General features: G+C 58.2%; 48 protein-coding genes and 1 pseudogene (2 of these 49 cut by a window edge). 29 read left to right on the top strand and 20 right to left on the bottom strand.

Annotation, left to right across the window (positions count from 1 at the left end):
- From OMR58_RS02460 to OMR58_RS02445, 4 genes are all read right to left on the bottom strand, one after another.
- Positions 1–1146, bottom strand: partial view of a glycoside hydrolase family 32 protein gene (locus OMR58_RS02460; protein WP_264545201.1) — the 5' portion only. Its footprint begins 348 nt before the window's first position; 1146 of the gene's 1494 nt are visible here — the first part of the coding sequence; its start codon is at positions 1144–1146; its stop codon lies beyond the left edge, outside the window.
- 14 nt (positions 1147–1160) lie between these two features.
- Entirely contained in the window at positions 1161–2408 is a 1248-nt protein-coding gene (locus OMR58_RS02455) for an OmpG porin family protein (protein WP_264545200.1), read from the bottom strand.
- A gap of 187 nt (positions 2409–2595) precedes the next feature.
- Positions 2596–4032 carry a glycoside hydrolase family 32 protein gene (locus OMR58_RS02450; RefSeq protein ID WP_264545199.1) on the bottom strand — a complete coding sequence of 479 codons (1437 nt, stop codon included), beginning with the start codon at positions 4030–4032 and terminating at the stop codon, positions 2596–2598.
- A 19-nt stretch (positions 4033–4051) separates the two neighbouring features.
- The gene (locus OMR58_RS02445) at positions 4052–5290 is read right to left on the bottom strand and encodes an MFS transporter (protein ID WP_200561760.1); all 1239 of its coding nucleotides are present in this window, start codon (positions 5288–5290) and stop codon (positions 4052–4054) included.
- Between the two features lie 235 nt (positions 5291–5525).
- Here OMR58_RS02445 and OMR58_RS02440 point away from each other — a divergent pair, with 235 nt between their 5' ends.
- A complete protein-coding gene (locus OMR58_RS02440) occupies positions 5526–6521 on the top strand; it encodes a LacI family DNA-binding transcriptional regulator (RefSeq protein ID WP_264545198.1) in 996 nt (331 codons plus the stop codon).
- Between the two features lie 64 nt (positions 6522–6585).
- Here OMR58_RS02440 and OMR58_RS02435 read toward each other — a convergent pair whose 3' ends face one another.
- Positions 6586–7887: a uracil/xanthine transporter gene (locus OMR58_RS02435; protein WP_264545197.1), complete on the bottom strand. Its 1302-nt coding sequence runs from the start codon at positions 7885–7887 to the stop codon at positions 6586–6588.
- A 391-nt stretch (positions 7888–8278) separates the two neighbouring features.
- Between OMR58_RS02435 and OMR58_RS02430 the strand changes: the two genes are divergently transcribed.
- The 12 genes from OMR58_RS02430 to OMR58_RS02375 all read left to right on the top strand — a co-directional run bounded on the left by OMR58_RS02430 (position 8279) and on the right by OMR58_RS02375 (position 23319).
- Complete coding sequence (locus tag OMR58_RS02430) at positions 8279–9025, top strand: helix-turn-helix transcriptional regulator (RefSeq protein WP_234471958.1); 747 nt, start codon at positions 8279–8281, stop codon at positions 9023–9025.
- 4 nt (positions 9026–9029) lie between these two features.
- On the top strand, positions 9030–9413 hold the full coding sequence (locus tag OMR58_RS02425) for a RidA family protein (RefSeq protein WP_200561756.1): 384 nt from the start codon (positions 9030–9032) through the stop codon (positions 9411–9413).
- A gap of 30 nt (positions 9414–9443) precedes the next feature.
- Entirely contained in the window at positions 9444–10631 is a 1188-nt protein-coding gene (gene dpaL, locus OMR58_RS02420; RefSeq protein ID WP_264545196.1) for a diaminopropionate ammonia-lyase, read from the top strand.
- 102 nt (positions 10632–10733) lie between these two features.
- Entirely contained in the window at positions 10734–11999 is a 1266-nt protein-coding gene (locus OMR58_RS02415; RefSeq protein WP_264545195.1) for a Zn-dependent hydrolase, read from the top strand.
- 63 nt (positions 12000–12062) lie between these two features.
- Positions 12063–13238 carry a M20 aminoacylase family protein gene (locus tag OMR58_RS02410; protein WP_264545194.1) on the top strand — a complete coding sequence of 392 codons (1176 nt, stop codon included), beginning with the start codon at positions 12063–12065 and terminating at the stop codon, positions 13236–13238.
- 168 nt (positions 13239–13406) lie between these two features.
- Positions 13407–14828, top strand: coding sequence for an alanine/glycine:cation symporter family protein (locus OMR58_RS02405; protein ID WP_264545193.1), 1422 nt, complete (start codon positions 13407–13409; stop codon positions 14826–14828).
- Positions 14829–15213: 385 nt separating this feature from the next.
- Positions 15214–17037, top strand: coding sequence for an ABC transporter permease (locus OMR58_RS02400; RefSeq protein ID WP_200561746.1), 1824 nt, complete (start codon positions 15214–15216; stop codon positions 17035–17037).
- Position 17038: 1 nt separating this feature from the next.
- Positions 17039–18118: an ABC transporter ATP-binding protein gene (locus OMR58_RS02395; protein ID WP_200561744.1), complete on the top strand. Its 1080-nt coding sequence runs from the start codon at positions 17039–17041 to the stop codon at positions 18116–18118.
- A 30-nt stretch (positions 18119–18148) separates the two neighbouring features.
- On the top strand, positions 18149–19252 hold the full coding sequence (locus tag OMR58_RS02390; RefSeq protein ID WP_105592256.1) for an ABC transporter substrate-binding protein: 1104 nt from the start codon (positions 18149–18151) through the stop codon (positions 19250–19252).
- Positions 19253–19306: 54 nt separating this feature from the next.
- Positions 19307–20848 (top strand): inositol monophosphatase family protein, encoded by a 1542-nt coding sequence (locus OMR58_RS02385; RefSeq protein ID WP_264545192.1) that lies wholly within the window; start codon positions 19307–19309, stop codon positions 20846–20848.
- Entirely contained in the window at positions 20838–21845 is a 1008-nt protein-coding gene (locus OMR58_RS02380; protein WP_264545191.1) for a LacI family DNA-binding transcriptional regulator, read from the top strand. The genes OMR58_RS02385 and OMR58_RS02380 overlap by 11 nt, the downstream gene beginning before the upstream one ends.
- A 268-nt stretch (positions 21846–22113) precedes the next feature.
- The gene (locus OMR58_RS02375) at positions 22114–23319 is read left to right on the top strand and encodes an MFS transporter (protein ID WP_264545190.1); all 1206 of its coding nucleotides are present in this window, start codon (positions 22114–22116) and stop codon (positions 23317–23319) included.
- 103 nt (positions 23320–23422) lie between these two features.
- Here the strand turns inward: OMR58_RS02375 and OMR58_RS02370 are convergent, their stop codons facing one another.
- The 3 genes from OMR58_RS02370 to ssb1 all read right to left on the bottom strand — a co-directional run bounded on the left by OMR58_RS02370 (position 23423) and on the right by ssb1 (position 26163).
- The gene (locus tag OMR58_RS02370) at positions 23423–24331 is read right to left on the bottom strand and encodes a hypothetical protein (RefSeq protein ID WP_264545189.1); all 909 of its coding nucleotides are present in this window, start codon (positions 24329–24331) and stop codon (positions 23423–23425) included.
- The gene (locus OMR58_RS02365; protein WP_264545188.1) at positions 24316–25395 is read right to left on the bottom strand and encodes a type IV toxin-antitoxin system AbiEi family antitoxin; all 1080 of its coding nucleotides are present in this window, start codon (positions 25393–25395) and stop codon (positions 24316–24318) included. The genes OMR58_RS02370 and OMR58_RS02365 overlap by 16 nt, the downstream gene beginning before the upstream one ends.
- Before the next feature lie 231 nt (positions 25396–25626).
- Entirely contained in the window at positions 25627–26163 is a 537-nt protein-coding gene (gene ssb1, locus OMR58_RS02360; protein WP_200561730.1) for a single-stranded DNA-binding protein SSB1, read from the bottom strand.
- Between the two features lie 294 nt (positions 26164–26457).
- Between ssb1 and uvrA the strand changes: the two genes are divergently transcribed.
- The 9 genes from uvrA (at position 26458) to OMR58_RS02315 (ending at position 38183) form a co-directional block, all read left to right on the top strand.
- Positions 26458–29286: an excinuclease ABC subunit UvrA gene (gene uvrA, locus OMR58_RS02355; protein WP_200561728.1), complete on the top strand. Its 2829-nt coding sequence runs from the start codon at positions 26458–26460 to the stop codon at positions 29284–29286.
- A 248-nt stretch (positions 29287–29534) separates the two neighbouring features.
- Positions 29535–30587 carry an NAD(P)-dependent alcohol dehydrogenase gene (locus tag OMR58_RS02350; RefSeq protein ID WP_105592262.1) on the top strand — a complete coding sequence of 351 codons (1053 nt, stop codon included), beginning with the start codon at positions 29535–29537 and terminating at the stop codon, positions 30585–30587.
- Positions 30588–31181: 594 nt separating this feature from the next.
- The gene (locus OMR58_RS02345; RefSeq protein WP_264545187.1) at positions 31182–32168 is read left to right on the top strand and encodes an ABC transporter substrate-binding protein; all 987 of its coding nucleotides are present in this window, start codon (positions 31182–31184) and stop codon (positions 32166–32168) included.
- 41 nt (positions 32169–32209) lie between these two features.
- The gene (locus OMR58_RS02340; protein WP_264545186.1) at positions 32210–33070 is read left to right on the top strand and encodes an ABC transporter permease; all 861 of its coding nucleotides are present in this window, start codon (positions 32210–32212) and stop codon (positions 33068–33070) included.
- Positions 33070–33828 carry an ABC transporter ATP-binding protein gene (locus OMR58_RS02335; RefSeq protein ID WP_264545185.1) on the top strand — a complete coding sequence of 253 codons (759 nt, stop codon included), beginning with the start codon at positions 33070–33072 and terminating at the stop codon, positions 33826–33828. Before OMR58_RS02340 ends, OMR58_RS02335 begins: the two co-directional genes overlap by 1 nt.
- 17 nt (positions 33829–33845) lie before the next feature.
- Positions 33846–35174 carry a histidinol dehydrogenase gene (hisD, locus tag OMR58_RS02330; protein ID WP_105592266.1) on the top strand — a complete coding sequence of 443 codons (1329 nt, stop codon included), beginning with the start codon at positions 33846–33848 and terminating at the stop codon, positions 35172–35174.
- A complete protein-coding gene (locus OMR58_RS02325) occupies positions 35167–36459 on the top strand; it encodes a hypothetical protein (protein WP_264545184.1) in 1293 nt (430 codons plus the stop codon). Before hisD ends, OMR58_RS02325 begins: the two co-directional genes overlap by 8 nt.
- Positions 36460–36462: 3 nt before the next feature.
- Positions 36463–37428, top strand: a complete 966-nt coding sequence (locus OMR58_RS02320; protein ID WP_105592268.1) for a zinc-dependent alcohol dehydrogenase — start codon at positions 36463–36465, stop codon at positions 37426–37428.
- On the top strand, positions 37425–38183 hold the full coding sequence (locus OMR58_RS02315) for an SDR family NAD(P)-dependent oxidoreductase (protein ID WP_200561722.1): 759 nt from the start codon (positions 37425–37427) through the stop codon (positions 38181–38183). Before OMR58_RS02320 ends, OMR58_RS02315 begins: the two co-directional genes overlap by 4 nt.
- Before the next feature lie 2 nt (positions 38184–38185).
- Here the strand turns inward: OMR58_RS02315 and OMR58_RS02310 are convergent, their stop codons facing one another.
- The 4 genes from OMR58_RS02310 to OMR58_RS02295 form a co-directional block, all read right to left on the bottom strand.
- The gene (locus OMR58_RS02310) at positions 38186–39322 is read right to left on the bottom strand and encodes an alpha-hydroxy acid oxidase (protein ID WP_264545183.1); all 1137 of its coding nucleotides are present in this window, start codon (positions 39320–39322) and stop codon (positions 38186–38188) included.
- Positions 39303–40430 carry a histidinol-phosphate transaminase gene (hisC, locus tag OMR58_RS02305; RefSeq protein WP_200561718.1) on the bottom strand — a complete coding sequence of 376 codons (1128 nt, stop codon included), beginning with the start codon at positions 40428–40430 and terminating at the stop codon, positions 39303–39305. The genes OMR58_RS02310 and hisC overlap by 20 nt, the downstream gene beginning before the upstream one ends.
- A 529-nt stretch (positions 40431–40959) precedes the next feature.
- Positions 40960–41604 carry a TenA family protein gene (locus OMR58_RS02300; protein WP_200561716.1) on the bottom strand — a complete coding sequence of 215 codons (645 nt, stop codon included), beginning with the start codon at positions 41602–41604 and terminating at the stop codon, positions 40960–40962.
- Positions 41604–42449 carry a BtpA/SgcQ family protein gene (locus tag OMR58_RS02295; protein ID WP_200561714.1) on the bottom strand — a complete coding sequence of 282 codons (846 nt, stop codon included), beginning with the start codon at positions 42447–42449 and terminating at the stop codon, positions 41604–41606. Before OMR58_RS02295 ends, OMR58_RS02300 begins: the two co-directional genes overlap by 1 nt.
- A 27-nt stretch (positions 42450–42476) precedes the next feature.
- On the opposite strand from OMR58_RS02295, the gene OMR58_RS02290 reads away from it, so the two are divergent.
- Positions 42477–43346, top strand: a complete 870-nt coding sequence (locus OMR58_RS02290) for a ribokinase (protein ID WP_200561712.1) — start codon at positions 42477–42479, stop codon at positions 43344–43346.
- Positions 43347–43349: 3 nt separating this feature from the next.
- On the opposite strand, the gene OMR58_RS02285 is transcribed toward OMR58_RS02290, so the two are convergent.
- Positions 43350–44303, bottom strand: coding sequence for an ABC transporter substrate-binding protein (locus OMR58_RS02285; protein WP_200561709.1), 954 nt, complete (start codon positions 44301–44303; stop codon positions 43350–43352).
- Between the two features lie 347 nt (positions 44304–44650).
- On the opposite strand from OMR58_RS02285, the gene OMR58_RS02280 reads away from it, so the two are divergent.
- The 6 genes from OMR58_RS02280 to OMR58_RS02255 all read left to right on the top strand — a co-directional run bounded on the left by OMR58_RS02280 (position 44651) and on the right by OMR58_RS02255 (position 50792).
- A complete protein-coding gene (locus OMR58_RS02280) occupies positions 44651–45673 on the top strand; it encodes a LacI family DNA-binding transcriptional regulator (protein WP_105592276.1) in 1023 nt (340 codons plus the stop codon).
- 380 nt (positions 45674–46053) lie between these two features.
- Positions 46054–46800 (top strand): ATP-binding cassette domain-containing protein, encoded by a 747-nt coding sequence (locus OMR58_RS02275; RefSeq protein WP_172606574.1) that lies wholly within the window; start codon positions 46054–46056, stop codon positions 46798–46800.
- Between the two features lie 18 nt (positions 46801–46818).
- Complete coding sequence (locus OMR58_RS02270; RefSeq protein WP_172606571.1) at positions 46819–47820, top strand: ABC transporter permease; 1002 nt, start codon at positions 46819–46821, stop codon at positions 47818–47820.
- Positions 47821–47823: 3 nt separating this feature from the next.
- A complete protein-coding gene (locus tag OMR58_RS02265) occupies positions 47824–48903 on the top strand; it encodes a phosphotriesterase family protein (RefSeq protein ID WP_264545182.1) in 1080 nt (359 codons plus the stop codon).
- A 15-nt stretch (positions 48904–48918) separates the two neighbouring features.
- Positions 48919–49674, top strand: a complete 756-nt coding sequence (locus OMR58_RS02260; RefSeq protein WP_200561705.1) for a glutamine amidotransferase — start codon at positions 48919–48921, stop codon at positions 49672–49674.
- Positions 49674–50792 (top strand): M20 family metallopeptidase, encoded by a 1119-nt coding sequence (locus tag OMR58_RS02255; protein ID WP_200561703.1) that lies wholly within the window; start codon positions 49674–49676, stop codon positions 50790–50792. The genes OMR58_RS02260 and OMR58_RS02255 overlap by 1 nt, the downstream gene beginning before the upstream one ends.
- Positions 50793–50804: 12 nt before the next feature.
- Here the strand turns inward: OMR58_RS02255 and OMR58_RS02250 are convergent.
- The 7 genes and pseudogenes from OMR58_RS02250 to OMR58_RS02220 form a co-directional block, all read right to left on the bottom strand.
- A pseudogene (locus OMR58_RS02250) lies at positions 50805–51914 on the bottom strand (iron-containing alcohol dehydrogenase family protein).
- Between the two features lie 106 nt (positions 51915–52020).
- Entirely contained in the window at positions 52021–54384 is a 2364-nt protein-coding gene (locus OMR58_RS02245; protein WP_264545181.1) for a molybdopterin-dependent oxidoreductase, read from the bottom strand.
- Between the two features lie 15 nt (positions 54385–54399).
- Positions 54400–55161 (bottom strand): SDR family NAD(P)-dependent oxidoreductase, encoded by a 762-nt coding sequence (locus OMR58_RS02240; protein WP_264545180.1) that lies wholly within the window; start codon positions 55159–55161, stop codon positions 54400–54402.
- Positions 55161–55625 carry an S-ribosylhomocysteine lyase gene (locus OMR58_RS02235; protein ID WP_264545179.1) on the bottom strand — a complete coding sequence of 155 codons (465 nt, stop codon included), beginning with the start codon at positions 55623–55625 and terminating at the stop codon, positions 55161–55163. The genes OMR58_RS02240 and OMR58_RS02235 overlap by 1 nt, the downstream gene beginning before the upstream one ends.
- 17 nt (positions 55626–55642) lie before the next feature.
- Positions 55643–56311: a methionine ABC transporter permease gene (locus OMR58_RS02230; RefSeq protein ID WP_200543042.1), complete on the bottom strand. Its 669-nt coding sequence runs from the start codon at positions 56309–56311 to the stop codon at positions 55643–55645.
- Positions 56304–57329 (bottom strand): methionine ABC transporter ATP-binding protein, encoded by a 1026-nt coding sequence (locus tag OMR58_RS02225; protein ID WP_264545178.1) that lies wholly within the window; start codon positions 57327–57329, stop codon positions 56304–56306. The genes OMR58_RS02230 and OMR58_RS02225 overlap by 8 nt, the downstream gene beginning before the upstream one ends.
- Positions 57326–57671, bottom strand: the end of a protein-coding gene (locus OMR58_RS02220; protein ID WP_105592288.1) for a MetQ/NlpA family ABC transporter substrate-binding protein. Its footprint extends 467 nt past the window's final position; 346 of the gene's 813 nt are visible here — the last part of the coding sequence; the start codon falls outside the window, past its right edge — the gene reads right to left on this strand; its stop codon occupies positions 57326–57328. Before OMR58_RS02220 ends, OMR58_RS02225 begins: the two co-directional genes overlap by 4 nt.

Below are 57671 nucleotides of genomic sequence, written 5' to 3'. Positions count from 1 at the left end.
GCTGGCAGTCAGCACACCGCGTTTCGGTAAGGCCGGATAGATAGCCGAGCGCAGCGGGCCGAACTGCGTCGCGGTCGCCACCTGCTCGGTGCTTTCCAGCGTCCGGGTTCTGCCGCCGTTAGCGTCGATTGCCGCCTGTAGCTCCTGCGGAATAACGCTGTTCAGCTGGCCGCTGGCCCCGGCGGTCAGCTCGTGCCCGACCAGATTCCCCGCCCAGTCAATGTTGCCGCCGTCGCTGTTGCCGCCTTTGGTCGGTATCCAGCCGAAGACAAACAGCCGGTCGTTTTTCATCACCAGCTTCCCGGCGTAAAGCCCGGCACCATCAAATACGTAATTATCCGGCTTATGCCACGGCCCTTCGGGTTTATCCGCCATGCGGTACTGCGTCAGGCGCAGCGGCCACTGATCGCTAAAGCTCAGATACCAGCGTCCGTTGAAATACACCAGCGTCGGGCACTCCAGATTGGAATCCGGGGCAATCGTATCGTTGTCGAAGAAGACCCCGCGATCCTGCCAGATTTTTAAATCCTTTGAACTGTAGCGCGCAATAATCCCGCGCCCGTTGCTGCGGGTGGTGATCAGCATCCAGTATTCTTGTTTTTCCTCCACCCACACCACGTGCGGATCGCGGAAGTCGTTACCGCGATAGTTCGCACCCGGTAGAATCGTATCCTGCGGATGCTTAACCCAGTGAATGCGATCCTGGCTGGTGGCGTGCATGATCGACTCCACCGGGAAAACATTGGCGTTGTGTGCCGTATACCAGGCGTGCCAGGTGTCACCGACCTTAATCATTGAGCCGGTGCCTAATAACAATTCCGGGCTGTCGACGTCATTTACATAAGGAATGACTTCTGAGTGATTCTGATAGTGATATAAATCCGCACTGGAAAGTAAATGAATCGCATGAACGCCTAAATCGCCGCCGCCACGAATATCATTCAAATAAAAGATATTAAATTCACCGTTATCGTAAGCCGGCATCGGATCGCCAACGAACGATCCTTTAATTTTCGGAAAGAAGTCTTCAACGTGGGTGATTTTTTTATTTTCCAGCGTTTCTTTACCCATTTGTGAATAAGCAGGGATATTACCGCCAGCCAGCAGCAGCAGTGCGACCAGCGCCGCAGAGGTTAATTTTTTCATGATTACGTTGCCCGTCAGAAATTATAAACCGCGCCCACAACGGTGAACGGCGTCCAGGAGTAGCCTGCCGTGGTCCAGGCACCGGCCTCTTTGGTGAATTTCGCTTTAAATTCGCCGTACAGGCGCAGCTCATCCACAATCGGGTAGCTGAGAGTGCCGCCAACGTACTGATAGCGGCCATCGTAGAACAGCTCATAGCTGTCGCTGGCGTTGGTGGTTTTCTTCTGGCCGACGCCGACGTACAACGAGGTTAACAGCGGATACCAGTTTTTCCACAACCCGGCGGACACCTTCCATTCACGTTCGATGATATCGCCCCACTGCTCGCGTTCCTGGCGGTTGTAGGAGTAGAACGGGCGCAGATACAGGCCGAGATCCGGGTTTACGCGGTACTGAAGCGCCGGTTCGGTTTCGAAAATCAGTTTCTCCAGATCGCCGTTGCCCGGCTCGGTGCCCTGCGGCTGGAACTCGCCGAAGGCATAGCCCGCAATGCTCCAGCGGTCGGAGAGGCGCAGGTCCTGCCACAGCTTGAAGCGGCTTTTCCAGCGCTTGCCGGCCGATTCCGATCCGCCCATCACTTCCGCGCCGATATTGCCGCGCCAGGTCTCAAAGATATGGCCGACAAACACTTCGTTAATGGTATTGGTGCCGCTGTAGTGCTGATTGCTGAACTGGCCTTTATAGCTGTCTTCGCGAGCGTTGTAGAAACCGAAATACCAGTTCGGCATTTCGTCATGCCGTAAAAAGGCCTGTAGCGTGGCGTATTTAAATTTCCCGCCGTTGTGTTCATTGTTGCTGCGGCGCGCATCATCAATTTCAATCTGCGTGCCGATATTGCCGTGCAGGCCTCCGGCTTCCATATTGCGGCCAACGCTGTTCCAGTGTACCGGCGGTTCGTCCTGGCGCAGGCGCAGTAAACTGACTTCGTTGGATTTGCTAAGTAAGACGCCGCCTTTATCGGGAACGGAGCCTGGCGCTGTGGCTGGTGTTGTTGAGGCTTCTGCTGCTGCCGTGGCCCCGTCAGATGTGGCTGTGGCTGACGCTGCCGCCGCCGTTGCACCGCCAAATGCGGATGTGACAGAGGTTGCTGACGACGTGTTACCTGGTGTCGCCGTTTTTCCATTCGCAGCAACAGCAGATTTAACCGTCGATTTTGGCGTCTCTAAATCTTCATGGAAATAGCTTTGGTAGCCGCCAATATAATTATCGCTATTATCTTTTATTTCATCAGCCATAGCCGGAAGGCTTAACAGCGTCGCCATAAATAACATGCTGTTTCTGCCGTTAACCATCCTGCCCGGCTTTATTACCCTATAACGGTGGAGAGAAGAGGTTATTGCTTTCATTTTATTATCCTCGTCATTCAGAGCACAACGATGCCTACCTGAGAAAGGCATTAATTCAGTAAAGGGTGGCCGCAATACGGAATGTACTGCGGCTAAGGTAAGATTATTTATCCAGCGACCAGTATCCCCCCTCTTTTAATACCGCGCTGCCGTTATTGGCGAACAGCAGCAGATCGCGCTGGTCAGCACGCGGATAAATGCGGCTGCTCAGACAGGCTTCGCCGTCGTTGACGAATACTTCGACGGAGGAGCTATCGATAAACAGGCGCAGGGAGAGAATGCCGCCGGTCGGAAGCGCGATACTGCGGCTGCCCTCAACGCCGAATTCCGGGTAGCGGCGATCCAGTACCAGCCGCTGCGCCTGGTTATCCACGTAAATGCGCAGCCCGTCACCCAGCGCAATACCGTATTCTTCCGCCGCTGCCGGATGCTGTTCCCATTTGAGTTCAACTTCCACCGCCTCGGCATTCGCCAGTACCGGCACTTTCTGGTTTTTCAGGTGCTGCACCGGAATCGGATAGTGGCTGCCGCGCAGGGCGGTCACTTCCGCTGCGGGCTTCATCAGCAGGCGATTATCGTCGCTGAGGCTGACCTCACGCGGCAGGGAGAGCATCCCGGACCAGCCGTCCTGCTGCTCCGGCATCGGTGATTCCCACATCGCCAGCCAGGCGATCACAATCCGGCGACCGTCCGGGGTGAGGAAGCTCTGCGGGGCATAAAAATCGTGGCCGTGGTCCATTTCTACAAAACCACCGTCGCGCACAAACGGCTGCCCCGGCTGCCAGTCGCCCAGCAGGTAGCCGCTCTGGAACAGGTTACGATTGTGATAGCCGTCGGCGGCGATGCCCTGCGGTGAAAACATCAGCACGCGCCTGCCGTTGAGGGTGAAGACGTCCGGGCACTCCCACATATAGCCCATGCCCGCTTCCGCTTCATCGAAGATGCCTTCATCGTGCCACTGGTGCAGATCGGCGGAGCGATACAGTCGCACCTGGCCGGTGTCACCCACCCGGGAGCCGACGATCATGAGCCAGTCATCTCCCTCGCGCCACACCTTCGGATCGCGGAAGTGATGCAGCCCCGGCGGGGTATCGATCACCATGCCGTGGCGTTCAAAGTGAATGCCGTCACGGCTGGTGGCCAGGCACTGCACCTGGTAGAGGTTGTCGTCGCTGCCCGCATCGCCGATAAAACGGTGCCCGGTATAAATCAGTGCCAGCGTATCGCCGTTGACCACTGCAGAGCCGGAGAAGCAGCCGTCTTTATCGTCCGGGCCTTCGGGAGCCAGCGCCACCGGCAGGTGTTCCCAGTGAACCAGGTCTTTACTGCGTGCGTGCCCCCAGTGCATCGGTCCCCACTGCGTGGAGTACGGATGGTGCTGATAAAACGCGTGATACCAGCCGTCAAACCACACCAGACCATTTGGATCGTTGATCCACCCGGCGCGCGGAGCCAGGTGATAGCGCGGATACCAGCGCGTATTCACCTCAGCCTGTGCTGTTTCGAGTGTCTGTTCCGCTTGTTCTAACATTGACGTCATAATGTTTACTCTTGCTGAATTAAACCGCATTGGGCTGCGGAAAAGAGTGCTCTGTCGGCGTGCCGTTGGAGCGTAAAAGGAAGATGGAGATAAAGGTGGTGCAGAACACCATGATGCCCATGATCAGATACGACTGCGCGAAGCCGAACTTCTCGTAGCTGAATCCGGCCAGCGGCGACAGCACGGTGCCGATTACCGAACTGGTGCAGGCAAAGCCCACCAGGTAGAGGGTGGAGGACAAACGCTTATCAAAATTCAGGCTGTTGTATTTGAAGATCGACACCAGCAGCACCGGCAGCTCCACCGCGTGCAGCAGCTTGGTGATGGAGATCAGCAACGGCCCTTCCACCAGCCCGGAAGCGACCATACGCAACGCCATCACCATCCCGGCAAAGATCAGGCCGTTCTTGGCGCCGATACGGTTAACCAGCCACGGGGCGCAGAACATGCCCGCCGCTTCAAGAAACACCTGGAACGAATTCAGATAGCCAAACATGGCGTTACCTTCGCGCAGCGTTGGGAACTGCGAGGCGAAGTAGACCGGGAACTGCTGGTCGTAAACGCCGTAAATACAGGTGCCGATCACAAAGAACACCAGTGCCCAGAAGCGCGGCAGCGTCAGCAGGCGCAGCGCATCGTCGAGGGAGATCCTGCTGGCCGGTGCGCCCTGTTCTGACGCCCCCGCCGGGAGGGAAACCTTCAGCCGGGTCAGCAACCAGAAGAACACCAGCCCGGAAACGGAAGCGGCCATAAAGTTCAGATGCGGATTGAGGTTAAACAGCAGACCGGCGAAGAAGGTCGCCACCGCCCAGCCCAGCGAGCCCCACATTCTGGCGCGGCCAAACTCGAAGCCGTCACGCCGCGCGGCGCGTTCGGTGTAGCTTTCCAGTACGCCAATCCCGCCATTGAAGGTCAGGCCGATAAAGAAGCCGCCGAAAATACTGCCGAGCAGAATGTTAATTTTCAGCAGGTAGCCAAACAGCACGTAGGCCGGACCGGAGAGGATCAGCAGCAGGGTAATCAGCCATAGCAGGTTTTTTCTCAGCCCCAGTTTGTCCTGAATAAAGCCGTAACAGACCTGGGCAAACAGCGCAGAAACCGACAGCACCGAGAAGATAATTCCGGTATCTGCGGCCTTCAGGCCGACTTCCTGATGCAGCCAGATCGACAGCAGCGAGCTGGATGAAGACCAGGTCACAAAGAAAAAAAACAAAAGTGCGCTAAGAATCAAATAATTATGAGAGTGTTGTTGTTTCATAACGGCAAAACTCCAGGGAAGGTATGCCGCAAATGGTAACGTTAACCAAATGAACTATTCATGCGGATTACTTTCACTATATGATGTTAATCACACGAGTTAACGTTAACATTGCAGTTATGAGAGCTGGATCAAATTTATGTGCCGATCTGCCCTAAGCCGGTACGCGCGCGCCTGGAATAGCGTAGTATTTTATACATCAACGAGTTAATTCGATTATCGCAGGGATAAAACAATGTCTTCACTAAAGGACGTGGCAAAACTGGCGAACGTCTCCCTGATGACCGTGTCGCGCGCCATCAACACGCCCGAGCGGCTTCGGCCGGAAACGCTGGAACACGTTCAGGCGGCTATTAAGCAGCTGAACTACGTACCCGATCTGTCGGCAAAGAAGGTACGCGGCGCACGCGCCACGCCCAATGCGATCGGCGTGCTGGCGCTGGATACGGTGACCACGCCCTTCTCCGTTGATATTGCGCTGGCGATTGAAGAAACCGCCCGCGCGCACGGCTGGCACAGCTTCGTGATCAATATGTTCGAACACGACAACGTCGATGACATTATGAATCTGCTGCTGTCGCACCGCCCGGCGGGGGTGATCTACACCACCATGGGCCTGCGCCACGTGCAGGTGCCGAAGAAGCTGCTCACCCTGCCCTGCGTGCTGGCCAACTGCGAAAGCAGCAATGCCCCGCTGGCCAGCTTTATTCCCGACGATGAAGAGGGCCAGTACGCGGGTACGCGGGCGCTGCTGGAGGCCGGTTATCGCCAGCCGCTGTGCCTGCATCTGCCCGAGCAGCGCGTGGCCAGCCACCGCCGCCGCAGCGGCCTGGAACGCGCCTGCCGCGAACAGAACATCAACCCGGACGCCTTTACCCATCTGTATATGACCAGCGGCGACGAGCACTACCGCGACATTCCCGGCATGGTGCTGGCGAATATTCAACAGGGGAAACCGCAGTTTGATTCTGTTATCTGCGGCAACGATCGTATCGCTTTTATGGTGTATCAAACCCTGCTCGGCCAGGGCATCCACATCCCGCAGGATGTGGCGGTGCTGGGCTACGACAATATGGTGGGCATCGGCGATCTGTTTTTACCGCCGCTCTCCACCGTGCAGCTGCCGCACTACGATATTGGCCGCCTCAGCGCGCTGCATATCATTAACGGCAACAGCCACTGCGACACGATTAAGGTCAACAGTCCGCTGCTGCTGCGCGACTCGCTGTAATCCTTCTCAAAGGGCGATGAAGCACCGTGCTGTGGCCACATTTGGTGTGCCACGGCACGGTGGCCTACTTCACACGTTCCCAGGGCACCAGCCTTTCCAGAACCAGCACCATGATGATGCCCATCAGCAAACCATTTCCCAGCAGCGGGCGAATCAGCAACGGCACATTCTGTAGATAAGCCGGCGGCAGTGCGATAAGAAACAGTCCGGAGAAAATCGGCAAGGCAATACGGTAGATGTTCCGCGGATTCAGCGAGGTCTGAGAAAGGAAATAGAATGATGACCACAGCAAAGGCAGATAGGAGACCATCATGGCTGCGCTGCTGACCGGCAGAGGAATGGCGTTAAAAAAGCGGATGAGATCGGGCGTCAGCGCCACGATTAAAAACAGTATGCTGCCAATCAGGAAAGACCGTCGGCTTGAATCTCCGGTTTGGGTCAGTAAGCCAATCGAGGAAACAAACGGGCTAAAAGGCACGGTGCCAAGCGGAGCAAACAGCAGGGTAAAGAAACCCGTAGTGATAAAACTGCGGCGATAAATATCCCCCCGCTCCGGCCGGTCAGTATACAGATTATCCGTACCGCGCAGCGCCCCAAAGGTATTGGATGCATTCACAATCCCCAGCAGCACGCAGATAAAAATAATCCCGGAACGAAGATGAAAATCGCCGTGCGGAATAAACAGCCGCCAGCTTACGTCAGTGGGTAATGCCTCCTCGGCACCGTAGAGCAGAGAAAAGATCAACCAGCCAGCAACCACCCCAACCAGCACGGCATAACGCGCGAAACGCTGGGGTAAAAAAACGATACCTGAGACGATCAGCATCACCGTCAGGAAGGCCACCGGCACCGTATGCCAGTGAATGGTGGTGGCCTCGTTAGCCAGCCCAAACGGGATGCCGAGCATGCCCTTGAAAAAGATGCTGACCAGCTGCGCACCCAGTAAAAACATAAACACCACCATCACCGGCGGCGTAAAAAAGCCGGACAGCACGCGGCCAAACCCGGTCAGGCCAATCAGTATGGTCATTGCACCGGCAATGGCGATCCCGATGCAAAAGCTCATTGCAATATCGCCCAGCGGCGTTCCCTGAGACGATTCGGCATAGGTTACGCTCAGAATGGTTGCCCACCACAGCCCTCCCGGCCCTTCCATAATCGCCCGCCGATGGCCAAAGCAGACCTGAGCAATACAGGCCGCCGCCGCCCCGAGGAATGAATATTGCGCGATGAGATAGGTCTCTTCAGGGGAGAGATGAAAAACGGATTTGAGCGTGGGCGGTATCACCACCGTATTACAGAAAATAAAAAAGAACCACTGCAGGCCGGATAACCCGTCATTTCGGGAAAAACATATATTAATCATTGTATTCAACCTGATAGATAAAAAACGACGTCGCTACCTATTTACTATTAGCCACTATTGTTTATGAAAAGGGTCAGTGACTTTAACCAATAAAAGCAGTGCCCGTCTCTGTTGTACGGGCAGATGCGCCCGACACACCAGCAGCGTCGGCAGGCAAAATCTCAGCTCACCGTCCTGCATACCACACCAAAAAGTTACATTATGTTGACTTAAAAGTTGAGTGGGATAGTCAGAATTCACCGGGTCATAGTTAATATTTGTGATCTACAGCGTGATTTCGACAATCAAAAAAAACACAACAACACATTGTTATATTTGATTTTTATTAAAATCAAGCGTATTTACCCCCACCAACTTTCAGTTAATTTTAGTTGATTTTGAAGGGGGTTCGTTGTCAAATCATTCCCATATCGATTACAAAAGTGAACTGACTATGAATGTTGATGAAAACCTGCAGTCCCTTTCAGATTTCAAGGTGAACCTAACGGTGAAAGATCGCGAATTCATGCGCTCCTACTACCGCCTGGCCGACATGGTGGCCGATCTGATTGGGCCACACTGCGAAGTCGTTCTGCACTCTTTTGAAGATCTGGATACGTCCGTGGTGAAGATCGTCAACGGGCACCACACCGGACGCGGCGTCGGCTCGCCCATTACCGACATGGGGCTGAAAATGCTTCGGCAATTTTTGCAGACCGGCGAAGTGAACTCGAAAAGCTATTTTACCCGCAATAAAAATGGGGAGATTCTTAAATCCACCACCTCCGTAGTAGCCGGTGATGGGGACAAACCCATCGGACTGTTCTGCGTGAATATTAATTTATCGGTGCCTTTCCCCGAGCTGATTAAAACGCTGATGCCTGACAGTTCGCCATTATCCGTAGTGATGGAAAACTTCAGTACCAATTCTCAGGATGTGATTTTCCAGTCCACGCAAAAAGCGATAAATGACGTGGATAGCGATGCATCGATTAATAAAAAATTAAGAAATAAGTCGATTGTCTTCCAGCTTTTTGAAAACGGAATTTTTGAATTAAAAGAATCCGCCGGCATTGTTGCAGAGCAGCTCGGTATTTCCCGCCATGCGGTTTACAAATACCTGAGAGAATTTAAGTCCACGCATATCGAAAAGGAGTAATCGAATGAAACAGTCTATTTTCACCAATAAGGCACCGGCAGCGATTGGTCCCTATTCCCAGGGTGTTTCCTATGGCGATCTGGTGTTTACCTCCGGCCAGCTGCCGATCGATCCGGCCACCGCCGCCTTCCCTGAAGGGGGGATTAAAGAGCAAACGCGCCAGTCGCTGTTGAATGTCCAGGCGGTGCTGGAACAGAGCGGCGCATCGTTAAATTCGGTGATTAAAACCACCTGTTTCCTGGCAAACATGGATGATTTCGCAGAATTTAACGCCATTTATACCGACTTTTTCGGTACGGAGAATGCGCCAGCCCGCTCGTGCATTCAGGCCGCAAAATTACCGAAAGATGCCCTGGTCGAAGTCGAAGCGATTGCCCATAAGATCTGAGTTCAGGCTACGTTCCTGAGAGGAATCCGCATGTTGCGCATTACAGAAAACCCGTTCTATAACGGTGAAGCCGATCCGCTTTTTACCGTGGCGATTGCTGAAGAAGCGCATCGCTTCCACGCGAAGATCCCCGGATATGCCGAAACGCCGCTTGTTTCTCTGGATAAGCTGGCAGCAAAGCTGGGGGTGAAGGCGATTTATGTCAAGGACGAGTCCAAACGCTTCGGCCTCAACGCCTTTAAAGTGCTCGGCGGCTCCTATGCACTGGGCAAACTGCTTGCTGAGAAGCTGAATCTCAGCATCGCCGACATTGATTTCAGTAAAGTGTCTCAGCAGCTCCCACAGCCCTTAACCTTTACGACAGCCACCGCCGGAAACCACGGGACAGGCGTGGCGTGGGCGGCCAGAGAGATGGGCCAGAAGGCCGTGGTATTTATGCCAAAAGGCGCTGCTGCTGCCAGCGTAAATCGCATTAAAGGGCTGGGCGCGGAGTGTATTGTCACCGACTGCAACTACGATGATACCGTCCGCCTGGCGTCGAAAACCGCTGAAGAGCAGGGCTGGACGCTGGTGCAGGACACGGCCTGGGAAGGCTATGAGCAGATCCCCACCTGGATCTCGCAGGGCTACACCACAATGGCTGCCGAAGCCGCCGCGCAGCTTCGCGCCCTCGGCGTCGAAGCGCCAACACATATCATGCTACAGGCCGGCGTCGGAGCCATGGCCGGCGGCGTGCTGGGCTTTTTCGCCAGTCTGTATGGTGCGGATCGTTTCTGTTCAATTATTTCCGAACCCGATACCGCGGATTGCCTGTATCAATCTATTTCCTCGGCGAGCGGCGAACGGGTCGCGGTTGGGGGATCGCTGAACTCCATCATGGCCGGTCTGGCCTGCGGTGAAGTCAACCCGGTGACCTGGGGAGTGCTGCGCAACTGCGGTAACGCCTTTGTCAGGGTGAAAGATTCAGTATCGGCAACCGGTATGCGCCTGTTGGGCAATCCGCTGAAGGGCGACCCGCAGATTATCAGCGGTGAATCCGGGGCGATTAATGCCGGTTTGCTATACGCACTGGCCACGTCATCGGATCAAGACGTGCGGCAGGCAAAAGAGCGCCTGGGCATTAATGAACATGCCAGCATTCTTATTTTCAGTACCGAAGGTGATACGAATGAAGATCGCTACCGGGATATTGTCTGGAACGGTGCCTGGCCGCTTTAATTATTACCGATATATATCAAGATAAATATTTATTATCTCATTCAGGCGAGATATCCCTGAGCATGTCTTTATTTTAATGACCGATATAAGAGGAAGATTATTATGCAACTGCAACATAATCACTCGCTCATTCTTGACGGGAAACGGCTTATTTCCCAAATTAACGAACTGGGTGAAACAGGGGCGGATACAATTAACGGCGGCCGCACCCGGGCAGCCTTAACCGATGATGAAAAACGTGGCAGAGATCTGCTGGTCAAGTGGATGAAAGAACTCGACCTTGATATTCAGGTGGACAAGATTGGGAATATCTTCGGCACGCTGCCTGCCACCTCATCCGCTCCGGGCGACGCCAGTCGCCCGCTGATGATCGGTTCGCATATCGATACCGTCGTGAATGCCGGTGCGTTCGACGGCTGCTATGGCGTTCTGGCTGGCCTGGCGGTGGTCAGGGCGTTTCGACAGGCGGGCATCCAGCCCACCCGACCGATTACCGTGGCCGCGTTTACCAATGAAGAAGGCATCCGCTATCAGCCCGATATGATGGGATCGCTGGTTTATGCCGGTGGTGCACCGTTGGCGGCGATTCTGGACACCATCGGCACGGACGGCACGCGCCTGGGTGATGAGCTGGAACGCATTGGCTATGCCGGTGAGATGGAGCCAGGGGCAATTATCCCCCACGAGTATATTGAGCTGCATATTGAGCAGGGGCCGATTCTGGAAGCGGAAGGCATTCAGATTGGTGCCGTCGAGAATTTGCAGGGCATCTCCTGGCAGGAGATTACCATTACCGGCACCGCCAACCATGCGGGCACCACGCCGACACGCCTGCGACATGATGCCGGGTATGCGGCGGCAAGCGTCATCACTTTCCTGCGGGACATTGCAGCAAACGGCACCACGCTGGCGACGATTGGCAGCATGCGTTTTGAGCCGAACGTCATCAATGTTATCCCGCGCCTGGCCCGGTTCACCGTCGACCTGCGCGACCCGGATGAAGCGCGCTTACAAGCCGCTGAGCAGAAGCTGAAAGATTTCCTTGCTGCACTGGCCGAAAAAGAAGGCGTTCAGATCTCCTCAGAGCAGCTCGTTCGCTTCCAGCCGGTCATGTTTGACCAGGGTATCGTTGCGCAGATTATTCAATCCGCTGAAAGCGCTGGCCTGAGCTATCGCCGTATGACCTCCGGTGCCGGGCACGATGCACAGATGATCGCCCGCATCGCCCCTGCGGCGATGATTTTTGTCCCCAGCAAAGACGGCATCAGCCACAACCCGGCGGAATTTACCTCCGAAGAGGAACTGATTCGCGGTGCGAATTTGTTACTGGATGTGGTTAAACACCGGCTGCCTGACTACCAGAACTGATTCATACATTCATCATTTCAACGCTGACTGGAATGATGAATTTAATAAAACACGGAGATAAATATGAGCGATTTAACCGCATTTCATCAACAGCTGACAGCGTGGCGGCACTATCTTCACACTGTTCCTGAAACAGAATTCGATTTGGTAAAAACGCCCGATTTCGTTGCGGAGAAATTGCAGGCAATGGGCATCACCGTCTATCGCGGCATTGGCAAAACCGGTCTGGTTGGCGTGCTGAAAAAAGGCACCAGCGACCGCAGCATCGGTTTGCGCGCGGATATGGATGCACTGGATATTCTTGAAACCAGCACGCACGACTATGTTTCAAAAACCAAAGGAAAAATGCACGCCTGCGGACACGATGGTCATACCGCGACGCTGCTTGGCGCGGCGCAGCTGTTGCAGGAAAACTACGATTTTGACGGCACGGTGTATTTCGTTTTCCAGCCCGATGAAGAACACGGTCACGGTGCGCGAGCGATGATCGCGGATGGGCTGTTCGAGCGATTTCCGATGCAGGAGATCTATGGCGCGCATAATATGCCGGGCATTCCGGTGGGCAAATTTGCCACCTGCGTCGGCGGGATCATGGGCAGTGAAGACAACTTCATCATCCGTATTCGTGGCAAAGGCACCCACGCGGCCAGGCCGCATATGGGTAAAGATCCGATGGTCATCGCGGCGGAGATCATCACCTTTCTGCAAACCATTGTCTCCAGAAATGTGGATCCCTCCCTTTCTGCGGTGATTTCATGCACTGAAATTCATACCGACGGCGTGCGCAACGCGATTCCGGCGAATGTTGAGATCCGAGGCGATACGCGCTCTTACGATCCGGAAGTGCAGGCGCTGCTGGAAAAACGCATGCGGATTATCTGTAATTCAATTTGCGAGATGCACGAAGCGGAATGTGAATTTATCTATACCCATGAATATTCCCCGACGGTCAATCATGCCCGGGAAACCGCGTACGCCGTTGAAGCCGCCAATCAGGTGTTTGGCAGCGAGAATGTGGACCCCAAGACCTTACCGATGATGATCTCCGAAGATTTCGGCGCATTTCTTGAAAAAGTACCCGGTGCGTTTGTCTTTATAGGTAATGGGTGTGAGAAAGACGGCAAAGGTTATTTACCCTTGCATAGCTCATCCTACGATTTCAATGACGACATTCTTATTACGGGAGCAACATTCTTTGCCGAACTGGCAAGCCATCGCCTGTTGAAAAATAGTCAGTAAATTAAAAAATAACATTAAAGATAAAACAGCCTTATCCGATAACTGAAGAAAAACTGAATAATAAAAATAACAGCTATTTCTACACGGCATTTAAATAATGCTGTGGGAATAGCTGCATCATCTTACCAATATTCTGTATGGTCAGTCATAAAATATAAGAGGCTCACTATGGAAATCCTACGTTCAATAAACGCCATTTTCTGGGGGTGGCTGGTCGCCGGTTTGCTGCTGGGAACCGGGGTATTTTTTGCCATCAGGCTGTCATTCCCACAGATTAAATATTTCACAAAAATCTTTAACGCCTTAATTAACAGCCGAAAGTCCGGTGACAAAAAAGGCGTCTCCGGGTTTGGTGCCCTGTGCGCGGCACTAAGCAGCCAGGTGGGAACGGGCAGCCTGGTGGGCGTGGCAACGGCGCTGGCCTCCGGCGGGCCTGGCGCGATTTTCTGGATGTGGATCACCGCCCTGCTGGGGATGGGGATCAGCTTTAGCGAAGCGATACTCGCCATCCTGTTCCGCGAAAGCAACGGTGACGGCACCTATCGCGGCGGACCGGCCTATTACATCTCTAAAGGACTGAATTTTAAACCGCTGGCCATCGCGTTTTCGATCAGCATGATTATCGGCATGGGCTTCTTCTACGCCATGGTTCAGGGCAATTCCGTTATTCTGGCAACGACAGGTATTTTCCACATTCACCCCGCTATTATTGGCCTGATTCTGGTGGCTTTTGTCTCGATTATTATATTTGGCGGCGTGAAGCGTATTAGTGATTTTGCTTCCGTCTTCGTTCCGTTCCTTGCCATCAGCTATATTATTCTTTCCCTGTTTATCATTCTTTCCAATGTCGAAAAACTCCCCGCCGTTATTTCATTAATCATGACCCAGGCGTTTAATTTCGATTCTGCCGCTGGCGGCGCGGCGGGATACACCATCTATCTCGCCTTCCGGTACGGCGTGGCTCGCGGGCTATTTTCAAACGATGCGGGTAACGGCACCACGCCAAGCATGCATGCGACGGCGATTGTCAGCCATCCGGTGACTCAGGGTTTCACCGCCATGTTTGGCACTTTCTTTACCACCATTATCGTCTGTAGCTGTACGGCCTTTACCATTCTGCTGACCGGCGCGCTGGACAGCGGGCAAACGGGTGTCGAACTGACGCAAAGTGCCTTTAGCCTTGGCGTTGGCTCATGGGGGAAAAATATTGTCTTTATCGCCATGCTGATGTTTGGCTTTAAATCGATCATTGCCAATATCTACTATGGCGAAGTGAATCTTCGCTGGCTCACCGGCAATAAAATCCTCCTGCAGGTCTACCGTCTGTTGTGCTGTACTCTGGTCGTCTTCTGCGGAATGATCCCGGTCGCCACAATCTGGGAGCTGGTTGACTTTGCGGCGGCCACGTTAATTATCTTCAATGCCCCTGCCCTGCTCATGCTGTCAAAATATGTCCTTTTCGCCCTGCGGGATTACGTTACGCAGAAGAAAAATGGCGTTGATGACCCCGAGTGGGACTACAGCCTTGATGTGAAAGCCAGGCTGAATAACATGAAGAAAAGCGCATTAGAACGCGAACAGCAAAATTAAAGCAAAGCTCAAAATCCATTAACCCAAAAGATAAACCGCCTGTGGGAGGATTCACTCTCTGCCGCCACAGGCTGACCTGAAAATCAGGACCGATAATGATCGGGCTACCTCAGACAGATTACCGGCCCTGCCCTTCGGCTGAACGCTGTACAACAGTCTACGGCTCCGGGTCGCCATGTAAAGTGACCATCATTAAACCTTCACACCCTACCGCACAGCGTTATCTTTCGCGCAGTAAAATACGCGCAATAAAAAATATTAATCATTAATTTCAAACAGATAATAATTATCTCGCCGTTTTTTGCACATACGTGCAAAGAATTCGCAGAACTGTAACATTGCGCCGATATATTCCTGTCTGACCTTCACTGCCAGGGATAAATCCGTGTCCTACCCAACCGAAATACGCCACCGTCAGGCCGCGTGGCCCAGGTTCCGCCACCGGCTGTCGATTGTCAGCCATGAACCCGCCAACCTGCTGGCGGCCCTCCTTCTGATGCTGTTTAGCTGGATTATTCTTGCCCCGGTGGTGTCGGTGCTGCTGAATGCGGTGCTGGTTCAGAGCGGCGATGAAGGCCGCACCGGAGCGACAGAGGGCACGATGACCGCGTATTACCTGCTGCGCACGCTGACCTCGCGGATGTCCGAGCTGCTGCTGTGGACGCCGATGCTGAATACGCTGGCGGTGGCGCTGAGCACCGTGGTGGGCGCGATGGTGGTGGGTGTTTCGCTGGCGTGGCTGATCAACCGCACCGATATCGCTGGCAGAAAGTGGTTTGCCACCCTGCTGATCGTGCCGTTTATGCTGCCCTCCTGGACCTTTGCGCTGGCGTGGAACACCATTTTCAAAAATCACGCCATCGGCGGGCAGCCGGGCTGGCTGGAGGCGATGGGCATTCAGACGCCGAACTGGATGGCCTACGGTTACTTCCCTATCGTGGTGATTATGGTGCTGCACTACGCCCCGCTGGTGATCCTGATTGTCGGCAACGCTCTGAAGCGCATGGACAGCCAGATGGAAGAGTGCGCCCGCGTGCTCGGTGCCTCTCGCAACGCCATCGCCTTTAAAATCATTATTCCGCTGGTGCGCCCGGCGCTGCTTTCCGCCGCGCTGCTGATTTTTGCCGACTGCATCGGCGAGTTCGCCCTGCCCTATATTCTCGGCCTGCCGGTGCATTTCGATACGCTCTCCACCGGGTTGTATCGCGCTATCGGCACGCGTCAGTCCGGCGTGGCAGCGGTGATTGCCACGGTGATCATGCTGATGGGCATGCTGACTCTGATGCTGGATATGAAAATGCTGCGCGAGGCCAAACGCTTCGTTACCGTTGGCGGCAAAGGCGTGATGGAGCGCCGCCGTAATCTGGGCCGCTGGCGCATCGCCGCCGGGGCAATGCCGCTGCTGTTCGTGCTGCTCGGCGTGGCGATCCCGCTGCTGACCCTGTTCCTGTCGACCATTATGATCCTGCCGGGGCGCTTTACCCCCGACAACTTCACCCTCGCCTACTGGATCGGTCACGATCTGGATACGGTAGCGCTGCGCAGCGGCATTCTGCTGACCCCGGAATTCTGGCACACGGTGGGGAACACCCTGCTGATCGTCGGCTCGGCTTCCGTCGCCTGCGGCGTGCTGGGTTTACTGGTTGGCTACGCGGTGATGCGCTGCCATTTTCGCTGGATGGCCGCCTGCCTGCGCCAGCTCACCTTCCTGCCTTATCTGGTGCCGGGCATCGCCTTTGCCGCCGCGTTCCTGTCGCTGTTTGCGGTAGCCAGAGGCCCGGTTCCGGCGCTGTACGGCACGCCGCTGATTCTGGTGCTGGCGCTGATTGCGGAAAAAATGCCGTACGCCAGCCGCTCCGGCATCGCCGCAATGACCCAGCTGGGTAAAGAAGCCGAAGAAGCGGCGCGCATTGCCGGAGCGGGCTGGTTCGCCCGCATCCGTCGCATTGTGATCCCGATTCAGGCCGCGCCGCTGGCTACCGGCGTGCTGCTGCCGTTTATCTCAGGGATTAAGGGCGTCAGCCTGTTCGTCATCCTCGCCACCCCGGCGACCGACGTGCTGACCACTTATTCGCTGCGCCTGATTGACTACAACTACCAGCAGGCGGCCAACGCCGTGGTGCTGATGATTGCGCTGATTTCATGGGCTGGCACGGTGTTGATCCAAAGGATCACCGGTACTGGTCTGGCTGACGGACTGGAGAAATAAGATGCCGACGATTCATTTAAACAACCTCACCAAAACCTACCCCGGCAGCGATGCACCGGCGGTGAATAACATCAACCTGACGGTAAAAGACGGCGAGTTTATGTGCCTGCTGGGGCCGTCCGGCTGCGGTAAAACCACCATTCTGCGGATGATCGCCGGGATCGAGCACGCCAGCGGCGGCGAGATCCACATCGGCGATAAGATCGTTGATTCCATCTCGCAGGGCACCTGGGTGCCGCCGGAAAAGCGCGGCATCGGCCTGGTGTTTCAGAGCTACGCGCTCTGGCCGCATATGACCGTGGAGCAGAACGTCGATTTTGGCCTGCGCCTGCAAAAAGTGCCAACCCGCGAACGCATCGCCCGCTGCCAGGACGTGATGGAAAAGCTGCGCATTGCCGATTACGCCAAGCGCTATCCGGCACAGCTTTCCGGTGGCCAGCAGCAGCGCGTCGCTCTGGCCCGTATGCTGGCGGTGAACCCCGGCGTCCTGCTGCTGGATGAACCGCTCTCCAACCTTGATGCTACCCTGCGGCTGGAGATGCGTGCCGAGCTGCGTCGCCTGCATGAAACCTTTGGCACAACCATCGTCTTCGTCAGTCACGACCAGTGGGAGGCAATGACCCTCGCCACCACCATTGCGGTGATGAGCGCCGGGCATATGCAGCAGGTCGGCACGCCGGATGAGATCTATGCCACCCCGGCCAACCGCTTTGTCGCCGAGTTTATCGGTACGCCACGGCTAAATATGATCCCGCTGGACCAGCCGGTCAGCCCGCTGGCACAGCATCTTCAGCAGCGTTTTGACCTGCTCGATCGCACCCTGCACTGCGGCATTCGCCCGGAGGAGATTGTGCTTAGCGAAGGGGCTGGCAACAACGGCATTACGATGACCATCGACAACATTATGCCCACCGGTGGCAGTTGGGTGATTGAGCTGGTAGCCGGAGAGGATCGCCTGTTCCACTCCACGCAGCTGCGGCCGCGCTGGCAGGCGCGCCAGCAGGTGCACTGCCAGCTCCCGACTCACTCCCTGCACTTCTTTAACAACAGCGGGATGCGTCACGACGTTTACACACGTTAATTCGTTTTTATCACTTTTAAGGGAACCACCATGAAGCGCAATTTGACCGCCGCCGTTATCGCCAGTGCCCTGCTGGGCAGCACTTTTGCTCAGGCTGAAACGTTCGATCTTCAACAGCTGATCGCCGCCGCAAAGCAGGAACAGCCGATTACCGTGTATGCCTCCACCGGTAAAATCGTCCAGCAGGCAAAAGCCTTCAGCGAGCAGTACGGGTTACAGGCTAACGGCGTTAAAGCCGATGCGCCGCAGATCATTGAAATTATCAGCCGGGAAGCACAGGCGAAAAACGTGCGGGCCGACGTCGCCATCGTTGAGGATGCTCCGGCGGGAATGACACAGCTGCTGAATAAAGGCTATGTGCAGAGCTGGGTGCCGGACGATCTTAAGAGCAGCATCCCCGCGCGCTATCAGGACCCGCTAACCGTGGTGCTGGCCCCGAACGTTTTTGCCTACAATACCGCTCATCACGCCACCTGCCCGGTGACTAACCTCTGGCAATTGACCGAACCGGCATGGCGCGGCCGCGTGGCGATGCAGGACCCGACCAGCAAACCGGCCTATACCGACTGGTTCAGCCAGATGGAAACCCACTACGACCAGCAGGTGCGCGAGGCCTATCAGCAGCAGTTCGGCAAACCGCTGCAAACCGACGAGAAGTCCGCCACCGCGGCCTTTGTGAAGGCGCTGGCGGGCAACGGCGTGCTGCTGACCCACTCCGACAACGATGCCGCCTCCGCCATCGGCGCGCCGGACGGTAAAACCGACTTCGTCGGCCTGGTGTCTACCGCCAAATTTCGCGACAACAAGCAGGGCATGAAGCTGGGCCTGTGCAGCGGCCTGAAGCCGTTTATCGGCTGGAATTACCCGAGCCTCGGCGTGGTGGCCACCGGCAGCAAAAGCCCGAACACCGCGAAGCTGTTTATTCACTATCTGCTGACCGCCGAAGGCATCGCCCCGCAGGGCGTGGACGGCAAAATGTCCACCAATCCGGCGGTGAAACTGCCTGCCGATGAGGCCTCCGGCATCGAAAAATATCGCGGCGAGCTGATGGAGTACCTGACCGCCACGGCGAAAGAAGACTGGAAAAGCCGCCAGGACTGGCAGGATATCTGGAGCCTGAACTACAAAAAATAACGCCCCGCGCAGCGACGGGGCAGTTCCTCTTTCACTCAGAACAGGCAGCATATTTTGACCACGATCGATATTGCACAGCGCGAAGCGGCGCTCAAACGCATTGTTACCGAAGCCGGGGATACCGCCCTGCGCTTCTTCCACTCCCGTAGAGCGGGGGAATACGAACTCAAGGGCCATCAGGACATTCTGACCGAGGCCGATACCTTCGTTGAGGCGATGATTTTACGGGCGATTGGCGACGCCTTCCCCGACGATCTGATCCTCGGCGAAGAGTCCGCCAGCCAGCCCGCCAGCGCGGAGAGCCTGTGGGTGGTCGATCCGATTGACGGCACCGCCAACTTTGCCCGCGGCATCGCCCATTTCTGCGTCTGCATTGCCTGGGTTCACCGGGGTGTAACCGAGCTGGGCGCGATTTATAACCCCTCAAGCCAGGAGCTGTATCTGGCGCGGCGCGGCCACTATGCGCTGAAAAACGACCGGCCGCTGCGCTGCACCGCGGTTAGCGACACGCAGCGTGCCGCCGTCGAACTGGGCTGGTCTGCCCGCCACGGCCAGCGCCGCTATCTGGAGGTGATGAGTTCGATTCTGAATCTCGGCACCAGCGTGCGGCGCGGCGGTTCCGGCGCGCTGGCGCTGGCGTGGGTGGCGGAAGGCCGCACCGATGGCTATGTGGAAATTCATATGAACGCCTGGGACTGCCTGGCAGGGATGCTGCTGGTGCGCGAAGCGGGCGGCCGGATTGGCATCGCGCCACAGACGGCCGAAGGGATTTTCAACGGTCTGCCGGTGCTGGCCGTCGCCCCCGGCATCGCCAGCGAACTGTCCCGTGCGGCGGGAATTCCGCTGGCGGAAGAACCGCAGGCGACGGATGATCACGCCAGCGGATCTGAGGCCGCGCCCGTCGCAGGCACAGCGGTGAATGACGGTGAATCGGTCACCGCCCCGGAATCGACCATCGGACAGGCGACGGATGCCGTTCAACCGGCCGTGCCGCACTATCCCCGCCCGCCGATCAGCCTGATTGTGGAAGACTTCCCCGGCTGGGGAATGGATATCTATATCGGCGGTTCAGCCGGGGTGAGCGATGCCGCGCTGCTGGCTGAGCACGATATCGGCGTGGTGATTAACTGCGCGGTAAACCTTGATATCGACTGGGTAAACACGCCGGAAGCCGGCGCCGCCGCGCATCTGCTTTCACACGGTGCCGGGCCGGTGCGCTACTACAAGCTGGGGCTGATCGACGGCGATGGCAACGCGCCGGAGATGCTGCACGCGGGCTATCAACTGATGCGCTCTGCGCTGCTGCAACAGATCCCGGATAAAGCCTCCTACCGCAATCGCCGACGTGGCAACATCCTGGTCAACTGCCGCGGAGGCCGCAGCCGCTCGGTGTCGTTAGTGGCGCTGTTTATGCACCTGGAGTGCCCGGAGCGCTTCCCGACGCTTGATGCCGCGATTGCGTTAATCCGCGACCGCCGCCAGCTCCACCCGGATGAGTGGTTTGAAGCGCCGAAGCCGTCGCTGACCCGGCTGGCGGAGCAGGCCATTGCTCGCGAACGGGCCATCGCCGCAGCGGAACAGCGTAATGAGCGATAGCAGCAAACAGGCCGGATTTGCCAGCGCCACCGAGGTGGCGCGCCTGGCGGGCGTCTCCCGCTCGGCGGTGTCGCGCACCTTTACCCCCGGCAGCAGCGTCTCGGCGGAAACCCGGCGCAAGGTGCTCGCCGCCGCAGAGGCGCTGAACTACCACGTTAACCATCTGGCGCGCGGCCTGTCGAAGGAGGCCAGCCGCCCGGTGTGTATTCTCGGCGGCAATCTGGCCTCGCCGTATCAGTCCAGCCTGCTGGAGCACCTGACCCGCCGCCTGAACCAGGCCGGGCGCGCGGTGATGGTGATCAACACCGACGACGGTGAAGCGAGCGCCAAAGAAGCCCTGCAGCAGACGCTGAACTACCGTTCCACCGCCACCATCGTGCTGTCGGGCAAACCGCCCGGCTCGCTGATTGAGATCTGCCTGCAAAGCGGGCAGCAGGTGATTCTGATTAACCGCATGGGTCAGTATGCCGGTGCGGACACCATCGACATCGACTACAGTTCGACGATGAAGGAGGCTTTTGACCACCTGATCGCCGCCGGATGTCAGCATCTTGCCGTGGTTTCCTCCACCGCACGTTCACCCAGCATGGTGATCCGTGAAACCGGCTTTATGCAGGCCGCTGCCGACGCGGAGGCCGACGTTTCCCTGATCCGCCCAGGCAGTACCAGCTACCAGACCGGCGTCCTCGCCGCTCGTGAGCTGTTAAGCCAGCCAACGCGGCCGGACGGCGTATTCTGCGTCACCGATCTGATCGCCTGCGGCTTTATCGACGCCGCACGCCATGAATTTGGCCTGCGCATCCCGGACGATCTCTGCGTGATTGGCTTCGATGATATCGAACAGGCCAGCTGGCTGGGCTATCGGCTCACCACCTTCTCGCAGCCGCTGGCGGAGATGGCGGAAGCAGCCTGCGAGCTGCTGCTTTCCCCGGACGCAGAACGGCCGGGAAGCCGGGTTTTTGATGCGCGTCTGGTTAAGCGAGGAACGCTGCGCTAAAGCGGAATTGAGCGCAAGCGCGATCGGCATCAGCACAGGAAAAATTCAGCGAGTTTTGACTAATAATCCCCCAAAAAGCAGTGAGATTTATCGTATACTGATTGTGCTATAAGAATAAATTCACCTCGCTGAACGTCCACCGCCCTCGAAGCCGTTGGTTACCGCACAGCACCCCGCCCACGCGCGGGGTTTTTGTATTACAAAGATAAAATGGACATACCGCGCGCTGCGGGATGCTGACCGGCATCAGAGAATAACAGGAGACTTCATGGCTAATCCCTATCGCGAACTGTTTGCCACACCCGGAGTACTGGGGCTGGCGGTCGCGAGTACTATTGTGCGCCTGCCGCAGGCGATGATCGGCATCGGCATTGTGACCATGCTGGTGCAGAAGACCGGACAGTACTGGCTGGCCGGTGCCGTGGCCGGGGTTTACACGCTGGCAAATGCGCTGGTTGGCCCGCAGATTTCCAAGGTGGTAGACCGACGCGGGCAAAGCCGGGTACTGCCCTATGTCACCGCCTACAGCATCGGCATGCTGATGGCGCTGATTGTCGCGGTGTATATGCAGGCACCCGCCCCGCTGCTGTTTATTCTGGCGGCGATGGCTGGGGCGATGCCGAGTATGCCGGCAATGATTCGCGCCCGCTGGCTACAGCTTTTCCGCGGCAGGCCGCAGCTGCACACCGCGTTCTCGCTGGATACGGTGATTACCGAGCTGGTGTTTACCATCGGCCCACCGGTAGCTATCGTGCTCAGTACCAGCGTCTTCCCCGAAGCCGGGCCGCTGGTGGCGCTGCTGCTGCTGATCGTTGGCATCACCGCCTTTCTGATGCAGAAGCAGACCGAGCCGAAGGTGGTGGAAGGCCTGGGTAAGCAGACCAGCTCGACCCTGCTGATCCCCGGCGTACGCACCATCGTCTTCGCGCTGCTGGCGCTGGGGGTGATTGCCGGTTCGGTTGAGGTGGCGGTGGTTGCCTTCGCCAATATGCAGGGCTGGCCGTCTGCCGCCAGCTTTGTGCTGGCCGCCTATGCGCTGGGATCGATGATCGCCGGACTGCTGTTCGGTACGTTAAAAATTACCGCACCGATCGAGAAGCAGTTCCTGTGCGGCGGCGTGGTGATGGCGGTAACGACACTGTTCCCGATTTTATCCCCCAACGTTTACGTGCTGGCCCTAACGCTGTTTTTTGCCGGTGTGTCGTTTGCGCCAACGATGGTTATTGTGATGAATATCGGCACCACGATTCTGCCGCCTTCCAGGATTACCGAAGGGCTGACGTGGATGACCACCGGCATCAGCCTCGGCGTGGCGCTGGGCAGCGTGCTGGCGGGGATGGTTATCGATCTCCACGGCGCGCGGGCCGGATTCAGCGTGGCGATGATCGCCGGGCTGGTGATGGTGCTTATCGTTCTGATGGGGCTGCGCGTGCTGCGGTCGTCGTCTGCGGTGTGCGTTGAGACGGCGAGTTAACCCTCGTCGTCGTTGGCAAAATCGTTGATTTTCACTACAGGCATCAAGCTTAATTCTGGGCTTGGTGCCTGTTAATGACAGGAGGAAAATACCACACCACGCGTTATACGGCTGACTGCTCTGTCTGGGCCTGAATCTCATGCAGCAATGCCTGAATTAACCCTGATGCATAGCGCTGTGCGAGAATACGTTCGTCATCATTCTCAATGGCAAAAAATCGAGCGTAGGCAACAGCCCCCACTTTTTCAAAGCCCTCACCGTAGTCGTCATCGCAGAAACGCCGTGCCAGTGCGGCTAATCCATCCCTGAGTGCCTCCTGATGCAGCCTCGATCGAATCCGAACGACAAAAAGTGCAGCAACTTCTTTAACCGAACCTGAATACCGAATAACGTGAATAAGGTCGGCAGCATCTTTATTTTCCTGCCGCTGGTCCAGCGCAATAGCCTTCAGGATCACAAAAGATGGAACATCCGCAAAACGCACCATGTCCACAGACATGCCACCGCCATCCAGAAGTTCCGCGGCAACTTCTCGCTCCTGATACCAATCATTTACGATCCCAACATGTTTGATTGTGAGAGCAGATACCGACTCACCGCTGACACTGACCGTCCTACCCGGAGTATCATTCCCTGCATCGCGAAGAAGTTCGACAACCACCTCAATCTGCTTATCGACCCTCCTTCGCCATCTCCAGGATGCCGCCTTTCCATCTTCCAGCCATCGTTCAAATCCCCGAGCCTTTAGCTGATCCGCCAGACTGGAGTATTCATTTCCAACGGCCAATACCTCAAGATTTAGCACAATATCTACATCAGAAGTCCCAACGTGCATCGGCACATCAGGAGGGGATTCAGGAGTAAGGTAACGTGGCACCAATCCACCCACCAGGCGTAGCGTATCCTTCAAATTTCCAAATGTACTGAGCAGTGTCAAAAGCGTTCTCTCACACGCGAGAGTAACATCAGTATCGTACCCTGATGCAGTACAAGGTTTCAGTTCCTTTGCCATAACAACTCCAGGTGTTTTCTAAAGCTATCAGCCAGTTCTTTATTGCGCCCACGTCCATTTAGCAAGTCCAGATACAGAATGTACGGACTGGCAAAATAACCCAGACGACCTGCGCACTTACTGCGGAAAAGTAAGCTCGCCCCCCGGCGTTCGACCAGCGAGATATTGGCCCCTTTTGGGGCTGGTTTAAGATTCAGTGCTTCCGCCATCAAATGGCCGTCACCATCAGCCACAACGATTTCTGCGCTATCTGTACCCGTCAGTACAGGCACAATCGTATTGGCTGCAGCTGTCCCGGTGAAAGCCCAGGCGAAATCAATTTGATGTGTATCTATCCTTTCGGCAAGCTCACCCAGCAGGAGGCCAGGATTTTCAACGAAGGCATACCATCTGGATTCCTGAGCATTACGCCCCCGCCAGTTTTCAGCCCAGGCGTCCAGGAGAAGCCCGGGTCGTATCAGCTTTCTACGTTTGCCCGGCCCTTTACCTTCCTCATTAACCCATTCCCGCAAAATGAGTTCCTGCAAAACCAATGAACAAGTGTATTGAGATGTTTGGGCAAGCCTCGCCAACTCCGTTCCTGATAGCCAGGTATCGTTGTGCATTAACAGAGCATGGACAACGTTTTCACGCGCATCAGTGAACAGATCAACCACGCCCTCTTTTTTTCTCACTGGATTTGAGGGTTTTTCTATATTAATCAACCAGAAACCATGTTTAAGGAAAAGGCTTCCACCGGATTCGTAATAGGCAAAACCTGATTCCTTTAGTTCCCTTTTAGATCCGGGACTGAGGGATTGCGCGGCAACCATACCAATAATGTCGCCAGGGTGGCGATGCGCATTTTTGCGAAGATTTAACCGCCTGACTGCATTCCGGATATCTCTCGGATAACCGCTACTAACGATCTCAACATGAATAGTCAGTACGCTGTTTTGCATCTTAATGTTGATTGCGTCATCAGGTGCAGACGTTTCGGACGCACCAGGTTCAGGAACTGACACTGTATGAATAGCAGCATCGGTTCCAATTGCATCAGTCAGACTTTTAATCAATGCTTCCAAAGTCTGCCTTCTAAATCCAGGCCTTACAGCCCTGATTCCAGCCATATTATTAGCCTTAAATTCGTTATTAGCTGTACAGCTAATAATATAAAATTAGCAAATATTAAAGCTAACCTAATCATAAACTGTGCAAATAACAAGCGTTTTAAGGTTGAGCCAGGCCTGTGGCTGGAATAAAAAAACCCTGCCGAAGCAGGGTTTTTCATGGACTTAACTTGCGTTCTTTGTTGCTTAGAACGGGATATCGTCATCAAAGTCCATTGGCGGTTCGTTGTTCGCCGGAGCGCTGTTCTGCTGTGGCTGCTGCGGGCGAGACTGCGCGCCGCCGCTGAACTGGTTGCCGCCCTGTGGCTGCTGTGGCTGGCCCCAGCCGTTATTGTTGTTCTGGCCGCCACCTGCCGGTGCGCCGCCGCCCTGTGCACGGCCGCCCAGCATCTGCATGGTGCCGCCAACATTAACAACAACTTCGGTGGTGTATTTTTCTACACCGGCCTGGTCGGTCCATTTGCGGGTTTGCAGGGAGCCTTCGATATAAACCTGAGAACCTTTACGCAGGTATTCACCGGCCACTTCCGCCAGCTTGCCGAACAGCACAACGCGGTGCCACTCGGTCTTCTCTTTGGTTTCACCGGTCTGCTTGTCACGCCAGCTTTCGGACGTAGCCAGAGTAATGTTGGCAACGGCACCGCCATTTGGCATGTAGCGGACTTCCGGATCCTGACCCAGATTCCCAACTAAAATAACTTTGTTTACGCCTCTGCTGGCCATGTTGCTGTCTCCGATAAATGTGTCTGACTAAGTCTAAGCGCAAAATTCTAACACGCACACCTCTTAATGACACGTGCAGAGATCCGCGTTTACGAGGCGGATCGAAAACTCTTTTTTAATACAACGCATAACGATCGGGGAGCAAAACCGCAGCAGAAAGCGGATCGACCGGGATGGCACCTGACGCCAAAACACTGGTTATCCATTCAGGTTTTTTTGTGCCATAATGACGTGTTTCTTTTCTGGCCATGCCGGGCAGGCATGGTGAGGTTTGTGCTAATCCGGGAATTGTGAATGGATAAGATCGAAGTACGGGGTGCCCGCACCCACAATCTGAAAAATATTAACCTGATCATTCCGCGCGATAAACTGATCGTCGTCACCGGCCTGTCAGGTTCCGGGAAATCCTCGCTGGCGTTCGATACGCTGTATGCCGAGGGCCAGCGCCGCTACGTGGAGTCGCTCTCCGCCTATGCGCGTCAGTTCCTTTCGCTGATGGAAAAGCCGGACGTTGACCATATTGAGGGGCTGTCACCGGCGATCTCAATTGAGCAGAAATCCACCTCACACAACCCGCGTTCCACCGTCGGGACCATTACTGAAATTCACGACTACCTGCGCCTGCTGTTTGCCCGCGTCGGCGAGCCGCGCTGCCCGGATCACGATGTGACGCTGGCCGCACAGACCGTCAGCCAGATGGTGGACAACGTGCTGGCGCAGCCGGAAGGCCGCCGCCTGATGCTGCTGGCACCGATTATTAAAGAACGTAAGGGTGAGCACACCAAGACGCTGGAAAACCTCGCCAGCCAGGGCTATATCCGCGCGCGTATCGATGGCGAAGTCTGCGATCTTTCCGATCCACCGAAGCTGGAGCTGCAGAAGAAGCACACCATTGAAGTGGTAGTGGATCGCTTTAAGGTGCGTGAAGATCTGGCGCAGCGCCTGGCGGAGTCGTTCGAAACCGCGCTGGAGCTGTCCGGCGGCACCGCCGTGGTGGCCGATATGGACGATCCGAAGGCCGAAGAGCTGTTGTTCTCCGCCAACTTCGCCTGCCCGGTGTGCGGCTACAGCATGAGCGAGCTGGAACCGCGCCTGTTCTCCTTCAACAACCCCGCCGGTGCCTGCCCGACCTGCGACGGGCTGGGCGTGCAGCAGTATTTCGATCCGGATCGCGTGGTACAGAACCCCGATCTGTCGCTGGCCGGTGGGGCCATTCGCGGCTGGGATCGTCGTAACTTCTACTACTTCCAGATGCTGCGCTCGCTGGCCGATCACCTCGGCTTTGACATTGAAGCACCGTTCAGCTCGCTGAAAGAGTACGACCGTAAGGTCATTCTTTACGGCTCCGGCAAAGAGAATATCGAATTCAAATACGTTAACGATCGCGGTGATACCTCGGTGCGTCGGCATCCGTTTGAGGGCGTGCTGCACAATATGGAGCGCCGCTATAAAGAGACGGAATCCTCCGCCGTGCGTGAAGAGCTGGCGAAGTTTATCAGCAACCGCGCCTGCGCAAGCTGTAACGGCACCCGCCTGCGTCGTGAAGCGCGCCACGTGTTTGTGGAAAACACCACGCTGCCGACCATCTCGGATATGAGCATCGGCCACGCGATGACCTTTTTCGAAAATATGAAGCTCAGCGGCCAGCGCGCCAAAATCGCCGAGAAGGTGCTGAAAGAGATTGGCGATCGCCTGCGCTTCCTGGTTAACGTCGGTCTGAACTACCTTTCCATGTCCCGTTCGGCGGAAACGCTCTCCGGCGGCGAGGCGCAGCGTATCCGCCTGGCCAGCCAGATCGGTGCCGGGCTGGTTGGCGTGATGTACGTGCTGGATGAGCCGTCGATAGGCCTGCATCAGCGCGACAACGAGCGCCTGCTGGAAACGCTGGTCCACCTGCGCAATCTCGGTAATACGGTGATTGTGGTGGAGCATGATGAAGACGCGATCCGCGCCGCCGATCACGTGATCGATATCGGACCGGGTGCGGGCGTGCACGGCGGGCAGATCGTCGCGGAAGGCACCGTGGACGACATTATGGCGGTTGAGGAATCCCTTACCGGCCAGTTCCTCAGCGGCAAGCGCGGCATTGCCATTCCCGCCGAGCGGGTTAAAGGCGATCCGGAGAAGGTGCTGAAGCTGACCGGGGCGACCGGCAACAACCTGAAGGACGTGACGCTGACCCTGCCGGTCGGACTGTTCACCTGCATTACCGGAGTTTCCGGCTCCGGTAAATCCACGCTGATCAACGATACGCTGTTCCCTATCGCCCAGCGTCAGCTGAACGGTGCCACCATTGCCGAACCGGCCCCGTACCGCGAAGTGAGCGGCATGGAGCACTTCGACAAGGTGATCGACATCGATCAAAGCCCGATTGGCCGTACGCCGCGCTCTAACCCGGCGACCTATACCGGGATTTTCACCCCGGTGCGCGAGCTGTTTGCCGGGGTGCCGGAGTCGCGTACCCGCGGCTACACGCCGGGCCGCTTCAGCTTTAACGTGCGCGGCGGGCGCTGCGAGGCCTGCCAGGGCGACGGCGTGCTGAAGGTGGAGATGCACTTCCTGCCGGATATCTACGTGCCGTGCGACCAGTGTAAGGGCAAGCGCTATAACCGCGAGACGCTGGAAGTGAAGTACAAGGGCAAGAGCATTCACGAAGTGCTGGAGATGACCATTGAGGAAGCGCGTGAGTTCTTCGATGCCGTTCCGGCGCTGGCGCGCAAGCTGCAAACGCTGATCGACGTGGGCCTGTCCTACATCCGCCTCGGGCAGTCGGCGACCACGCTCTCCGGCGGTGAGGCGCAGCGCGTTAAGCTGGCGCGAGAGCTGTCCAAGCGCGGCACCGGCCAGACGCTGTATATCCTGGATGAGCCGACCACCGGTCTGCACTTTGCCGATATCCAGCAGCTGCTGGAAGTGCTGCACCAGCTGCGTGACCAGGGCAACACCATCGTGGTGATTGAGCACAACCTCGACGTGATCAAAACCGCCGACTGGATCGTTGACCTGGGGCCGGAAGGCGGCAGCGGCGGCGGCGAAATCCTGGTGTCCGGCACGCCGGAAACCGTCGCCGAGTGCGAGAAGTCCCACACCGCGCGCTTCCTCAAGCCGCTGCTGGTGAAATAAATCGAGAGGGCGGCAGCGTGCCGCCCTCTTTGCTTTCCGCAGTTTTCATCCGTTTTGTCGTTACTTTTCTGACATTCAGCGTTAAATCTTGCAGAAACAGGCAAGATTTAGCGACGTTTAGACATCCCCTCGTCATGCTTTCAGGACTATGCTTTACCCTCATCATTTGTGGAGGAAGGCCGCCTGTGTCATCACCTTTCTCCCGCCGCTATGGCCCTGCGCCATCTCATCATTTACCGGAGAAACCCATGAACATTACGCATGCTTATGCCGCCCAGGACGCAAAATCCAAACTGGCTCCGTTCGAGTTCCAGCCGCGTGAACTGCGGGAACATGATGTGCAAATTGAAGTGCTGTACTGTGGCGTGTGCCACTCGGACCTGCACCAGGCGCGCAATGAATGGCGTAACACCATTTTCCCGGTCGTGCCGGGCCACGAAATCGTTGGGCGCGTGACCGCCGTGGGCGCACACGGCCATAAATATAAGGTGGGCGATCTGGTCGGCGTGGGTTGCCTGGTCGACTCCTGTCGTACCTGCGACAGCTGTAAAGAAGATCTGGAGCAGTACTGCGAAGAGGGCTTCGTCGGCACCTATAACGGCCAGGACCGCATCAGCGGCGACATTACCTACGGTGGCTACTCCACGCAGGTGATTGTGCATGAAGACTTCGTGCTGCGCGTGCCGGAAAACCTCGATCCTGCCGCCGCCGCGCCGCTGCTGTGCGCCGGTATCACCACCTATTCACCGCTGAATCACTGGGGCGTTGGCCCGGGTAAAAAAGTCGGCATCGTTGGCCTGGGCGGTCTGGGACATATGGGCGTGAAGATTGCCCATGCGATGGGCGCGCATGTTGTGCTGTTTACCACTTCGCCGTCAAAAATCGAAGACGGTAAGCGCCTGGGTGCGGATGAAGTGGTGATCTCGAAAGATCCAGAGCAGATGGCGGCACATGCCAACAGCTTCGACTTTATCCTGAACACCGTGGCCGCACAGCACGATCTCAACCCGTTTATCACCCTGCTGCGCCGCGACGGCACCATGACACTGGTTGGCGCACCGGAACATGACCACCCGTCTCCGCAGGTGTTCAACCTGATCTTTAAACGTCGCAGCATTGCCGGTTCGCTGATTGGCGGCATTAAAGAAACCCAGGAGATGCTGGATTTCTGCGGTAAGCACAACATCACCTCCGATATTGAGCTGATCAATATCAATCAGATTAACGAGGCCTACGAGCGGATGCTGAAGAGCGACGTGAAGTATCGCTTCGTGATTGATATCGATACGCTGCGGGCGTAAAACACGCGCGGGCTGGCGCAGCAATGTGCCTGCCCGCTTATCGCTGTTGATATTTATACGGTTTTCTCACACTGGGCTTAATACCGTAATTTAAAACGGGAAAAGTGAATATTATCGGTAATGCCTAATTAAAAAGAGATTGATCGCGTTTAATACGCCAGGTTAATAGCATTAAGCGGCCATAAAGGATAATCGACAACATAATCAATGGACGGACCACTCAGATTCACAATGGCATCACCCCTCCCACCAGCAATGTATAACCCCATAAATTTATTGATAAAAAGCTAAAAATACTCAATGATACCGGTGACTCTTTTGTGTAATTTTCACCGATTACGCTTTATTGTGAGTCAGGTAGACAATTCCAGCTATTTCCTTTGCCTGATTAAATATTTTCTATTTGAATAAAATCCGATGAACCGCCTTTCCATGGTGCACTGCGCCGGTAATATGCACCAACAAAGTGCGAAAATATTAATTAAACGCCCGTTTACAGGCAGTTATTGTCTGGCATTGCTCTTGCATATGCTTGTATATACATGGCTGGACAATCACCAGCTAAATCCCAAACGAAATACAGAAGGAACCGCTATGCATTCTCTCCGTGTATTGAAACGTTCGCTGGCCGCGCTGTGCTGTGCCGGGATGCTCTCCTCTCTGGCCGCTCCGGCTTTTGCCGCCGAAGCGGACACCGTCAAAATGGGCGTTGAACCCTGGCTGGGCTACGGTCAGTGGCATGTTGCGGCGGATCAGAAGCTGTTTGAAAAGCAGGGCCTGAAGAAAGTCGACGTGATTAACTTTGCCGAAGACAAAGATATCAACGCCGCGCTGGCCAGCGGACAGATCGATGCCGCAAATATCGCCACCCATACCGCTATCGGGATGATCTCCGCCGGTCTGCCGATCAAAATCGTCATGGTGCTGGACCAGAGTAATACCGCCGATGCGATGCTGGTGAACAAGGATATCGCCACGCTGCAGGATCTGAAGGGCAAACAGGTGGCCTATGAAGAAGGCACCACCAGCGATATTCTGCTGCGCAGCGCGCTGGCCTCTGCCGGGCTGAAGTTCTCCGATATTAAACCGGTGCCCATGCCAGCGGCTTCAGCGGGCAGCAGCATTATCGCCGGGCGCGTCCCGGCGGCCGTGACCTATGAACCGTATCTGACCGTGGCGATGAAAGGCGACCCAAGCCTGAAGATGCTGTACAGCGGCCAGTCCGATCCGGGCCTGATCAGTGATGTGCTGGTGGTTCACGATGATTTTATTAAAAAACATCCGGAAGCGATTACCGCGCTGATCAAAACCTGGAACAGCTCACTGGATTACTACAACGCCCACACCACCGAGGCTCGCGCCATTATTTCCAAAGCGGTTGGTGCGTCTCCGGAGGATCTGCATACCGCCTTTGACGGCGTGAAATACTTCTCTCTGGCGGATAATAAAAAGCTGTTATCTCACGACTTTAGCGAAAAAACCTTCCCTCATCTGCTTAAAGCGGCGACCGATGCCGGCATTGTCAGCCAGCCGGTAACCCCGCAGCAGACTATTGATGCCAGCTTCGTTAATAACCAGTAGCCATCCCTCTTTCTTCCCGTCGCCTGACGGCGGGAGGAAAGATGTCAGGAGGAAATATGAGTGTGGTTGAGCAGCAAAAAACACCTCAGCAATCAAAAAAGCGCCGCAGACGCAGCAACCTGCTCACTATCGGGAAAACGCCTTCGCGCTCGCAGTTCCTGAGCATCGCCATCGGCGTCTTTGCCCTGTTGATTTTTGTCTGGTGGCTGGCGACCTCAATGGGTGCCATTAAACCGATTTTCTTACCGGGAATTGAACGCGTCTGGCAGCGGATGGTCGCGCTGGCAGCAGACGGCACGTTACAGAGTGATATCGAGAGCAGCCTGTACCGCATTATTATCGCCTTTGCGATCTCATCGGTGATGGCCATTGTCATCGGCGTACTGGCAGGCTGTTATGGCCTGGCAAAAGCCATCGTTGAACCGCTGGTCGATTTTGTCCGCTATATGCCGGTGGTGGCCTTTGTGCCGCTGACCATCCTGTGGACCGGTACCGACGATTTTCAGAAGTTCCTGGTGATCTGGATCGGCACTTTCTTCCAGCAGGTGCTGATGATGATCGACGCCGTGAAGCGCGTGCCGCCCGACTTCATCGGCCTGGGCCGTACGCTGGGCATGTCAGACCGTAAGATCCTGCTGCGCATCGTGATCCCCTCCGCCCTGCCCGCAATTTGGGACGCCCTGCGTATCAGCATCGGCTGGGCCTGGACGTGGCTGGTGCTGGCCGAACTGGTAGCCTCCACCTCGGGCCTTGGCTACCGCATCGTGGTGTCCCAACGCTATTTCCAGACCGACACCATTATCGGTTACATCCTGCTGCTCGGCCTGCTGGGCCTGATCACCGACCAGATTATGCGTGCCCTGGAGCGCGTGCTGTTCCGCTATAACCGGAGACGTTCCTGATGGCGACGCTAACGCTAAACAAGCTGGAAAAAAGTTTTCCCCTCGGCAAGAGCTACCGCCGCGTGCTGCACGGCATTGACCTGACGCTGAACGACAATGAGTTCGTGTCGATCGTCGGCACCTCCGGCTGCGGTAAAAGTACCCTGCTGTCGATTGCCGCCGGGCTGGAGGATTTTGACGGCGGTGATGTACTGGTCGACGGCGTGCCGATTGAAGGCCCGGGGCTGGATCGCGGCGTGGTGTTTCAGTCTTACACCCTGCTGCCGTGGCTGACCGCGCGCGGCAATATCGAGTTTGCCCTCAAGGCGGCGGGCACCCCGGCCAACGAGTGCCGTGATATCGCCCAGCAGCATCTGGAGCTGGTCAAGCTCGGCAACGCGGCCGATCGCTGGCCGGGTGAGCTTTCCGGCGGCATGAAACAGCGCGTGGCGATTGCCCGGGCGCTATCGTACCGGCCGAAAATTTTGCTGATGGATGAGCCGTTTGGCGCGCTGGATGCCATGACCCGCCACCAGATGCAGCAGCTGCTGGTGGAGATTTGGGAAAAGCATCGCCTGACGGTGATGTTTGTGACCCACGACATTGAGGAAGCGGTCTGGCTTTCCGACCGTATCGTGGTGATGGGCCAGGGGCATATCGATTCCACTTTCGACGTCAACTTGCCGCGCCCGCGCCATGAAAGCATTAACCGTACCCCGGAATTTATCGAGCTGCAGCACGACGTGCTGAGCCGCATTCAACAACACGCGATTGGCTAACTGAAAAAGGTAACACTATGTCTGTGACATTCCACGACCTGTCGGCTTCAACTGAATTACCCGCTGACCTTTTCAAACGCACTGAATCCGACCTGTCATTTTTCGTTGAGAAGGTGAAGCCGATTATTGCGGCGGTGAAGGAGGAAGGCGACAGCGCGCTGATCCGTTTCGCCCGTGAGTTTGACGGCGTGCAGCCGGAAAGCTTCTCGGTACGTGCTGAAGAACATGAGTTCGAAGAAGCCTTTGCGCGCGTTGATGCCGAAGTGATCGAGGCGATTCGCTTCTCGGTGGAGAACGTGCGCGCCTTCCACGAAGCGCAAAAGCCTGAAGAGATGTGGTGGAAAGAGATGCGCCCGGGCGCATTCGCCGGGGACCGCCACGTGCCGATCGATGCGGTGGCCTGCTACGTGCCGCGCGGCAAAGGCTCGTTCCCCAGCGTACTGATTATGACCACCGTGCCTGCCGTGGTGGCCGGAGTACCGCGCCCGGTGGTGATCACCCCGCCTGGCCCCGATGGCCGCGTGGATGATGCCACGCTGATCGCCGCGCGTCTGGTTGGCATCAAGGAAGTGTATAAATGCGGCGGCGCGCAGGGCGTGGCGGCGGTGGCTTACGGCACGCAGTCGGTGCCGAAATGCCTGAAAATCGTCGGCCCGGGCAGCCCGTGGGTGGTGGCCGCCAAGCGCCAGCTGTCTAATCTGATCGACCCGGGTATTCCGGCTGGCCCGAGCGAAAGCCTGATCCTCGCCGATGACTCCGTCAACGGTGCGCTGGCGGCGCTGGATCTGCTGATCGAATCCGAGCACGGCCCGGACTCGTCGGCGTATCTGGTCACCTCCAGCCGCCGCGTGGCGGAAGAAGCGATTGCCGCGCTGCCGGGCTACTGGGACACCATCGGTGAAAAACGCGCCGGGTTCTCGCGCAGCGTGCTGGGCGGCACCCACGGCGGCGTGGTGCTGACCAAAGATTTCGCCACCGCCGTGGAGTTCGTCAATCAGTATGCGCCCGAGCATCTGGAGATCCTGGCCGAGGAACCGATGGCGGTGATGACGCAAATCCGCAACGCCGGGGAAATTCTGCTGGGCGAACACACGCCGATCACCCTGGGTAACTTCGTGCTGGGTCCGAATGCCGTCCTGCCGACCAACAGCGCCGCCAAAACCGCCGGGCCGCTGTCGGTGTTCGATTACATGAAGCGTATCTCGGTGGGCTATGTTACCCGTGCGGGCTATCAGCAGCTGGCGACCAAAGCCAAACGTTTTGCCGAGTACGAGGGCTTCCCGGGCCATGCGCTGGCCGTCTCTGAACTGCGCGATCGCCTGCTGAAAGGAGAGAATCATGACTGAGCCGCTCGCGCCGTTAGCAGCGGAGGCGCGCCGCCTGACGCAGCAGGGTGACTGGCAGCAGGCCAGCGAGAAGCTCAGCCAGCTGATTACCGAAGTCACCGGCGTGCAGGCGACCGGCCTGAACATCAACCGCGATCAGTACAGCCTGAACTCGCTCAACGGCCGCGTGACGCTGGCCGATGGCCGCACGCTGTTCTTTAAGTATCACCACGAAGAAGGCGAAGAGCACACCATTGAGGAGTACTACCGCGCCGAGCTGCTGCGCGAGCACGGCTTCCGCGTGGATGTGCCGATCTATGCCTGCGGCGAGCCGGGGCGTCAGATCCTGCTGTATGCCCTGCGCGATGAAAAGCGGCTGGCCGACGTCTGCCGCGAGATTGAAGCGAATGCCGACTGGCAGGGCATGGCCCCGGTGGTCGATGCCCAGCGCCGCGCCGACGCGGAAATCCTCGCGCATACGCTGCCGACGCTGCAACAGGCACAGGTCAGCCAGGTCGAGGCCGAGTCTATCCACCAGCTGTTCTGGAATCGTCTGGTTTCGCCGGGCCACACCCCCGGGCTGGGCGGACGGGTTGACGGCTTCTACGTCAATCAGGACTTCACCCTCGGTGAGCTTACGCTGCCGTGGCAGAGCCTGAGCAACCTGCGGTGGCGCATCAACGGCGTGACCTATCAGCACACGCTTCGCCAGCTGTTCCTGGACGCCGGGGAGATCCTTGCGCCCGCCGCGCTGGCCCATCACGGCGTGGTGGTGGCGCACGGCGACGCGCACAATGCCAACGTCTGGTTTGATTCCCAGGACGGCGTGCCACAGCTGGTCAGCTTCGATCCGGCCTTTGCCGGTAGCCATATTCCGGCGCTGCTGGCCGAGATCAAAGCCACCTTCCACAACATTTTTGCCCATCCATGCTGGCTGTATGAACCGGCGCAGGCGGCGGAAATCTACCGGGTCAGTGTCCGCCGCGATGGCGATACGCTGGAGGTGGAGCACGACTGGCAGCTGACGCCGCTGCGCCAGGCGTTCCTTGATAGTAAAGGCGAGCTGTACTGGAAGCCGCTGCTGGCCGCGCTGAAAGCCAAAGGCTGGCTGCCCGCGAACTGGCAGCAAATTATGCGCCTGGCGCTGTTCTGCTGCCCGACGCTGGTGATGAGCCTGCGCGCCGGATCGGCCAGCCAGCATAATCCGGTCAGTTCAACGATTGGCCTGGCGATGGCCGTGATACTGGGCAGCGGCGGCGATGATGATTTCTCTCACTGGCTGGACGGCCTGCTGACGGAGGCATAAGCGATGAAAGCGGTACAGCTTTACGGCGTTGGCGATCTGCGGGTGGAAGAAAAATCACCGGCGGTGCTGGCGGCCGGTCAGGTGCGCATTCAGGTGCGGGCCGCCGGGATCTGCGGTTCCGACATCCACAACTATCGCACCGGGAAATGGATGGCCGCCCTGCCGGTCACCCCCGGCCACGAGCTGTTTGGCGTGGTCACCGAAGCGGCGGACGACGCGGCAGGCTTCGCTCCTGGAACCCGCGTGGTGGCCGATTCGCGCGTCTGGTGCGGCACCTGCCCCGCCTGCCTGCGCGGCGCGCACAACCTCTGCACCTCGCTGGGCTTTGTCGGTGAGGTGTGTGACGGCGGTTTCGCCGAGCAGGTGGTGCTGCCGGTCAGCGGCCTGCTGCGGGTGCCGGACGAGGTAGCGGATGATATCGCCGTACTCAGCGAACCGCTGGGTGTGGCGCTGCGGGTCGTTAATCAGCTGAATCCGCCACCGGGCAGCCGGGTCCGCGTCGCCGGAGGCGGCACCATTGGCGGCCTGGTGGCGCTGCTGCTGCACCATACACGTCAGTGCCGGGTGCAGTTGAGCGAACCGAACGCGGCGCGCCGGGGGCGAATCGCCGCCCTGATCCCGCTGGCCGAAGACGGCGACTATGACTTCGCCGTGGAAGCCACCGGGATCGGCAGCGTGCTGCAGCAGCTGGTCGGCGGCATCACCTCCGGCGGGCATGTGGCGCTGGTAGGTATTTTTCACCACGACGGCGAGCTGGACTTCAATCAGCTGGTTGAGCGGGAAATCTCCCTGACCGGCTGCAGCGTGTTTCAGAGCGAGCAGCAGGCCGCGCTGGAACTGATGGCCGATCTGGCCGACGGGCTGCGCACGCTGATCGGCCCGCCGGTGTCGCTGGACGACGTGCCGCAGGCTTACGAGATGCTGATCCAGGGCAAATCCTCCTATCTGAAGACGGTGGTCATACCATGAATGTGATGAACAGCTTTTCCCTGAGCGGCAGGCGCGCACTGGTCACCGGGGCAACGCGCGGGATCGGCCTGGCGCTGGCCACCGCGCTGGCGCAGGCCGGGGCAAGCGTGATCGTCACCGGGCGGTCATCGGATACGGTGGATCGGGCCGTGGCGGAACTTCAGGCGCAGGGCTTTAGCGCTGAGGGCCATGTGCTGGATGTGACCCGCACCGACGATATCCAGCGCTGTCTGGCGGAGATGGGTGATATCGACATCCTGATTAACAACGCCGGGACCGAGCAAATCTGCCCGTCACTGGATGCCGACGAAGCGCTGTGGGACACCATTATTGCCACCAACCTGAAGGGCGCGTTTTTCTGTGCGCAGGCGGCGGCACGCAGTATGACCCGGCGAGAAGGCGGAACCATTATTAACCTCTGTTCGCTGACCAGCGCGGTCGGCGTGCCGGGTGCTACCGCCTACGGCAGCTCTAAATCGGGGCTGACCGGCATGACCCGGGCATTAAGCACCGAGTGGGCACCGCTGGGTATCCGGGTGAATGGCATTGCGCCGGGGTATTTTGAAACGGAGATGACCCAGGCCTTTTATCAGGATGCGGCCTGGGTGAAGAGCATGCAGGCAAAAATTCCGCTGGGCCGCTTCGGCGAGCTGGAGGATCTTGCCGGGGCGGTGGTGTTCCTCTGCTCCCCGGCTGCCCGCTATATCACCGGGCAGATCCTCTACGTGGACGGCGGCTATCTGGCAGCGATTTAAGCTCAGACGCGGTGCAACAGTCCGGCATGTAGCTCTTTGACCGAACGGCAGCCCAGCTGCGCCAGCGTTCGGTCGATTTCCTGCTTCATCGTAGCGATTGTACTGGCCACCAGCGCTTCGCCACCGGCGGCAACGGCGTACAGCAGCGGTCGGCCAAGCAGCACCGCATCGGCCCCCAGCGCCAGCGCTTTGACCACGTCGGTTCCGCGCCGGAAGCCGCTGTCGATCAGCACGCTGAAGTCCGGCCCCACCGCCGCCCGCACCGCAGGCAGCACCAGCATCGGACTGTGCGTACCGTCCAGCTGGCGACCGCCGTGGTTCGACAGCACAATACCCTCCGCCCCCAGCCGCTGAGCTGCCAGCGCGTCGTCAACCGTCATAATTCCCTTGATATACAGCGGCCCCTGCCAGATTTCACGAACCCAGGCGAGGGTCTCCCAGCTCAGTGCCGGGTCCATCTGGCTGGCAAAGTAGGCCGCACCGCCCGCCCCGCGCTGATATTCTGCCGGGATATAGGGTTTAAGATTGCCAAAGCCCGGCATCCCCTGTGGCATCAGCGTGCGCATCACCCAGCCTGGATGGGTAGCAATATTCGCCATCGCCGCGAGGGAGAGCTTCATTGGCCGCCGGTAGTGGCGCTTGTCGCGCTCGCGGTTGCCGAAATGCACCGCGTCCACCGAAACCACCAGTGCCGTACAGCCCGCCTGCCGCGCGCGCTCCAGCAAATTGCGGGTGACATTACGATCTTTCAGCACGTAAAGCTGGAACCAGCGGTCGCCGTTGGACGCCGCGGCGATTTCCTCCATTGAAGCAGTCGATACCGTACTCTGAATGTAGCCAATCCCCTGCCCGGCAGCCGCGCGGGCGATCATCTGGTCGGCCTGATGGCGCAGCATGCCGTTATAGCCGGTCGGCGCGACCAGCAGCGGTGCCGCCAGCCGGGTTTGTCCCACATTCGTGCCGGTGTCGCGGCTGGACGCATCCTGTAACACCGCCGGGGCGAACATCCAGCGACGGAATACATCCTGGTTGTGTTGCAGCGTGGTTTCGTCTTCCGCTCCGCCGTCCACATAGCTAAAGGCGAAGGCGGGCAGCCTGCGCCGGGCTTCACGGCGCAGGTCAGCCGCATTGAGTAGCATACATACCCCTTAACGCATTGATAAAAATTAGGTTATCTTCCGGGCTACCGACGGAAACCCGCACCCAGTCAGTATAACCAGCTTCACGCCACGGCTTCACGATGATCCCGTGTTCGAGCAGTTTTTTTGCCAGATCGCGGCTGTCTCCGCCCGCACGGAAGAACAGGAAGTTAGCCACGGAAGGGGCAACCTGATAGCCCAGCTCAATCAGCTGCTGACGCATCAATTCCCGCTGTCCGGCGATCAGCGCCACGCTGGCCGCAACGTGGGCCGGGTCCTGCAATGCGGCCAGCGCCGCCGCCTGCGCCGAACGGTTAATATTAAACGGCGTCCGCACGCGGTTGATCACCCCGGCCAGCGCTTCGTCGCTGGCAATACCGTAACCCACGCGCAGCCCGGCCAGCCCCCACGCCTTTGAGAAGGTGCGCAGCACAATCCACGGGCGCGGCTGGGCTGCCAGCACGTTGAGGCTGTCCGGGTAGTCACTCAGGTGATGGCAGTATTCGTAGTAGGCTTCATCAATCACCAGAATGCAGTCCTGCGGTGCCTGTTCAATCAGCCGGGTGAAATCCTCGCGGCACAGCATGCAGCCCACCGGGTTAGAAGGGTTGCTGAGGATCAGCATTTTGGTCGGCTGACTCAGTGCCTGCTGCCAGGCGGGCAGATCGAATTCCATCTGCTGATTCACCGGCACCAGTTCAACCTGTGCGCCCATCATCTGTGGATAGATCTGATGCAGCCCGAAGGACGGCTCCAGCGTCACCACCCGCTCGCCGGGATTGATAAAGGCCAGGCAGAGCAGCTTCAGCAGCTCCTCCGAACCGTTGCCAATCACAATGCGTCCGGCCTCCGCCGAGGTCAGTTCCGCCAGCGCATGGCGCAGTTTCAGGCTGGCGGAGTCAGAGTAGATGCCGGTATGGCCCAGATCGGCGCGCAGCGCCACCGCCACCAGCGGGCTGGCCCCAAGCGGGTTCTCGTTGCTTCCCAGGCGGGTAATATGGTCGACCTGCCAGGTTTCACGCACCGCATCGTCCGACATCCCGGCGTTATACACCCCCAGCTGCAGGGCCTCTTTTCTTGCCAGCTTTTCTATTTGAATCTGAGACATCTGAACTCCGCTCCGTTAATGGAAGATCGTTGCCGCCGCCCGAAGGCCACGGTTCAGGCCACTGCCGCGACAGCAGTGTGTGAGATTGATTTATCAGAAAAGTGTAGATGTATAATCTTGTATATACAATTGCAATTCATATGCCATCTGCGCAAAAAACACGGCGGCAGGCGGCGCGGGTACTGCGGGGGAAAGAGCAGCAAAGTCAGAACGGGGATCGCGCATAAAACGGCACCGTTTCAGTGCATGGCGATGAATGATGGTGCGCCGACGATCCTCTGGAAGAACGATTATCGAATCAACCCGGGTTCCCATCAGGGCAGAGATTATCGAATGAGTAGTGCTTCCCAACGGTGTAGGGTGTATCCGCGCGATGGCATTAATCGGCAGGCATGAACGATACGGTAAATGACGCCGTGATATGCCCAATGGTTAAAAACGATCGCTCGGTCAACGAGCCAGCCAATCAGCCTGCATGTAAGAAAGCGGCTCATCGCGAGCCGCCTATTAGCCAGGCGTAAGCCCTTAATTAATCGACGTAGGCCGCAGTATGGAAATCAATTTCCCACTGCAGAACGTCGCCGTACAACGCCGACAGTGCCTGTTTTTCCGCTTCGCTCAGCCCGTGGGCGCAGCGGTCCAGCTCTTCTTTCAGCCAGCAGGCCTGCTGGTAGAACTCCTCTTCCGCATGCATCTCCACCCAGCGCCGCACGTCGGCATCCTGCTGGCTCTGCTCGCTCACCCGACGGCACCAGTGGTAGTACATCCACTCGGCACCGAACATCAGGGTGATAATCTGCGCGTAGCTGCCCTGCTGCGCGGTATACAGCATGCCGTCGCGGAAGCGCCGCACGCCGGGCAGGTCGTCCGGGTAGTCGGCGGGATCGACCCGGCGCTCCGCCAGCACCCGCTCGAACCAGGCGATTTGCGTATCGACCAGCGCGTTCAGCACGCCGATCAGCCAGCGCTGCTGGCGGATATCCGGTGCCTTACTGACGCCAAGGGCAAATATCGCGATCGCCGTTGCCACGAAGTTACCTTCAAACACCAGATAGCGGTTAAACACGGATTCCGGCAGGCGATCGTGTTCAATATCCAGCACAAAACGGTGCTGCTGCATCGCCCGCCAAGCATCCTGATGTTCGCGCAGCAGCCTTTCGCTGAACGCTTCCATTACGCTTCCTCCAGCGCAGCCTGAGCAACGGACATAAAGTGTTTAACGCGCGCCAGCTCAACGTCGTTCCACCACACGCCGTCGACCTTCATCGTACTGGCAACAATCACGCCCTGGGTGCGGCCGAGGATCTGGCAGACGTTGGCGGGCGTGACGCCGGAACCGACCAGCAGCGGCAGCTCGGTAGCGGCGCGGATCTCGTCAATTTCCTCCATTGTCGCGCTGTCGCCGGTGCGCTGGCCGGTGGCGATGACCGCATCGGCCTCAAAAAAATCGACGTCGCGGGTCAGTTCCTGGATGGAGCGATCGGCAACGATGGCGTGGCTGCCGTGTTTAACGTGGCTGTCGGCAAAGACGCGAATATGTTCGGCACGCAGCTGGCTGCGATAGCGCAGCGCCTTCGCCGCCGCCCCTTCAATAAAGCCTTCGTTGGCAATATAGGCATTGGCCCACTGGTTGACGCGAATAAAGTCAGCGCCGCCCGCCAGCGCAGTGGCCATGGCCGGAATAGCGGCGTTAGCCAGCACGTTAATTCCCAGCGGCACGCCAAAACGCTCGCGCACTTTCTCGGTAATCACCGCCATCAGTGCCGACGTTTCGTGGCCAATATCTTCAGGTTTAGAAAATGGAATATCGCCGTGGTTTTCCACAATCAGGCCATGAACGCCGCCCGCGATATAATTTTCAGCATCACGAAGCGCACGCTCAATAATATCCTTAACTGATTTACCACGATATTTTGGCGTACCGGGGAACGGGTCACAATGAATAACACCCATCACCGCTTTTTTACGTGAAAAAATAGCTTGTATTGCATTCGTTTTTTCTGCTGAGATAGCAACCATCTTTTCCATCCTGTTTAAGGAAACACTATGCGTGTTTATGTCACCGGTAATATTACCGTCGATGAAACCTGGTCCATTGCGGATATTCCGCAAAAGGGCTCCTCGGTTCATGGTATTAAAGTTTCGCAGGATATTGGCGGCAAAGGCGCAAATCAGGCGATTATATTATCCCGCTGCGGAATAGAAACACGATTAATTGCCGCCACGGGAAATGACAGCAACGGCGTGTGGATTCGTCAGCAAATAATAAATGAACCACTTAGCCTGTTACCGAATGCGTATTTCAACCAACATAGCGATACCTCAATAATTTTAAATAGCGCCGATGGTGATAATGCCATTATTACCACTACCGCCGCCGCGGATGCTTTTAGCCTGGAAGAGATTATTCCCCACCTGGCGGATGCCGCTGCCGGCGATATTCTGCTGCAGCAGGGCAACTTCTCCGTGGAAAAAACCCGCGCGCTGTTTCAACTGGCCAAAGCGCGCGGCATGACCACGGTATTTAACCCTTCACCGGTTAACCCCGACTTCGCTCATCTCTGGCCGCTGATTGATATCGCGGTGGTTAATGAGTCGGAGGCCGAAGAACTTCAGCCCCATGGCGTTACCACCTTAGTGATTACCCAGGGCGCTGCCGGTGCCTGGCTGGTCAGTGAAGGCCAGCGCCGGTTCTGCCCGGCGGTGGCCGCTGAAGCCGTGGATACCACCGGTGCGGGCGATACCTTCCTTGCCGTGATGCTGGCATCTGCTCTGCTGCGCGGTGTTGCGCCGGATACGTTAGCGCTGACTCACGCCAGCCGTGCCGCCGCCATCACCGTCGGCCGCCGGGGAACCTTTAGCGCGTTTCCCGGCCAGCAGGAACTCGCCGCCCTGTTAAGCACGAGCGGCGAGTAGGCCTTATTTAAACAGCGAACGGTAACCGTCTACGTTCGCTTTGGTCACTACCGTGGCCGGAACCAGAATGGTTTTCGACACGGTTTTACCGGAGGTAATCGCATTCAGCGCGTTCAGCGCTTCCACGCCCATCTGTTTCGGGTCCTGCTGCAGCACGGCGGTGACGTAGCCATCGTCAATGCCGGTAATCGCCTTCGCCGTCAGATCCCAGCCGAAGACTTTAATATCCTTCTGCCGCCCCTGGTTCTCCACTGCCGCGATAGCCCCCAGCAGCGCCGGTTCGCCGGTGGCGTAGATTGCCGTCAGGTCCGGGTTACCGGTGATCAGGTTTTCCGCCGCGGTCATCGCTTTGTCCTGCACGTTCTGGCCGTCAACCACGTTGGCGATGGTAATCTTTGGATTGGTTTTCAGCGTCTCTTCAAAGCCCTTCTGCCGCTGGTTCTGGATCGCCGAGTTCAGTGCGCCGACAATGCCTACGCGAGCCTGGCCGCCCATCTCTTTCTGCACGTAATCAACAAAGTATTTACCAATGATTTTACCGCCTTCGATATTATCCACGCCGACCTGAGCGGCCTGAGGACCGGCCGGTAATACGGCGTCGATAGCGATAACCGGTATATTGGCTTTCGCCGCTTCTTTCACCGCAGGCATAATGCCATTAACGTCGATGGCAGCGACCATAATTCCCTTAACGCCCTGCTGAATATAGTTTTCAATGGCGTCATTCTGCGCCACCGGATTATCGTTAGAGTTGAAAATCACCACATCCTTGCCGCTGGCTTTTGCCGCTTCCTGCGCGCCTTTATTCATCTGATTAAAGAACAGTGCCTGCTGATTGATTTGAATCAGCGCATAGTCGGGGGTGGCAGCACTGGCAACAGAAATAAGACTGCCCGAGGCAATCAGAGCGGTGGCCAGAGCAATAAAACGCAGTTTTCCGGTGTTTAATAACATCATCAGTTTCCTCGTCGGGAAGAGATCATAGCCAGCAGGTTTCCGCGCCGCAGGGCAAACGCAGAAGGATTATTTTTTTGGCGGGCAAATATCTGATGTAAGGCTAAAGCGGCCAGAAGCCGTTCAGCTAAGACCTGCTTTCTCCCATTCCGGCAACCGGTCCGTTGCGGTGCGCGACTGGAATGTTTCAAGCGGGTTTGGGAATGACTTCCCGGATGATGCGGTAAACTGCTTATACAATTCTCCGCTGCTCAATTTTTGTCAAGCATTTATTTAACAATTTGTTCACCGGAGAAAATGCTGTATCGGGCGCGCGTAACTGTGTTACAGATAGCCCCACTCAGGCAGAAATGGCGCAGAAAATGAGTCTAAAACGCGTATTGTTATCCGATGTGGCAAAGCAGGCGGGGCTGTCAAAGGCGACCGTGTCGCGCTATATGAATCACAATATCGTGCTGCCGCAGGAGACGATTGACCGCATTGAAAGCGCCATTCGCGAGCTGGACTATCGCGGCAACAGCCTGGCGCGCCGCCTGAGCAAAGGCGGCAGCGAAACCCTTGGCCTGGTGCTGCCCGACATCACCAACCCCTTCTTTGCCGAACTGGCCGACGCCGCCGAAGAGGCCGCTTCCGCCAATGGCTACAGCCTGGTGCTATGCATCACCCGCAATAACCCGGACAAAGAGTGCCAGTTTATCCGCTGGCTGGATACCTGCCAGGTCGACGGTCTGCTGTTCACCACCAACCGCCCGGATAACGGCCTGTTGCGCAAAGAGATCCAGCGCCACCAGCGCATTGTACTGCTGGATGAGGATATTCCGGGCAGCAAAGTGCCGAAAGTGTTTGCCGATAACGTGCAGGGCGGGCGCATTGCCACGGAGAAACTGATTGCCGCCGGGCATCGCCATATCGCGTTCGTCGGCGGGCCGGATGAGCTGATGAGCGTGCGCGAACGCTATCAGGGCTTTTGCACCGCCATGGAGCAGGCCGGGCTGAGCTGGCCGCCGGAATGGGTAATGTACGGCGACTACCAGCGCGAGTTTGGTCAGCGGGCGCTGAAGCACCTGTTCAGCCAGCCCGTGCGCCCAACCGCCGTCTTTGCGGCCAGTGACTATCTGGTGCTGGGCCTGCTGGACGGTCTGCGCGCCAGCGGACTCCAGGCACCGGCCGCGCTTTCCCTCGTCGGCTTCGACGATGCCAACTATGCCGACTTCACCCAGCCGCGTATTTCCACCATCCGCCAGCCCGCGCGGGAGCTGGGCCGCACCGCCGTCAGCATCATGCTGCGCCTGCTGAATAACGAAAAGGACATCCCCTCTGAAACCCGCCTGCCGGTGGAATGGATTGGTCGCGATTCCATCAGGATTTGTTAAGCGCGTCCCAAAATGGCGCAAAAGCGCCCAATTTTGGCGCAAAAAGCGTTCAATTTAAATTCTCTTCGCTATAATCAGTAAACCGGTTTACTAACGAATTGTTAATAAATTCGTTGTGCTACAGAGAGTTAAACCACCGGGCTGCTGTGTTGTTCCTGCCCTGGCACGGATGCTGCAAAGATTGACTGGCGAACAAATATCTTAAATAGCGTTTGACCTGATTGTGATACGGAAAGCTCCATTCCGCAGGTAAACCGGTTTACAAGGGTGTAAACCGTGTTGGATGGATGACTTTCCCGCAGCCCGGCAGACATTTTCCCGGCACCAGCGATGGGAGTTATCAGATGCAGCAGCCCCAGACTACCCCGCCACGGGTAGAAATGATCAATATCACCAAGACCTACGGGTCGATACGCTCACTGCGCGGCGTGAACCTGGAGCTGGCTCCAGGGGAAGTGCTCGGCCTGGTGGGCGATAACGGCGCAGGGAAATCCACCCTGACCAAAGTGCTCTCCGGCGCGGTGGTCCCCACCAGCGGCACAATCCGCATTGACGGCGAAGCGCACCAGTTCACTAACCCGGCGGATTCCCGCCGCTGCCATATCGAGATGGTTTATCAGGATCTGTCGCTGTGCGACACGGTCGACGTGGCCGGAAATCTGTTTATGGGCCGCGAGCCGATGAAATCGATCCTCGGTATTCCGTTCCTTGATGAAGCCAAAATGCACGCCGATGCGCGTGAGATGCTGAAAGGGCTGGGCATTTCCATTCCCGATACCCGCCTGCTGGTGCGCAATCTCTCCGGCGGTCAGCGCCAGGCCATCGCCATTGCCCGTGCGGCGGCGTTTGACCCGAAAGTGCTGATTATGGACGAACCTACTGCCGCGCTGGCCGTGGCGGAAGTGGAAGCGGTGCTGGAGCTGATCCGCCGCGTTTCCGCCCGTGGGGTGAGCGTGATCCTGATTACCCACCGCCTGCAGGATCTGTTCCTGGTCTGCGACCGGATTATGGTGATGTATGAAGGCACCAACGTGGCTGAACGCCGGGTCGCAGACACCGATCTGAGCGATATCGTTAACCTGATTGTGGGCGAAAAATTCACCGCTCGCTCTGCCGCCGCACACTGAGGTAACAGGATGAGTATCATGAACTTAAGCAGCTCCCGCATGATCCAGCACTCGCTGCCGCGCCGCCTGCTGCATAACCACTCGGGCGTGGTCAGCATTGCACTGTTTTTCGTCTTCTGCTGCGTGGTGTTTTCGCTGATCACCAGTAACTTCCTCACCGGCACCAACTGGCTGAACATCGTTCGCCAGAGCGCGCCGCTGCTGATCGTCGCCACCGCCATGACGCTGGTGATCACCACCGGCGGTATCGATTTGTCGGTGGGGTCCACCCTTGCGCTGGTCGGTGCCCTTTCCGCTATCGCCCTGAATAACTGGGGACTGCCGTGGCCGGTCGTCCTGCTGGGCGGTCTGCTGCTCGGCGGGCTGGTCGGCGCAATTAACGGCTTTTTCATCGCCTACGAAGGGATACCGGCGTTTATCGTCACCCTCGCTACCCTGGCGGTCGTGCGCGGTATCGCGCTGCTGGTCACCCAGGGCTATTCGATTCCGGTGCCTGAAGACAGCCTGTTTACGATGATGGGCCGCGCCTGGGTGCTGGGGATTCCGATGCCCGCGCTGCTCGCCATTATTGTGCTGATCGTCGGGCATTTCGTCCTCAACCATATGCGCTTTGGCCGCTACGTGACCGCCATCGGCGCCAACGCCGAGGGCGCGCGCCGCAGCGGGATTAACACCAAGGCCGCCATCATGAAGGTGTATATCATCAGCGGCATGGCCGCCGCGCTGGCCGGAATGATTATCACTGCCCGCCTCGGCAGCGGTTCATCTAACCAGGGGGAAGGCTTTGAGTTACAGGTGATTGCCGCCGTCGTGCTCGGCAGCACCAGCCTGTTCGGCGGCTTTGGCACCATCATCGGCACGCTGCTGGGTGCGCTGTCGATTGCGGTGATCCAGAACGGGCTGATCCTCTCGCACATTTCACCGTTCTATACCCAGATCGCCACCGGCACCATCATCCTGCTGGCCATCTGGCTGAACACCCGCATTCTCAACCCCACGCGATCTGCGGCAAAAGGATAGCTGATGAAAGGATCAATTTTTCGCCATCCGCACCCGCTGCCGGTTGGCGTCAGCAGCGGCTATGTGATGACGGTGCTTGGCCCGCTGCCGATTGCTGAGATGGGCGTCACGCTGATGCATGAGCACATCCTGCTGGATGCTTCCGGCAAGTGGGTGCCGCCGTGCTGCTGTAGCGATCGTCACCTGGCCGAGATGCCGGTGAAGATGGAAAACCTCGGCGAGCTGTCGCTGAACCCGCTGATGAGCCGCGATAACTGCCAGCTGTTTGACGCCGATCTGGCGATTGAGGAGCTGACCAAATACCGCGCGCTCGGCGGGGAAACGGTGGTCGACCCGACCAATATCGGCATTGGTCGCGATCCGAAGGCGCTACAGCGCATCTCGCGCCTCACCGGGCTGAATATCGTGATGGGCACCGGGCTGTATCTGGAGCCGTCGCACCCCGAGTGGGTGAAAACCACCAGCTTGGAGCAGCTGACCGAAAAGCTGATCTACGACCTCGGCGGCGCGGAGGAGAAGCCGGAGGTGATTGCCGGGCTGATTGGCGAAATCGGCATTTCCAGCCGTTTTACGCCGGATGAAGAGAAGTCCCTGCGCGCGGCGGGCCGTGCCAGCTCCGCCACCGGCGTGCCGATTGAGGTGCATCTGCCGGGCTGGGAACGGCTGGGGCATAAGGTGCTGGATATCCTTGAGCAGGAAGGGGCCGATCTGCGCCATACGGTGCTGTGCCATATGAACCCGAGTTTTGCCGACAAGCGCTATCAGCGCGAGCTGGCTCAGCGCGGCGCGTTCCTGGAGTACGACATGATCGGCATGAGCTACTACTACGCCGACGAATCGGCCCAGTCGCCGTCCGACGAGGAAAACGCCCGCGCCATTCGCGAGCTGATTGACGACGGCTTTATCCTGCAGATTTTGCTGTCGCAGGACGTGTTCCTGAAAACCATGCTGACCCGCTACGGCGGCCACGGCTATGGCTACATTCTCAAGCACTTTGTCCCGCGCCTTAAGCGCCACGGCGTCAGCGGTGAACAACTTGAAACCTTAATGATCGGTAATCCCCAGCGGGTATTTGGCGGATAAAAAGGAATAAATCAGATGAAGAAGAAAATTTTACTGGTGGGTGAATCCTGGACCAGCACCTCGGTACACGTGAAAGGCTTCGATCAGTTTGCCACCGCCACCTGGCACAACGGCGCCACCGACTTCCTGGCCGCGCTGGCGGACAGCAATTATGCCATCACCTATATGCCCGCCCACGCGGCGGCCACCGACTTCCCGCTGACGCAGGAAGAGCTGGCGGAATGGGATGCAATTATCCTGTCGGATATCGGTGCCAACACGCTGCTGCTGCACCCGGACACCTGGCTGAAAAGCCGCCGTACCGCCAATCGCCTGACGCTGCTGCATGACTACGTGGCTAACGGCGGCTCGCTGATGATGATCGGCGGCTATTTCAGTTTCCAGGGGATCAACGGCGGTGCGCGCTATCGCAATACGGCGGTGGAGAAAGTGCTGCCGGTACGCTGCCTGGCCTGGGACGACCGCATCGAAACGCCGGAAGGCTGCTATGCCGAGGTCACTGAATCGCACGCGGTATTTAACGACATTCCGGGCGAATGGCCATGGCTGCTGGGCTATAACGAAGTGGAGATGCATCCGGAGGGCAAGCTGCTGGCTACCGTGTCCGGCACCGGCCATCCTCTGCTGGCGGTGCGCGAATACCAGCAGGGCCGCTCGCTGGTGTGGACCAGCGACATGTCCGCCCACTGGCTGCCGGAAGAGTTTGCCAAATGGCCGGGCTATCGCCAGCTGTGGGTGAACTGCCTTGACTGGCTGACGGAACGCGGCTGATGGCGGCGGATACCACGCTTGAACTGGCCCGGCAGCTGCTGGGCTTTAACACCATCAACCCGCCGGGCGATGAAGCAGACTGCATGCGCTTTTTTGCCGGGTGGCTCAGCGACCACGGTTTTGAGGTTTCCCTCTCGTCGTTCGGTGAGGGGCGCAGCAATCTGGTAGCCCGCCTGCCCGGCAATGCGCCGGGCAGGCCGCTGGCGTTTACCGGCCATCTGGATACCGTGCCGCTCGGCAACGCGTCGTGGCAGTTCGATCCTTTTGGCTCGCAGATCGACGGCGATCGTCTCTACGGCAGGGGATCAAGCGACATGAAAGCGGCGGTGGCGGCGTTTGCCGTCGCCTGCGTTCAGCACCGCCAGAAAATCCTTAACGGGCGCGGCGCGGTGCTGCTGATCACCGGCGGCGAGGAAACCGGCTGTGACGGCGCGCGGGCGCTGATCGAAGCCGGGGATCTGCCGGAGATCGGCGCGCTGATCGTCGGAGAACCGACGGCCAACTACCCGGTTATCGGGCACAAAGGCGCGCTGTGGCTGCGCTGCGAAACGCGGGGCAAAACCGCCCACGGCGCGATGCCGGAGCTGGGGATTAACGCCATTTATCTGGCGGCGGATGCGCTGGGCAAAATCCGCCACTTCTTGCCGGGCGCGCCGCATCCGCTGATGAAGCAGCCGACGCTGAACGTCGGGCGTATTGAGGGCGGTCTGAACATTAACTCGGTGCCGGACCGCACGCGTTTTGATGTCGATATCCGCAGCGCGCCGAATCTTCAGCACGCCACCATCCGCGAACGGCTGGGTGCGCTGTTGGGTGAAAACGTCACCCTGACCACGCTGGTCGATCTGCCTGCGGTGCTGAGCGAAGAGCGCCACGCCTGGATTCGCCAGGTGTATCATCGCTGCCAGCCGCTGCACGATGCCCCGCTGACACCGCGCATGGTGCCCTACTTTACCGATGCCTCGCTGCTGCTGCCTGCGCTCGGCAATCCACCGTGCATTATTCTCGGCCCAGGCGAGCCGTCGATGGCGCACCAGACTGACGAATACTGCCTGCTCAGCCGACTGGCAGAGGCCGAGCAGCTGTACGCGGAAATCATTCAGGACTGGATGGATTAATTGGGCTGCCGGTTATGCCGCGAAGTCCTGCGCCTCGGTCGCCAGCAGCGCCCGATGCAGCGTCTCGGTAGTGACGGCAAACGGCAGTCCGCCCAGACTTTGTGCCGGGAAGCGGATATCGGCAGCGATCTGCGCAATGCGTGCCGCTCTGTCGCCTGCCAGCGTGGGCAGCCGCAGCGGGCTGCGGTAGATTTTCAGCAGGGAGAGCAGCTGCGCATCCGGCTGGCCGTATTCCACCAGCGACTGAAGCAGCAGGCTGAACCCGACTTTTTCGCCGTGCAGCCAGTCGTGCAGCTCCGGCTGATGGGTCAGCGTATCGTGGATGACGTGCGCCAGCCCCGGCGTATCCAGCTCGCCGCGCACGCTGTTGGCTAAACCAGCCAGCACAATATTGGCCTCAATCACCTTTTCCAGCGCCTGCGTCACCTGCTGCCGTTCATTCGCCGCGACCGCCTCTTCGCCTCAGCGCAGGAAGGCATCGTACGCCTGCCTGGCCGCTGAGACTTTCACCTCCAGCGCCAGATGGTGCGGGTTGTGCCGCTGCCAGGGATCGAACTCTACCCATTTCGCCAGCGCATCAACGATGCCGGAGCGCAGATAGCGCACGTCGGCGCGGGCGATAATGTCACTGTCGACCAGGATCAGCGCAGGCATGGCGTCCAGCGCCCGGCTGTCGAGATGACCGCCCTCTTCATTATAGATAATTGCCAGCGGCGACCAGGCGGCACAGGTGGCCGCCAGCGTCGGCAGCGCAAACAGCTGGCGATCGCCCAGCGCATCGTTAACGGCCTTGGCGGTATCCAGCACGCGCCCGCCGCCGATGGCCAGAATCCCTTCCGCCCCCTGTTCCAGCAGGTTGTGGCGGAACTGCGCAATCGCCGCATCGGTACATTCGCCGGTTAAATATTCCACCTGCCAGCACAGGCCAGCCCGATTCAGGCTCTCTTCCAGCGCCGGGTTCACCGCCCGCCAGGCCTGCGGCGAGGTGAGAATGCGCAGATGGCCGACCAGCGGACGAATGCGCTCGCCGACCTGATGGATCAGGCCCGGCTGCTGAATATAGTTGCCCGGCGACTTGATGGTGAACTGTGCGGGCTGAAATTGTGGGTTTGCCAGACTCATAGCGTCCTCTTCACTCAAAAGAAAGTCTATCCTGCTCTTTGCCAACGCGCCGGGCGACAGCCACCTGGCAGCATGTCTGCTGTCGGCGGCATAGCGAAGAGCGCCATTACTCGCCGCTGAGATTGCTCGCCGCGAACTCCTGCTCTTCCGCGAAGGCCACAAACGTCGGCGGCAGCCAGGCGGTCACCTCAGGAAGCGGTTCATTAAATCGGGCGATCTCCACGAAGCAGGTCTGCGCAGTGCTGCCCTGGCCGAGCCGGGAACTGCCGATATCGGTGGTTAATACGTTCGGGTTGCCGTGTTTATCCAGAGAGCGGTTTTCCTGCGCGTTCAGCGGGTCGTACCAGGCCCCGGTAGAGATCTGCACCACGCCGGGCCGGATATCCTCGGTGAGATGCACGCCCGCCAGCAGCGCGCCGCGATCGTTAAACACCTTCACGATATCCCGCTCGCCGATGCCGCGCGCGGCGGCATCCTGCGGGTGCATCCACAGCGGCTCGCGGCCGTTAATTTTGGTCTGCTGGCTGACTGACTCATGATCGTACTGGCTGTGCAGCCGCGTGCGCGGCTGGCTGGAAAGCATATGCAGCGGCCAGCGCTGGCGCTGTTCCTGCTGGGCATTCTGCTCATCGGTGTGCCAGTAGGCGTGGCCCGGCGCTTCGCGGTAGCCAAACGCGGCCACCGCGGCGGAAAACAGCTCGATTTTCCCCGACGGCGTGGACAGCGGCGCGGCCTCGGGATCGTCCCGGAACGCCTTCAGCAGGATCTGCGGCACGTCGGGTGCGGCATATTCCAGCTTGCCTTGCGCCCAGAAGGCCTCGAAGTCGGGCAGCTGAATGCCGTCCTCTGCGGCTCGTGGACGAGATTCATGATAAATCCTCTCCAGCCAGCCGCGCGCGCTGTGCCCTTCGGTAAACTGCGCAGCGAAATCCAGCTTTTCCGCCAGTGCGCTGAAGATGGCGTAATCATCACGCGCTTCCCCCTGCGGCGGCAGATGCTGGCGCATGGCGATCATAAAGCCGTCGTTGCTGGCGCTGCCGATATCTTCCCGCTCCAGCGAGGTGGTAGCGGGCAGTACGATATCGGCGAATTTGGCCTGGGCGGTCCAGTACTGTTCATGGACGATCACCGTTTCCGGCCGCCGCCAGCCGTCAATCAGCCGGTTGAGGTCCTGATGATGATGGAAGCTGTTGCCGCCCGCCCAGTAAACGAGGCGGATATCGGGATAGGTTAAGGTCTGGCCGTCGAATTCGTAGTGTTCGCCGGGGTGAAGCAGCATATCGGTGATACGCGCCACCGGGATGCGCGCGCTGACCGCGTTGCGGCCCGCAGGCATGCGCGGGCCGGAGAAGCGCCGCCGTTCGGCCCCGGCCAGGTTGGTGGAGGCGTAGCCAAAGCCGATGCCGCCGCCGGGGGTGCCAATCTGCCCAAGTAGTGCGGTGACCGCCACCAGCGCCCAGTAGGCCTGTTCGCCCTGCCGCGCGCGCTGTACCGACCACGCCATATTGATCATCGTTTTCTTCTGCGCCATCTGCCGCGCCAGCTGACGGATCGTCTCCGCCTCCAGCCCGGTGATGGACGCCGCCCACTCAGGGGTCTTCGCTTCGCCGTCGTCCTCGCCCTGCACGTAGGCCGCAAAGCGCTCAAAACCGACCGTACAGCGGGCGATAAAGTCCTGATTAACCAGACGTTCGGCAATCAGCACCTGGCACACCGCCAGCAGCAGCGCGGTATCGCTGCCGGGCCGGAGCGCCAGCCAGTCGGCATCGCCGACGGCGGCCAGATCGTTGCGCACCGGGCTGACGTTGATAAAGCGGCAGCCGTTGGCGCGCAGGGTTTGCAGCCAGTGATCGAGGGCGTGATCGTTGGCCCCACCGCCGTTAACCTGGGCATTACGCAGCGGCAGGCCACCGATGGCAACAAACAGTTCACAGTGTTCAGCCAGCACCGGCCAGTGGGTGTGCTGACGCTGAAGATCGTCGAGATCACCGAGAATATGCGGTAAAACCCGCTCTCCAGCGGCGATGCTGTACGTGTTGGTGCTGGCGGTATAGCCGCCGAACTGATTGAGGAAGCGGTGCAGCTGACTCTGCGCATGGTGGAAACGCCCGGCGCTCGACCAGCCGTAGGAACCACCGTAGATGGCCTGATTGCCGTGGGCGTCTTTCACCCGCCGCAGCTCAGCGGCCACCAGCGACAGCGCCTGCTCCCAGCTCACTTCCACAAAGGGTTCTTTACCGCGCCCCTCGCGATTCGCCGGTTTGCCCTGCAGATAGCCGAGCCTGACCGCCGGTCGCCGCACGCGGCTGTTGCCCTGCACCGCGCCCGGCATCGAGAAGCCAATCTTCGACGGATTGCGGTCCCACTCCACCGGCTCGACGGCGGTCAGCACGCCGTTATCGGTGGTCACCCGATAGGTGCCCCAGTGGGTGACGGTCAGTCGTTTATCGGCTTCGGCCTGCTGGCTCATGGTGCGCTCCGGGAGTTAGTGCATGGTCATTCCGCCAGTGACGTTAATCGCCTGGCCGGTCATATAGGAGGACAGCGGGCTGGCGAGAAACAGCACCACGTTGGCGACGTCTTCCGGCTGCGCGGTGCGGCCCAGCGGCACCTGCGAACAGTCTTCGGCATAGATATCCTCTGCCGTCAGCCCACGCAGTTTACCGCCCAGCTCCCGCTCGTGCCATTTCATCGGTGTTTCAACGATGCCGGGGCAGACGGCGTTAACGAGGATGTTGTCGCGTGCCAGCTCAATCGCCGCCACCTTGGTTAAACCCAGTACCGCATGTTTAGAGGCGACATACTGCCCCATCAGGCGATAGCCGTTTTTCCCCGCCTGCGAGGCGATATTGATAATGCGGCCGTAGCGCTGGGGCTTCATCAGGGCGATAGCGGCCTGCGAGGCGTAGCCAACGCCCTTGACGTTGACGTCGAGGATGCGCTGCCAGGCCGCCTCATCCAGCTCGTCGATGCGGCTCATTGCCGACACGCCGCAGCTGTTGACCAGGATATCCACGCGGCCAAACTGCTGCTGCGCCGCGGCAATCAGCTCGTCCGCCTGTTCTGGCCGGGCGATATCACACGGAAGCCACAGCCAGCGGTCGCCGGTTTCCCGCGCGGTGATGGCGATGTCGCCCACCACCACGTTGGCACCGGCCTGATGCAGCAGCTCGGCAATGGCCCGCCCGATTCCCTGCAGGCCGCCGGTGACCACCGCCGTCTGCCCCTGGAGATCGATGGCAACCATCAAACTACCTGACGGGAAAAGGCGTCAGTGCTGATCCCGGCCGCCAGAACCTGACGCGCGTACTCTTTCGCCGAGAACAGCGAGTGATCTCGATAGTTGCCGCACTCCAGCGGCGTCACCGCCGGAACGTCGGTAGCATCAACCACCCGCTCCAGCACGCGGGTCAGCGCGGTAGCGATGGTTTTCGGATCGCGGTTATCCCACAGGATGAGATAGAAGCCGGTGCGGCAGCCCATCGGGGAAATGTCGATCACGCCTTCCAGCTCTTCGCGCAGGCCGAAGGCCAGCAGATGCTCCAGCGTGTGCAGCGCGGCGGTCGGGATGGCATCCACGTTCGGCTGCAGCAGGCGCAGGTCATATTTTTCCACCACGCTGCCCAGCGCGTGTTTTTCATTACCGGCCACCCGCACATACGGGGCGATGACTTTGTTGTGATCGAGGGTAAAGCTCTCTACTACTGGCATACGGTTTCTCCTTACGATTATTCGCGACGTATCCGGCGCGCCAGACGCGTGCCGAAGGTCTGTAAAAGCTGCACGATAACGATCAGCACCAGCGCGGTGCTCAGCGTGGCAAAGGCATCAAAACGCTGGTAGCCGTAGGTAATGGCCAGGTCGCCGATGCCGCCGCCGCCAACGGTGCCCGCCATTGCGGTAGCCCCCAGCAGGCCGATGGTGGCGGTGGTCAGCGCGAGGATCAGCGATGATGCGGCCTCCGGCAGCATAAAGTGCCATATGGTTTGAAAGGTGCTGGCACCCATGGCGTTGGCGGATTCGAGAATGCCGTCATCCACCTCCAGCAGCGAGCTTTCCACCAGCCGGGCAATATAGGGGGCGATAAACACCACCAGCGGCACAATCGCGCCGGGGGTGCCGATAGTGGTGCCGACCAGCCAGCGTGTAACCGGCAGAATGGTGATCAGCAGGATGATAAACGGCAGCGAGCGCAGGATGTTCACCACCGGATTAAGGATCTGGTGCAGCGTGCCGTTCGGCAGAATGCCGCCGGGGCGGCACAGCACCAGCACGATGCCCAGCGGGATGCCAAGCAGCGCGCCAAAGCCCAGCGACACGCTGACCATGATCAGCGTATCGTACAGCGCCAGCAGGAACTGATCGCCGGTGATGGCGGTATCAATAAATTCAAACATCGCTGATTTTCACTCCTGCGTCATGGAGGTAGCGGATCGCCGCGTCGATATCCGCCGCTTCGCCGCTAATCTGCACGATCATAAAGCCGAGGATGGTGCTCTGAATTTCAGACATGTTGGCAAACAGGATATTGACCTCCACCGGATACTCGCGGATCAGCCAGTTGACGATCGGCTGCTGCGCGGTCTGCCCCACGAACTCCAGCCGCAGCGCCCGGCTCTGGCTCTGCTGTTTAATGCGCGCCACGGTCTGCTCCGGCAGGCGATCGTGGATCACCGACTGCACAAAGCTGGCGGTGACAGAATCTTTCGGCTGCCCAAACAGCTCAAGCACGTTACCCTGCTCAACCACCTTCCCGTTGGCCATCACCGCGACCTTGTGGCAGATTTTTTGCACCACCGACATTTCATGGGTGATCAGCACGATGGTGATGCCGTAGCGGCGGTTAATTTCCTGCAGCAGCAGCAGGATCTGCACGGTGGTGTGCGGGTCCAGCGCCGAGGTAGCTTCGTCACACAGCAGGATCGACGGGTTGGTGGCCAGCGCGCGGGCAATACCCACGCGCTGCTTTTGCCCGCCGGAAAGTTCATCGGGATAGCTTTCGGCTTTATCGCTGAGGTTCACGAAGGCCAGCAGCTCGCTCACCCGTTCGCGGATAAAGGCTTTATCGCGCCCCTGTAAGATCAGCGGGATCGCCACGTTGTGAAATACCGTGCGCGAGTTCAGCAGGTTAAAGTGCTGAAAGATCATGCCGATATCTTTCTTCACCTGGTTCAGCTGTTTCTTACTGATGCCCTGCAGCGACAGATCGTTAATCAGCACATCGCCCTCGGTGGGCGCTTCCAGATGGTTAATCAGGCGCAGCAGCGTACTTTTTCCCGCGCCGCTGGCACCGATAACGCCGAAGATATCTCCCTGATTAATCGTCAGGTTGACGTTATCCAGCGCAAGGAAGCTTTCTCCCTTGCGGGTAAACGTTTTGCTGACCGCGTTAAAGCGGATAACCGGCTGACTCATTTGAAATAGCTGGGCTGCAGGTAGCCGTCATACTGCGAATGGGTGGTGATATAGGTTTTAAACTCGGCGGAGTGGTAGCCCGCCACGATGTCCTTGGCGAACTGCGCGTCTTTATTTTTACCGGCCACCGTCACCACGTTGATAAACTGGCTGGTTGGCGTTTCCAGCTTGAGCGCCGAGCTTAATTTCATCCCGCTGGAAACGGCGAAGTTGCCCTGAATCAGCCCGAAGTCCACGTCCGGCAGCGCGCGAACCTGCTGGGCGTTATCCATCTCTTTCAGCACAATTTTGTACGGGTTTTCACTGATGGCTTTCTGCGAGAAGGTCGCCGGGTCGATATCG

Source organism: Erwinia sp. INIA01, from assembly GCF_025947915.1.
Lineage (GTDB): Bacteria > Pseudomonadota > Gammaproteobacteria > Enterobacterales > Enterobacteriaceae > Erwinia > Erwinia coffeiphila.
This window is presented reverse-complemented; position numbering and strand designations above follow the sequence as displayed.

Excerpts from the sequence above, each read along its gene's own strand:
- OMR58_RS02260 (WP_200561705.1), top strand. The coding sequence starts at position 48,919 with ATGAAGAAGAAAATTTTACTGGTGGGTGAATCCTGGACCAGCACCTCG.
- OMR58_RS02435 (WP_264545197.1), bottom strand. The coding sequence starts at position 7,887 with ATGATTAATATATGTTTTTCCCGAAATGACGGGTTATCCGGCCTGCAG.
- OMR58_RS02315 (WP_200561722.1), top strand. The coding sequence starts at position 37,425 with ATGAATGTGATGAACAGCTTTTCCCTGAGCGGCAGGCGCGCACTGGTC.
- OMR58_RS02345 (WP_264545187.1), top strand. The coding sequence starts at position 31,182 with ATGCATTCTCTCCGTGTATTGAAACGTTCGCTGGCCGCGCTGTGCTGT.
- ssb1 (WP_200561730.1), bottom strand. The coding sequence starts at position 26,163 with ATGGCCAGCAGAGGCGTAAACAAAGTTATTTTAGTTGGGAATCTGGGT.
- OMR58_RS02230 (WP_200543042.1), bottom strand. The coding sequence starts at position 56,311 with ATGTTTGAATTTATTGATACCGCCATCACCGGCGATCAGTTCCTGCTG.
- OMR58_RS02340 (WP_264545186.1), top strand. The coding sequence starts at position 32,210 with ATGTCAGGAGGAAATATGAGTGTGGTTGAGCAGCAAAAAACACCTCAG.
- uvrA (WP_200561728.1), top strand. The coding sequence starts at position 26,458 with ATGGATAAGATCGAAGTACGGGGTGCCCGCACCCACAATCTGAAAAAT.
- OMR58_RS02270 (WP_172606571.1), top strand. The coding sequence starts at position 46,819 with ATGAACTTAAGCAGCTCCCGCATGATCCAGCACTCGCTGCCGCGCCGC.
- OMR58_RS02240 (WP_264545180.1), bottom strand. The coding sequence starts at position 55,161 with ATGGTTGCCATCGATCTCCAGGGGCAGACGGCGGTGGTCACCGGCGGC.
- OMR58_RS02290 (WP_200561712.1), top strand. The coding sequence starts at position 42,477 with ATGCGTGTTTATGTCACCGGTAATATTACCGTCGATGAAACCTGGTCC.
- hisC (WP_200561718.1), bottom strand. The coding sequence starts at position 40,430 with ATGTCTCAGATTCAAATAGAAAAGCTGGCAAGAAAAGAGGCCCTGCAG.
- OMR58_RS02415 (WP_264545195.1), top strand. The coding sequence starts at position 10,734 with ATGCAACTGCAACATAATCACTCGCTCATTCTTGACGGGAAACGGCTT.
- OMR58_RS02295 (WP_200561714.1), bottom strand. The coding sequence starts at position 42,449 with ATGGTTGCTATCTCAGCAGAAAAAACGAATGCAATACAAGCTATTTTT.
- OMR58_RS02265 (WP_264545182.1), top strand. The coding sequence starts at position 47,824 with ATGAAAGGATCAATTTTTCGCCATCCGCACCCGCTGCCGGTTGGCGTC.
- OMR58_RS02320 (WP_105592268.1), top strand. The coding sequence starts at position 36,463 with ATGAAAGCGGTACAGCTTTACGGCGTTGGCGATCTGCGGGTGGAAGAA.
- OMR58_RS02440 (WP_264545198.1), top strand. The coding sequence starts at position 5,526 with ATGTCTTCACTAAAGGACGTGGCAAAACTGGCGAACGTCTCCCTGATG.
- OMR58_RS02370 (WP_264545189.1), bottom strand. The coding sequence starts at position 24,331 with ATGGCAAAGGAACTGAAACCTTGTACTGCATCAGGGTACGATACTGAT.
- OMR58_RS02375 (WP_264545190.1), top strand. The coding sequence starts at position 22,114 with ATGGCTAATCCCTATCGCGAACTGTTTGCCACACCCGGAGTACTGGGG.
- OMR58_RS02390 (WP_105592256.1), top strand. The coding sequence starts at position 18,149 with ATGAAGCGCAATTTGACCGCCGCCGTTATCGCCAGTGCCCTGCTGGGC.
- hisD (WP_105592266.1), top strand. The coding sequence starts at position 33,846 with ATGTCTGTGACATTCCACGACCTGTCGGCTTCAACTGAATTACCCGCT.
- OMR58_RS02450 (WP_264545199.1), bottom strand. The coding sequence starts at position 4,032 with ATGACGTCAATGTTAGAACAAGCGGAACAGACACTCGAAACAGCACAG.
- OMR58_RS02380 (WP_264545191.1), top strand. The coding sequence starts at position 20,838 with ATGAGCGATAGCAGCAAACAGGCCGGATTTGCCAGCGCCACCGAGGTG.
- OMR58_RS02285 (WP_200561709.1), bottom strand. The coding sequence starts at position 44,303 with ATGATGTTATTAAACACCGGAAAACTGCGTTTTATTGCTCTGGCCACC.
- dpaL (WP_264545196.1), top strand. The coding sequence starts at position 9,444 with ATGTTGCGCATTACAGAAAACCCGTTCTATAACGGTGAAGCCGATCCG.
- OMR58_RS02410 (WP_264545194.1), top strand. The coding sequence starts at position 12,063 with ATGAGCGATTTAACCGCATTTCATCAACAGCTGACAGCGTGGCGGCAC.
- OMR58_RS02405 (WP_264545193.1), top strand. The coding sequence starts at position 13,407 with ATGGAAATCCTACGTTCAATAAACGCCATTTTCTGGGGGTGGCTGGTC.
- OMR58_RS02455 (WP_264545200.1), bottom strand. The coding sequence starts at position 2,408 with ATGGCGACGCTGTTAAGCCTTCCGGCTATGGCTGATGAAATAAAAGAT.
- OMR58_RS02245 (WP_264545181.1), bottom strand. The coding sequence starts at position 54,384 with ATGAGCCAGCAGGCCGAAGCCGATAAACGACTGACCGTCACCCACTGG.
- OMR58_RS02280 (WP_105592276.1), top strand. The coding sequence starts at position 44,651 with ATGGCGCAGAAAATGAGTCTAAAACGCGTATTGTTATCCGATGTGGCA.
- OMR58_RS02255 (WP_200561703.1), top strand. The coding sequence starts at position 49,674 with ATGGCGGCGGATACCACGCTTGAACTGGCCCGGCAGCTGCTGGGCTTT.
- OMR58_RS02235 (WP_264545179.1), bottom strand. The coding sequence starts at position 55,625 with ATGCCAGTAGTAGAGAGCTTTACCCTCGATCACAACAAAGTCATCGCC.
- OMR58_RS02425 (WP_200561756.1), top strand. The coding sequence starts at position 9,030 with ATGAAACAGTCTATTTTCACCAATAAGGCACCGGCAGCGATTGGTCCC.
- OMR58_RS02445 (WP_200561760.1), bottom strand. The coding sequence starts at position 5,290 with ATGAAACAACAACACTCTCATAATTATTTGATTCTTAGCGCACTTTTG.
- OMR58_RS02350 (WP_105592262.1), top strand. The coding sequence starts at position 29,535 with ATGAACATTACGCATGCTTATGCCGCCCAGGACGCAAAATCCAAACTG.
- OMR58_RS02310 (WP_264545183.1), bottom strand. The coding sequence starts at position 39,322 with ATGCTACTCAATGCGGCTGACCTGCGCCGTGAAGCCCGGCGCAGGCTG.
- OMR58_RS02300 (WP_200561716.1), bottom strand. The coding sequence starts at position 41,604 with ATGGAAGCGTTCAGCGAAAGGCTGCTGCGCGAACATCAGGATGCTTGG.
- OMR58_RS02395 (WP_200561744.1), top strand. The coding sequence starts at position 17,039 with ATGCCGACGATTCATTTAAACAACCTCACCAAAACCTACCCCGGCAGC.
- OMR58_RS02325 (WP_264545184.1), top strand. The coding sequence starts at position 35,167 with ATGACTGAGCCGCTCGCGCCGTTAGCAGCGGAGGCGCGCCGCCTGACG.
- OMR58_RS02225 (WP_264545178.1), bottom strand. The coding sequence starts at position 57,329 with ATGAGTCAGCCGGTTATCCGCTTTAACGCGGTCAGCAAAACGTTTACC.
- OMR58_RS02275 (WP_172606574.1), top strand. The coding sequence starts at position 46,054 with ATGATCAATATCACCAAGACCTACGGGTCGATACGCTCACTGCGCGGC.
- OMR58_RS02335 (WP_264545185.1), top strand. The coding sequence starts at position 33,070 with ATGGCGACGCTAACGCTAAACAAGCTGGAAAAAAGTTTTCCCCTCGGC.